The organism is Cyanobium sp. T1B-Tous (assembly GCF_024345475.1).
Classification (GTDB): domain Bacteria; phylum Cyanobacteriota; class Cyanobacteriia; order PCC-6307; family Cyanobiaceae; genus Cyanobium_A.
Window position 1 is genome coordinate 1 of sequence record NZ_JAGQBE010000013.1, and the last position, 53,464, is coordinate 53,464.

Annotated in this window: 66 protein-coding genes and 1 tRNA gene; 34 read left to right on the forward strand and 33 right to left on the reverse strand. The window is 67.1% G+C overall.

Annotated elements, in window-relative coordinates; translation table 11 throughout:
- Positions 1-165 precede the first annotated feature (165 nt).
- Entirely contained in the window at positions 166-396 is a 231-nt protein-coding gene (locus KBY71_RS04930) for a hypothetical protein (protein ID WP_254927850.1), read from the reverse strand.
- Between the two features lie 136 nt (positions 397-532).
- On the opposite strand from KBY71_RS04930, the gene KBY71_RS04935 reads away from it, so the two are divergent.
- Positions 533-1,591, forward strand: coding sequence for a class I SAM-dependent methyltransferase (locus KBY71_RS04935; protein ID WP_254927851.1), 1,059 nt, complete (start codon positions 533-535; stop codon positions 1,589-1,591).
- Here the strand turns inward: KBY71_RS04935 and KBY71_RS04940 are convergent.
- Positions 1,588-1,857: a hypothetical protein gene (locus tag KBY71_RS04940; RefSeq protein ID WP_254927852.1), complete on the reverse strand. Its 270-nt coding sequence runs from the start codon at positions 1,855-1,857 to the stop codon at positions 1,588-1,590. The two genes, KBY71_RS04935 and KBY71_RS04940, sit on opposite strands and share 4 nt — an antisense overlap.
- 61 nt (positions 1,858-1,918) lie before the next feature.
- On the opposite strand from KBY71_RS04940, the gene KBY71_RS04945 reads away from it, so the two are divergent.
- Positions 1,919-2,245, forward strand: a complete 327-nt coding sequence (locus tag KBY71_RS04945; protein ID WP_254927853.1) for a DUF6439 family protein — start codon at positions 1,919-1,921, stop codon at positions 2,243-2,245.
- Here KBY71_RS04945 and KBY71_RS04950 read toward each other — a convergent pair.
- Positions 2,184-2,621, reverse strand: a complete 438-nt coding sequence (locus KBY71_RS04950; RefSeq protein WP_254927854.1) for an ATP-binding protein — start codon at positions 2,619-2,621, stop codon at positions 2,184-2,186. The genes KBY71_RS04945 and KBY71_RS04950 overlap by 62 nt on opposite strands.
- Positions 2,622-2,676: 55 nt before the next feature.
- Positions 2,677-3,405 carry a GUN4 domain-containing protein gene (locus tag KBY71_RS04955; RefSeq protein ID WP_254927855.1) on the reverse strand — a complete coding sequence of 243 codons (729 nt, stop codon included), beginning with the start codon at positions 3,403-3,405 and terminating at the stop codon, positions 2,677-2,679.
- A 68-nt stretch (positions 3,406-3,473) separates the two neighbouring features.
- On the opposite strand from KBY71_RS04955, the gene mnmH reads away from it, so the two are divergent.
- From mnmH to KBY71_RS04975, 4 genes are read left to right on the forward strand one after another with little or no spacing between them, the layout of a single operon-like run.
- Positions 3,474-4,514 (forward strand): tRNA 2-selenouridine(34) synthase MnmH, encoded by a 1,041-nt coding sequence (gene mnmH / locus KBY71_RS04960; RefSeq protein ID WP_254927856.1) that lies wholly within the window; start codon positions 3,474-3,476, stop codon positions 4,512-4,514.
- Between the two features lie 50 nt (positions 4,515-4,564).
- Positions 4,565-4,936 carry a photosystem II reaction center protein Psb28 gene (gene psb28, locus KBY71_RS04965; protein WP_190389590.1) on the forward strand — a complete coding sequence of 124 codons (372 nt, stop codon included), beginning with the start codon at positions 4,565-4,567 and terminating at the stop codon, positions 4,934-4,936.
- Positions 4,937-4,940: 4 nt separating this feature from the next.
- Entirely contained in the window at positions 4,941-6,035 is a 1,095-nt protein-coding gene (locus KBY71_RS04970) for an AI-2E family transporter (protein ID WP_254927857.1), read from the forward strand.
- A gap of 4 nt (positions 6,036-6,039) precedes the next feature.
- On the forward strand, positions 6,040-7,041 hold the full coding sequence (locus KBY71_RS04975) for an AI-2E family transporter (protein ID WP_254927858.1): 1,002 nt from the start codon (positions 6,040-6,042) through the stop codon (positions 7,039-7,041).
- Positions 7,042-7,055: 14 nt separating this feature from the next.
- Here KBY71_RS04975 and KBY71_RS04980 read toward each other — a convergent pair whose 3' ends face one another.
- The 7 genes from KBY71_RS04980 to rsmA all read right to left on the reverse strand — a co-directional run bounded on the left by KBY71_RS04980 (position 7,056) and on the right by rsmA (position 13,067).
- The gene (locus KBY71_RS04980) at positions 7,056-7,232 is read right to left on the reverse strand and encodes a hypothetical protein (RefSeq protein WP_254927859.1); all 177 of its coding nucleotides are present in this window, start codon (positions 7,230-7,232) and stop codon (positions 7,056-7,058) included.
- A 52-nt stretch (positions 7,233-7,284) separates the two neighbouring features.
- Positions 7,285-8,274: a protein translocase subunit SecF gene (gene secF, locus KBY71_RS04985; RefSeq protein ID WP_254927860.1), complete on the reverse strand. Its 990-nt coding sequence runs from the start codon at positions 8,272-8,274 to the stop codon at positions 7,285-7,287.
- Position 8,275: 1 nt separating this feature from the next.
- Positions 8,276-9,784, reverse strand: coding sequence for a protein translocase subunit SecD (gene secD / locus KBY71_RS04990; RefSeq protein WP_254927861.1), 1,509 nt, complete (start codon positions 9,782-9,784; stop codon positions 8,276-8,278).
- Position 9,785: 1 nt separating this feature from the next.
- Positions 9,786-10,769, reverse strand: coding sequence for a pyruvate dehydrogenase complex E1 component subunit beta (locus tag KBY71_RS04995; RefSeq protein ID WP_254927862.1), 984 nt, complete (start codon positions 10,767-10,769; stop codon positions 9,786-9,788).
- Positions 10,770-10,946: 177 nt separating this feature from the next.
- Positions 10,947-11,297 (reverse strand): DUF3082 domain-containing protein, encoded by a 351-nt coding sequence (locus tag KBY71_RS05000; RefSeq protein WP_254927863.1) that lies wholly within the window; start codon positions 11,295-11,297, stop codon positions 10,947-10,949.
- Positions 11,294-12,229 (reverse strand): 4-(cytidine 5'-diphospho)-2-C-methyl-D-erythritol kinase, encoded by a 936-nt coding sequence (gene ispE / locus KBY71_RS05005; protein ID WP_254927864.1) that lies wholly within the window; start codon positions 12,227-12,229, stop codon positions 11,294-11,296. The genes KBY71_RS05000 and ispE overlap by 4 nt, the downstream gene beginning before the upstream one ends.
- Positions 12,222-13,067 carry a 16S rRNA (adenine(1518)-N(6)/adenine(1519)-N(6))-dimethyltransferase RsmA gene (gene rsmA / locus KBY71_RS05010; protein WP_254927865.1) on the reverse strand — a complete coding sequence of 282 codons (846 nt, stop codon included), beginning with the start codon at positions 13,065-13,067 and terminating at the stop codon, positions 12,222-12,224. Before rsmA ends, ispE begins: the two co-directional genes overlap by 8 nt.
- 24 nt (positions 13,068-13,091) lie before the next feature.
- On the opposite strand from rsmA, the gene KBY71_RS05015 reads away from it, so the two are divergent.
- On the forward strand, positions 13,092-13,379 hold the full coding sequence (locus KBY71_RS05015) for a hypothetical protein (RefSeq protein WP_254927866.1): 288 nt from the start codon (positions 13,092-13,094) through the stop codon (positions 13,377-13,379).
- A gap of 5 nt (positions 13,380-13,384) precedes the next feature.
- On the opposite strand, the gene KBY71_RS05020 is transcribed toward KBY71_RS05015, so the two are convergent.
- The gene (locus KBY71_RS05020) at positions 13,385-13,750 is read right to left on the reverse strand and encodes a YraN family protein (RefSeq protein WP_254927867.1); all 366 of its coding nucleotides are present in this window, start codon (positions 13,748-13,750) and stop codon (positions 13,385-13,387) included.
- A 93-nt stretch (positions 13,751-13,843) separates the two neighbouring features.
- On the opposite strand from KBY71_RS05020, the gene KBY71_RS05025 reads away from it, so the two are divergent.
- From KBY71_RS05025 to KBY71_RS05060, 8 genes are all read left to right on the forward strand, one after another.
- Positions 13,844-14,362: a pentapeptide repeat-containing protein gene (locus KBY71_RS05025; RefSeq protein WP_254927868.1), complete on the forward strand. Its 519-nt coding sequence runs from the start codon at positions 13,844-13,846 to the stop codon at positions 14,360-14,362.
- 11 nt (positions 14,363-14,373) lie between these two features.
- Positions 14,374-14,787 (forward strand): hypothetical protein, encoded by a 414-nt coding sequence (locus tag KBY71_RS05030; RefSeq protein WP_254927869.1) that lies wholly within the window; start codon positions 14,374-14,376, stop codon positions 14,785-14,787.
- A 61-nt stretch (positions 14,788-14,848) separates the two neighbouring features.
- Positions 14,849-15,508 (forward strand): TMEM165/GDT1 family protein, encoded by a 660-nt coding sequence (locus tag KBY71_RS05035; RefSeq protein ID WP_254927870.1) that lies wholly within the window; start codon positions 14,849-14,851, stop codon positions 15,506-15,508.
- Positions 15,509-15,564: 56 nt separating this feature from the next.
- Entirely contained in the window at positions 15,565-16,566 is a 1,002-nt protein-coding gene (gene gap / locus KBY71_RS05040) for a type I glyceraldehyde-3-phosphate dehydrogenase (protein ID WP_254927871.1), read from the forward strand.
- A 54-nt stretch (positions 16,567-16,620) separates the two neighbouring features.
- A complete protein-coding gene (locus KBY71_RS05045; RefSeq protein ID WP_254927872.1) occupies positions 16,621-16,998 on the forward strand; it encodes a hypothetical protein in 378 nt (125 codons plus the stop codon).
- The gene (locus KBY71_RS05050) at positions 16,995-17,255 is read left to right on the forward strand and encodes a hypothetical protein (RefSeq protein WP_254927873.1); all 261 of its coding nucleotides are present in this window, start codon (positions 16,995-16,997) and stop codon (positions 17,253-17,255) included. The genes KBY71_RS05045 and KBY71_RS05050 overlap by 4 nt, the downstream gene beginning before the upstream one ends.
- Before the next feature lie 67 nt (positions 17,256-17,322).
- Positions 17,323-17,709 carry a LexA family transcriptional regulator gene (locus KBY71_RS05055; RefSeq protein ID WP_254927874.1) on the forward strand — a complete coding sequence of 129 codons (387 nt, stop codon included), beginning with the start codon at positions 17,323-17,325 and terminating at the stop codon, positions 17,707-17,709.
- A gap of 7 nt (positions 17,710-17,716) precedes the next feature.
- The gene (locus KBY71_RS05060) at positions 17,717-19,021 is read left to right on the forward strand and encodes a Y-family DNA polymerase (protein ID WP_254927875.1); all 1,305 of its coding nucleotides are present in this window, start codon (positions 17,717-17,719) and stop codon (positions 19,019-19,021) included.
- Between the two features lie 19 nt (positions 19,022-19,040).
- On the opposite strand, the gene KBY71_RS05065 is transcribed toward KBY71_RS05060, so the two are convergent.
- Positions 19,041-19,319 carry a hypothetical protein gene (locus KBY71_RS05065; RefSeq protein ID WP_254927876.1) on the reverse strand — a complete coding sequence of 93 codons (279 nt, stop codon included), beginning with the start codon at positions 19,317-19,319 and terminating at the stop codon, positions 19,041-19,043.
- Between the two features lie 67 nt (positions 19,320-19,386).
- On the opposite strand from KBY71_RS05065, the gene KBY71_RS05070 reads away from it, so the two are divergent.
- A complete protein-coding gene (locus KBY71_RS05070; RefSeq protein WP_254927877.1) occupies positions 19,387-20,019 on the forward strand; it encodes an isoprenylcysteine carboxylmethyltransferase family protein in 633 nt (210 codons plus the stop codon).
- A 19-nt stretch (positions 20,020-20,038) separates the two neighbouring features.
- Here KBY71_RS05070 and KBY71_RS05075 read toward each other — a convergent pair whose 3' ends face one another.
- A complete protein-coding gene (locus tag KBY71_RS05075; RefSeq protein ID WP_254927878.1) occupies positions 20,039-20,347 on the reverse strand; it encodes a hypothetical protein in 309 nt (102 codons plus the stop codon).
- Positions 20,348-20,401: 54 nt separating this feature from the next.
- Entirely contained in the window at positions 20,402-22,480 is a 2,079-nt protein-coding gene (gene dnaG / locus KBY71_RS05080) for a DNA primase (protein WP_254927879.1), read from the reverse strand.
- A gap of 71 nt (positions 22,481-22,551) precedes the next feature.
- Here dnaG and KBY71_RS05085 point away from each other — a divergent pair, with 71 nt between their 5' ends.
- Positions 22,552-23,376 carry a DMT family transporter gene (locus KBY71_RS05085; RefSeq protein ID WP_254927880.1) on the forward strand — a complete coding sequence of 275 codons (825 nt, stop codon included), beginning with the start codon at positions 22,552-22,554 and terminating at the stop codon, positions 23,374-23,376.
- Here KBY71_RS05085 and KBY71_RS05090 read toward each other — a convergent pair.
- Entirely contained in the window at positions 23,351-23,794 is a 444-nt protein-coding gene (locus KBY71_RS05090; protein WP_254927881.1) for a hypothetical protein, read from the reverse strand. The genes KBY71_RS05085 and KBY71_RS05090 overlap by 26 nt on opposite strands.
- Before the next feature lie 87 nt (positions 23,795-23,881).
- Between KBY71_RS05090 and KBY71_RS05095 the strand changes: the two genes are divergently transcribed.
- A complete protein-coding gene (locus KBY71_RS05095; RefSeq protein ID WP_254927882.1) occupies positions 23,882-24,124 on the forward strand; it encodes a hypothetical protein in 243 nt (80 codons plus the stop codon).
- Positions 24,125-24,131: 7 nt separating this feature from the next.
- Here KBY71_RS05095 and KBY71_RS05100 read toward each other — a convergent pair whose 3' ends face one another.
- Entirely contained in the window at positions 24,132-24,623 is a 492-nt protein-coding gene (locus KBY71_RS05100) for a hypothetical protein (RefSeq protein ID WP_396095072.1), read from the reverse strand.
- 24 nt (positions 24,624-24,647) lie between these two features.
- On the opposite strand from KBY71_RS05100, the gene ruvA reads away from it, so the two are divergent.
- From ruvA to KBY71_RS05115, 3 genes are all read left to right on the forward strand, one after another.
- The gene (gene ruvA / locus KBY71_RS05105; protein ID WP_254927883.1) at positions 24,648-25,295 is read left to right on the forward strand and encodes a Holliday junction branch migration protein RuvA; all 648 of its coding nucleotides are present in this window, start codon (positions 24,648-24,650) and stop codon (positions 25,293-25,295) included.
- Positions 25,296-25,385: 90 nt separating this feature from the next.
- A complete protein-coding gene (gene rpsO, locus KBY71_RS05110) occupies positions 25,386-25,655 on the forward strand; it encodes a 30S ribosomal protein S15 (protein ID WP_094559543.1) in 270 nt (89 codons plus the stop codon).
- Positions 25,656-25,666: 11 nt separating this feature from the next.
- The gene (locus KBY71_RS05115) at positions 25,667-26,101 is read left to right on the forward strand and encodes a PAM68 family protein (RefSeq protein WP_254927884.1); all 435 of its coding nucleotides are present in this window, start codon (positions 25,667-25,669) and stop codon (positions 26,099-26,101) included.
- Here the strand turns inward: KBY71_RS05115 and KBY71_RS05120 are convergent, their stop codons facing one another.
- The 9 genes from KBY71_RS05120 to KBY71_RS05160 all read right to left on the reverse strand — a co-directional run bounded on the left by KBY71_RS05120 (position 26,102) and on the right by KBY71_RS05160 (position 36,805).
- Positions 26,102-29,632 carry a DNA polymerase III subunit alpha gene (locus KBY71_RS05120; protein WP_254927885.1) on the reverse strand — a complete coding sequence of 1,177 codons (3,531 nt, stop codon included), beginning with the start codon at positions 29,630-29,632 and terminating at the stop codon, positions 26,102-26,104. It lies immediately after the preceding gene.
- A 111-nt stretch (positions 29,633-29,743) separates the two neighbouring features.
- Complete coding sequence (gatA, locus tag KBY71_RS05125) at positions 29,744-31,204, reverse strand: Asp-tRNA(Asn)/Glu-tRNA(Gln) amidotransferase subunit GatA (RefSeq protein WP_254927886.1); 1,461 nt, start codon at positions 31,202-31,204, stop codon at positions 29,744-29,746.
- Between the two features lie 41 nt (positions 31,205-31,245).
- A complete protein-coding gene (locus KBY71_RS05130) occupies positions 31,246-31,488 on the reverse strand; it encodes a DUF1816 domain-containing protein (RefSeq protein WP_254927887.1) in 243 nt (80 codons plus the stop codon).
- 61 nt (positions 31,489-31,549) lie between these two features.
- Positions 31,550-33,223 (reverse strand): 23S rRNA (guanosine(2251)-2'-O)-methyltransferase RlmB, encoded by a 1,674-nt coding sequence (gene rlmB / locus KBY71_RS05135; protein ID WP_254927888.1) that lies wholly within the window; start codon positions 33,221-33,223, stop codon positions 31,550-31,552.
- A 15-nt stretch (positions 33,224-33,238) separates the two neighbouring features.
- The gene (locus KBY71_RS05140; protein ID WP_254927912.1) at positions 33,239-33,625 is read right to left on the reverse strand and encodes a ribonuclease III domain-containing protein; all 387 of its coding nucleotides are present in this window, start codon (positions 33,623-33,625) and stop codon (positions 33,239-33,241) included.
- A gap of 37 nt (positions 33,626-33,662) precedes the next feature.
- The gene (locus KBY71_RS05145; RefSeq protein WP_254927889.1) at positions 33,663-34,007 is read right to left on the reverse strand and encodes an STAS domain-containing protein; all 345 of its coding nucleotides are present in this window, start codon (positions 34,005-34,007) and stop codon (positions 33,663-33,665) included.
- Positions 34,008-34,130: 123 nt separating this feature from the next.
- Entirely contained in the window at positions 34,131-35,294 is a 1,164-nt protein-coding gene (gene carA / locus KBY71_RS05150) for a glutamine-hydrolyzing carbamoyl-phosphate synthase small subunit (protein WP_254927890.1), read from the reverse strand.
- Positions 35,291-36,334 (reverse strand): anthranilate phosphoribosyltransferase, encoded by a 1,044-nt coding sequence (gene trpD, locus KBY71_RS05155; protein WP_254927891.1) that lies wholly within the window; start codon positions 36,332-36,334, stop codon positions 35,291-35,293. The genes carA and trpD overlap by 4 nt, the downstream gene beginning before the upstream one ends.
- Positions 36,335-36,487: 153 nt before the next feature.
- Positions 36,488-36,805, reverse strand: a complete 318-nt coding sequence (locus KBY71_RS05160) for a DUF3288 family protein (protein ID WP_254927892.1) — start codon at positions 36,803-36,805, stop codon at positions 36,488-36,490.
- Between the two features lie 76 nt (positions 36,806-36,881).
- On the opposite strand from KBY71_RS05160, the gene KBY71_RS05165 reads away from it, so the two are divergent.
- The 8 genes from KBY71_RS05165 (at position 36,882) to KBY71_RS05200 (ending at position 41,794) form a co-directional block, all read left to right on the forward strand.
- Positions 36,882-38,663, forward strand: a complete 1,782-nt coding sequence (locus KBY71_RS05165; RefSeq protein WP_254927893.1) for an ABC transporter ATP-binding protein — start codon at positions 36,882-36,884, stop codon at positions 38,661-38,663.
- 136 nt (positions 38,664-38,799) lie between these two features.
- On the forward strand, positions 38,800-39,078 hold the full coding sequence (locus KBY71_RS05170; RefSeq protein ID WP_254927894.1) for a hypothetical protein: 279 nt from the start codon (positions 38,800-38,802) through the stop codon (positions 39,076-39,078).
- Between the two features lie 26 nt (positions 39,079-39,104).
- Positions 39,105-39,803 carry a peptide-methionine (S)-S-oxide reductase MsrA gene (gene msrA, locus KBY71_RS05175; protein WP_254927895.1) on the forward strand — a complete coding sequence of 233 codons (699 nt, stop codon included), beginning with the start codon at positions 39,105-39,107 and terminating at the stop codon, positions 39,801-39,803.
- Between the two features lie 3 nt (positions 39,804-39,806).
- Positions 39,807-40,154: a hypothetical protein gene (locus tag KBY71_RS05180; RefSeq protein WP_254927896.1), complete on the forward strand. Its 348-nt coding sequence runs from the start codon at positions 39,807-39,809 to the stop codon at positions 40,152-40,154.
- Positions 40,155-40,157: 3 nt separating this feature from the next.
- Positions 40,158-40,340, forward strand: a complete 183-nt coding sequence (locus KBY71_RS05185; protein WP_254927897.1) for a hypothetical protein — start codon at positions 40,158-40,160, stop codon at positions 40,338-40,340.
- Positions 40,341-40,366: 26 nt separating this feature from the next.
- A complete protein-coding gene (locus KBY71_RS05190) occupies positions 40,367-40,699 on the forward strand; it encodes a hypothetical protein (protein WP_254927898.1) in 333 nt (110 codons plus the stop codon).
- A 14-nt stretch (positions 40,700-40,713) separates the two neighbouring features.
- A tRNA-Pro gene (locus KBY71_RS05195) sits at positions 40,714-40,787 on the forward strand.
- Positions 40,788-40,918: 131 nt separating this feature from the next.
- The gene (locus tag KBY71_RS05200; protein WP_254927899.1) at positions 40,919-41,794 is read left to right on the forward strand and encodes a LysR substrate-binding domain-containing protein; all 876 of its coding nucleotides are present in this window, start codon (positions 40,919-40,921) and stop codon (positions 41,792-41,794) included.
- Between the two features lie 7 nt (positions 41,795-41,801).
- Here KBY71_RS05200 and KBY71_RS05205 read toward each other — a convergent pair whose 3' ends face one another.
- Both KBY71_RS05205 and KBY71_RS05210 read right to left on the reverse strand, forming a co-directional pair.
- Positions 41,802-42,056 (reverse strand): hypothetical protein, encoded by a 255-nt coding sequence (locus KBY71_RS05205; protein WP_254927900.1) that lies wholly within the window; start codon positions 42,054-42,056, stop codon positions 41,802-41,804.
- A gap of 109 nt (positions 42,057-42,165) precedes the next feature.
- Positions 42,166-43,020, reverse strand: coding sequence for a 3'-5' exonuclease (locus KBY71_RS05210; protein ID WP_254927901.1), 855 nt, complete (start codon positions 43,018-43,020; stop codon positions 42,166-42,168).
- 94 nt (positions 43,021-43,114) lie between these two features.
- Between KBY71_RS05210 and KBY71_RS05215 the strand changes: the two genes are divergently transcribed.
- From KBY71_RS05215 to KBY71_RS05230, 4 genes are all read left to right on the forward strand, one after another.
- The gene (locus KBY71_RS05215; protein WP_254927902.1) at positions 43,115-43,570 is read left to right on the forward strand and encodes a peroxiredoxin; all 456 of its coding nucleotides are present in this window, start codon (positions 43,115-43,117) and stop codon (positions 43,568-43,570) included.
- 2 nt (positions 43,571-43,572) lie between these two features.
- On the forward strand, positions 43,573-44,298 hold the full coding sequence (locus KBY71_RS05220; protein WP_254927903.1) for a DUF1350 family protein: 726 nt from the start codon (positions 43,573-43,575) through the stop codon (positions 44,296-44,298).
- 110 nt (positions 44,299-44,408) lie between these two features.
- Positions 44,409-45,572 (forward strand): FIST signal transduction protein, encoded by a 1,164-nt coding sequence (locus KBY71_RS05225; RefSeq protein ID WP_254927904.1) that lies wholly within the window; start codon positions 44,409-44,411, stop codon positions 45,570-45,572.
- Positions 45,572-47,308, forward strand: coding sequence for a bifunctional diguanylate cyclase/phosphodiesterase (locus KBY71_RS05230; RefSeq protein WP_254927905.1), 1,737 nt, complete (start codon positions 45,572-45,574; stop codon positions 47,306-47,308). The genes KBY71_RS05225 and KBY71_RS05230 overlap by 1 nt, the downstream gene beginning before the upstream one ends.
- A gap of 1 nt (position 47,309) precedes the next feature.
- Here KBY71_RS05230 and acs read toward each other — a convergent pair whose 3' ends face one another.
- Positions 47,310-49,301, reverse strand: coding sequence for an acetate--CoA ligase (acs, locus tag KBY71_RS05235; RefSeq protein WP_254927906.1), 1,992 nt, complete (start codon positions 49,299-49,301; stop codon positions 47,310-47,312).
- Between the two features lie 130 nt (positions 49,302-49,431).
- Between acs and KBY71_RS05240 the strand changes: the two genes are divergently transcribed.
- A complete protein-coding gene (locus tag KBY71_RS05240; protein ID WP_254927907.1) occupies positions 49,432-50,088 on the forward strand; it encodes an HAD family phosphatase in 657 nt (218 codons plus the stop codon).
- Positions 50,089-50,101: 13 nt separating this feature from the next.
- Here KBY71_RS05240 and sds read toward each other — a convergent pair whose 3' ends face one another.
- From sds to KBY71_RS05260, 4 genes are all read right to left on the reverse strand, one after another.
- The gene (sds, locus tag KBY71_RS05245; RefSeq protein WP_254927908.1) at positions 50,102-51,073 is read right to left on the reverse strand and encodes a solanesyl diphosphate synthase; all 972 of its coding nucleotides are present in this window, start codon (positions 51,071-51,073) and stop codon (positions 50,102-50,104) included.
- Positions 51,074-51,105: 32 nt separating this feature from the next.
- A complete protein-coding gene (gene murI, locus KBY71_RS05250; RefSeq protein WP_254927909.1) occupies positions 51,106-51,921 on the reverse strand; it encodes a glutamate racemase in 816 nt (271 codons plus the stop codon).
- Entirely contained in the window at positions 51,918-53,021 is a 1,104-nt protein-coding gene (locus KBY71_RS05255; protein ID WP_254927910.1) for an N-acetylmuramoyl-L-alanine amidase, read from the reverse strand. Before KBY71_RS05255 ends, murI begins: the two co-directional genes overlap by 4 nt.
- 8 nt (positions 53,022-53,029) lie before the next feature.
- Positions 53,030-53,464: nitrilase-related carbon-nitrogen hydrolase (locus tag KBY71_RS05260; RefSeq protein WP_315858523.1), on the reverse strand; the 435-nt coding region annotated here is incomplete at its 5' end.

Genomic DNA, 53,464 nt, shown 5'->3' on the forward strand with positions numbered 1-53,464 from the left:
CCTGCTGGCCGGTGGCGTCTTCACCGAAGACTTCATCAACAACTGGATCGCCCTCAAGTACGAGGAAGTGCAGCAGCTGCGCCAGCGGCCCCACCCCCACGAGTACGTGATGTACTACGACGCCTGATCGCGCGACTCAAGCCCTGGCTTCGGCCAGGGCTTTTTTCATGCATGGCGGATTTGGGCGATGGCACTGTCGTGCAGGTGCTTCTCGCGGGCTTGGCGCCTGGCCCAGGCCTCCATCTGGTGCACGACATCGCCGGCGGGGTTGAGGTCGTGGTGCTGGGTGATCTGGGCCAACTCAGCGGCATGCAGCCGCGTGGCTTGGGCGTGTTGGCGGCTCCAGGTCTGAAATTCGGGATCGGGAGCCAGTGGCTGAAAACGGGAGTCGTCCATGGAGCCTCCTGGATCTGTGGTTCCAGCATGACCCCACTTCTGTAGCGGTTGCTACGAAATGGCCAAGGCTTCACAGGACGTTGCAGGCGCGGTCGCCGGCCAGATCCGCTGAAATGGGGGTCGCCTCGCTCGATCCATGCCCGATCAGCTCACCAAGCTGGCTTACCAGACGCTGCAACAGGGCAAGGCCTTGCTGGGGGTGACCCACAAGGAAGTCAGCACCCGGCTGATGGGCCTGCTGGCACCAGAAGGCACCCCGAAGACGGTGCCGGTGCCGCCGGAATTGCTCGGCCGGCTGAAGCAGGCGATGGATGCGCTGCACGAACGGGACTGGCAGGAAGCCGAACAGGGGCTGTATCCACCGTCGCTGTTGTTTGATGCGCCCTGGCTGGATTGGGCCAGCCGCTATCCATTGGTCTGGCTGGATATGCCCAGCACCTGGAGCCGGCGCCAGGAGCGCAAGGTGCGCGACCTGCCCAGCAGCATCGACCCGGAGGACTTCCCGGAGTACTACCTCCAGAATTTCCATCACCAGACCGACGGCTACCTGAGCGACCACTCCGCCGCCCTCTACGACCTGCAGGTGGAGATCCTGTTCAACGGCACGGCCGATCCCATGCGGCGCCGCTTGCTGGCTCCGCTGCTGCGGGGAATCCGGGCCTTTTCAGACCGCCCGGCGGGGCAGATCCGGGTGCTGGATGTGGCCACCGGCACCGGCCGGACCCTGCGTCAGATCCGCGGAGCCCTGCCCAAAGCCCAACTGTTTGGCCTGGACCTCTCCAGTGCCTACCTGCGGCAGGCCAACAAGTGGCTGAGCGAGTTGCCAGGGGAACTGCCCCAGCTGGTGCAGGGAAACGGGGAGCGCATGCCGTTCGCCGAGGGCACCTTCCAGGGGCTCACCTGCGTCTTCCTGTTCCATGAACTGCCCGGTGACGCCCGTCAAAACGTTTTGCAGGACGCGTTCCGGGTGCTGGAACCGGGTGGGGTGGTGGTGTTGGCCGACTCGGTGCAACTGGCCGATTCACCCCAGTTCAGTGCCGTGATGGAGAACTTTCGGCGGGTGTTCCACGAGCCTTACTACCGGGACTACATCAGCGACGACATTGAGGGGCGACTGCGCCGTTGCGGGTTTGAGGGAATCACCGCCGAAACCCATTTCATGACCCGGGTGTGGACGGCGCGCAAACCCCGCTAGCGCTTCAAACACCAGGCCAGCAGGAGCCCGGCGGTGGCCCAACGCAGCCCCCGCCAGAAGAGCACGTCCTGACGATGCGGTGGGGCCAGCTCGGCCGGGAGGGGATCCAGCAACCGCTGGGTCAAGGCGAGACGCTGCCGCTGCCGCCGCTGGGTCACCCCCGAGCTGTTGGCTGTCAGGGAGGCCTGGGTGAGCAGGCCATCGAGCAGATGCAGAAGCCGGATCGGCTGTCGCACGGGGTGGTGGCCGAGGGGTCTTAGCGGCATGGGCTGCACCCAGCGTCAGGGGTCTGGCATCAGGATGGGGCCTTCCTCAGGCAAACGTCCAGTGTCCAAGTCCCTGGCGAAGCCCCAACGCAGCTGGCCAGAGAGCGCCCTGGAGCAGGCCGTGGCCCTGCAACGCCTGTTGGCGATCGGCGATCGTGACTGGCACGCTCTCAAGGCCCAGCGTTCCCGCCGAGGCGCCGAACAGCTGGCTGCAGCGCTGGTGCTGTTGCTCAGCGGGGACGACCCCGGGGCGCCCCAGCCCAGCCCAGCCCGCCAGGAGGCGATCGCCCTGGTGGAACATGGCCTGAGCTGGCTCCGGGCTGAGGTCAGCGATCCCGGTTGCCCCAGCCACCGGCCGGCGACAGCAGCTCCGCCCGCTGACGGCTGACCGCCAGTTGCAGGCGGTTGCCCCGCTGGCTCCAGCGCACGTCGTCGAAACAGTGGTGAATCAGAAACAGGCCTCGGCCACTGGCGGCATCGAGCTGTTCGGGCAGGGTTGTGCTGCGGGATTCAGCCGGAAACCCAGGCCCCTCATCCTGCACCTGCCACACGAGCCAGCGGGGTGTTTCGATCCGGCGGACCCGCAGGCACTTGGAGGGATCACAGGCATTGCCATGGCGCACGGCATTCACCAGGGCTTCCTGGAGACCCAACTGCACCTGGCTCTGAAGTTGCAGACAGCGCACCGGCTCGATCAACAACTCCAGCAGCGGGGCCAGCTGCAGGGTGGAGGGGGTGATGAAATCCGACCAGCGCAGCGCCATTCGGCCCGGATCCGCAGGGTCCGGTTTGACCCTACGCCGTGGCCGGCCCCCTGACTCAGGCCTTGATGCGCTGTTGCAGAGCCGGATGGCGCAGCAGGGCATCCATCAGCCGCACGCCGCGCAGCTGGTTCACCAGCGGCATGTGGCCCTCCGGAGCGTCGATCGACCATTGGAAGGAGCCCGGATAGCGGGTCCACAGGCCACCATCCTTCCAGCCCAACTTGGGCCACAGCAGCTCCCAACGGCCGTTGCAGCTGGCGAGCAGGGTTCCCTGCACGGACAAGCCAAACCGGCCTCGGGAGAAACACACCCACAGCCGATCCAGACTGTCGAGGTCGGCGGAGGGCATGGGCGGCACCTCGCTGTAATAGACGTAGCCTCGTCGCACGGCGTCTGCACCCGCCAGCTCCCGGAGCAGGGCACTGGTGAGCCGATCGGCCTCCTCAAAGTGCTGGGCCATCAGGGCCCGCTGGAGCGGGGCGTAGTCGACACCGCAGGCGGACACGGTGGCCAGCCAGCCATCGGGGTAGCGACTCAGAAAGTCGTTCTGCAACCCATCGCCCTCCTCCAGCAGCATCTGGATCAGGAACCCAGCGGCCCAGTCATCGCCGGTGGCATCGAGGCCTGCGAGATGGTCCGCAATCAGGGGCCGCAGCTCCTGGCGACGGCTCTGCAGGGTCGTGACCAGGGAACGGCGTTGACGGCCGTTGGCGGCCTGGAAGCGCTCCAACAGGGCGCCTGGGCTGGCGGTAGCGGTGGCGGTGACCGGAGGTCCGGAAAGCATGGAAGGGAGGCCGAGCCTGAAGCGGTGCCAGCGTGGGCCCACTATGTCAGCAGAGATCCTCGTCAGCGATGCCGGGCGCCAGCCCCCCCCTTCCTGCGGATGCCTTCCTCTCCAACGCGGGGCCGGTGGTGGATGTGCGCAGCCCGCAGGAATTCGCCCAGGGACACATTCCGGGAGCCCACAACCTGCCCCTGTTCAGCGACGACGAGAGAGCCCAGGTGGGCACTTGCTACAAGCAGGCAGGGCGCGGGGCCGCCGTACAGCTCGGCCTGGAGTTGGTGGGCCCCAAACTCGCAGCGCTCGGACGCGAACTCCAGAACCTGGCGCAGGCAGGAGCCCCCCTGCGGCTGCACTGCTGGCGGGGGGGCATGCGGTCAGGCAGCGTGGCTTGGCTGGCCGCCACCTTGGACCTGCCGGTGCTGGTGCTCGACGGGGGCTACAAGGCCTACCGGCGCTGGGTCTTGGCCACCTTTGAGCAGCCCTGGCCCCTGCTGATCCTGGGCGGGCGCACGGGCACGGGCAAAACGGATCTGCTGCTGGCGCTGCGGGAACAGGGTGCCGCTGTGGTGGACCTGGAGGGGTTGGCCCATCACCGGGGCAGCAGCTTCGGCGGCCTGGGGTTGCCGGAGCAGCCCAGCACCGAGCACTACGAGAATCGACTGGCAACGGCCCTGCAGGCCCTGAAGGGCCGTGGTCCGATCTGGCTGGAAGCCGAAAGTGCCCAGGTGGGCCGCTGCCGCATCCCCAACGGTCTGTGGCGGCAGATGGGGACAGCCCCGGCGGTCGAGATCCTGCGGCCCCTGGCTGAGCGGTTGGACCAGCTCGTCGCCGTCTATGGCGGCCAGGGCCAGGCCCCCCTGCGGGAGGCCACCGAACGCATTGCCCGGCGCCTCGGCCCCCAGCGCACGGCGGCGGCCCTAGAGGCGATCGACCGCAGCGACTGGGCCGGAGCCTGCCTGCAGATGCTCGATTACTACGACCGCTGCTACGACCATGAGTTGAGTCGGCGCGACCGGCCGGTGCGGGCCTGCTTTGATCTCGCCGGGTTGGAGGCGGGAGTCGCAGCCCTGCGGCTGCTCCAGGATCCGTCCTGTGCCATGACCCCCTAACGGAGGCCGCTGGGGCTGACTCCTAGGATTGATTTTTGTCCCCTCTTGCCATGGGCGCCGCCATTCAGTTCTTCCGTGGAGTGGATGAGCCGGTCGTGCCCGACATCCGCTTGACGCGATCAAGGGATGGGCGCACGGGTCAGGCCCTGTTCGTGTTCGAAGAGCCTGACGCCCTCGCCCCCGAAACCATGGGGGACATCACCGGCATGTTTCTGGTGGATGAGGAGGGCGAACTGGTGAGCCGGGAGGTGAAGGCCCGCTTTGTCAACGGCAAGGCCAGCGCTCTGGAATGCACCTACACCTGGAAAACCACCGAGGACTTCGATCGCTTCATGCGTTTCGCCCAGCGTTACGCCGAGAGTCACGATCTCGGTTTCTCCGGCAACCAGGGCGAAGATCAGGGAGAGCAGGACGAGGCCTGATCCCTTGAAATTCGGCCAATGGCTGGGGCTGCTGGGGCTGGTGGCAGCCCTGGCCCTCCTCTGGAGCCTGCGCCAGAGCCTGATGCACCTGTTTGCAGCCGTGGTCCTGGCGATGGCCCTCTGCACCCTGGTGGGGGCCATCCGCAACCGGCTGAACTGCTCCAGACCGCTGGCCCTGCTGCTCAGCCTGGGGGTGGTGGCCCTGGTGCTCACGGTGGTGGCCACCGCCGTGATCCCCCCCTTCGTCGACCAGTTCGCCCAGCTGATTGCCAAGCTTCCGACAGCCGCCACAACCCTGCTGGATCTGCTGCGCAGTGGTCTGGCCAACGCCAGCCAGATGCTCTACGGCAGTGCTGGCGACAGCGTCTCCTGGTTGCGCAACGGCCTGATTGGGAACCCCGGAACCTCCGGCCTGTCCTCCGGATTGAGCTCCGGACTTGGACCCAGCCTCAGCAGCGGCGCCCTGCGTCTGCTGGGCCTGGCCGGCGGCCTGGGTACGGCCGTACTCCAGGGGCTGTTCGTGGTGGCGGTGGCCCTGATGGTGGCGGTTCAACCGGCTCCCTACCGCGAGGTCGCCGTGCTGTTGGTGCCCTCCTTCTACCGGCGCCGCTTCCGCCAGATCCTGGTGCAGTGCGGCGAAGCCCTGAGTGCCTGGATGGTGGGGGTGCTGATCAGTTCGCTCTGTGTGGGCACCCTGGCCGCCATCGGGCTCTCCCTGCTGGGGGTGAAGCTGGTGGCCGCCAATGCGCTGTTGGCGGGGTTGCTCAACATCATCCCGAACGTGGGGCCAACCCTGAGCACGGTGTTCCCGGTCTCGGTGGCGCTGTTGGATGCCCCCTGGAAGGCCCTGGCGGTGCTGGTTCTCTACATCGCCGTGCAGAACCTGGAGAGCTATCTGATCACCCCCTCGGTGATGCACCACCAGCTGCGGCTGCTGCCGGGTCTCACCCTCACGGCCCAGCTGCTGTTCACCGTGGTGTTCGGGCCGTTGGGCCTGCTGCTGGCCCTGCCCCTGGCGGTATGCCTGCAGGTGATCGTGCGTGAGGTGCTGATCCACGACATCCTGGATCCATGGAAACGCCAACGGCTGGAGGCCTGATCCCATGAACGGCCGCACGGTGCTCGGGGCGTTGGCCCTGATCGTGCTCGGGCTGCTCACCTGGGAACTGCGCTGGGTGCTGTTGGTGCTGTTCGGCGCCGTGGTGCTGGCGGTTGCCCTGGATGTGCCCATCACCCTGCTGCGACGGCTGCTGCCGCTGAACCGACCCACCGCCCTCATCGTGGTGCTGGTGGTGCTGGTCTTGGTGGGAGGACTGCTCGGCCAGCTGCTGCTGCCAGAACTGCTCGAGCAGGTCAATCAACTCACGGCCCTGCTGCCGGCCCTGGCTGAACGGCTGAGCAGCCTGGCCCGCCAGGTCACTTGGATGCCCGACCTGGAACGGCAATTGATGCAACTGGGCACCTGGGATCGTTTGCAGCCCCTCGGCAGCCAACTGCTGGGCTTTGCTGGAGGGGCCGCGAGCACCACCATCCAGCTGCTGCTAATGGCCCTGCTGGCCATCCTGCTGGCCCTCGATCCCCGCAGTCACCAGAAGGTGGTGGTGGCGATGACCCCCGACTTCTGGCGGCCCCAGATGCGCAGCCTGCTGACGGAATGCCGCCAGGCGCTGGGTGGCTGGCTGGCCGGCATGACCCTCTCCGCCGTCAGCGTGTTTCTGCTCACCTGGGCTGGATTGGCCCTGTTGGGAGTGCCCTTGGGCCTGCTCAGCGCCCTGGTGTGTGGTCTGCTGACCTTCGTGCCCACCATTGGTCCCACGGCTGCCACCCTGCTGCCCTTGGCGGTGGCGCTGCTGGTGTCCCCCGGAAAAATGGTGCAGGTGTTGGTGCTGCGTCTTGTGCTCCAGAACGCCGAGGCCTTTCTGCTCACCCCGATGCTGCTGCGGCGCACCGTGAACCTGCTCCCCACCGTCGCTCTCACGGCCCAGCTGTGCCTGGGGGCCCTGCTGGGTTTACCGGGCGTGCTCCTGGCCCTGCCCCTGGTGGTGGTGCTGCAGGTGTTCTGTGAGGAAGTGGTGGTGAAAGAAGTGATGGATCGCTGGGCCTGAACTTCAGCCCGGGGTCACTCTCGCCGCCTGCGGTAGTGCTGCAACAGCGAGGGCCACAGCAGCAAAACAGCCACAGCCAGAGGATGGCTGCGCACCGCGGCCGCCAGGGCAGCCAGGGTGAAGTGATCCCCAAGCAATTGCAGTTCCACCCGGAGATCCAGCAGGGCCAGAACCCCTAACAGCAACGGCACGGCGAACCAGCTGCGGCTGCTGCGCCTGCGGGGGCCTGCGGTGGGGGCAGCTTCAGCGACGGGACAGTACCGGCAGGAGCGTTGGTGCCACGGCGATGCTCGACCAGGCACCGATCACGATGCCGAAACTCAGGGCAATGGCAAACCAGAACAGGGTGCTGCCCCCGAAGAAAATCAGGGCAATCAGGGGGAGAAGGGTGGTGAGCGAGGTGTAGACGGAGCGGGTGAGTGTGCTGATCACGGCTTCATCGGACTGATCCGCCAAGGGGAGCTCCTTGAGCTCGTTTCGCTTCTCACGGATTCTGTCAAAGATCACCACCGTGTCATTCACCGAATACCCAGCGATGGTGAGCAGGGCAACTGCAAACAGGCTGTTGACTTCCACGCCGAACACCAGGCCCAGCCAGGCGAAGAGGCCACAGGTAATCAGGACATCATGGGCTAGACACAGCAACGCCAACAGCGCATAGACACGGTCATAGCGAAAGGTGATGTAAAGGGAAATTCCAACAAAACTCACCAACAGCGACAACAGGCTGGCCTTGAGCAACTGGGCACCCAGAGTTGGCCCAATGGTGTCCACAGAAAGGTCCCCGGGCACGGTCTCCCCCACCACGGGGCCGATGGTGTTCAACACGAGCTCGGCTTGGTCAGGGCTGAGGCTGGGCAGCCGCATCACCACGGAGCGGCCACCATCGAGCAACTGAACGGCGGCGGCGGACAGGGCAGGCGCGGGCTCGCCTTCGGCGCTTGGCAGCTTGAGGGTTCGCAGCGATGCTTCAAGGCTGCCCAGCTTGAGGTCTGCACAGGACGGTTCACAAAGCCGCTCGATCTGGATCTGGGTTCCACCGGTGAAATCGAGACCTGGACGCAACGGTGCGCGGATCGATGGGGACAACCAGCTGATGGCCATGCCCAGGAGACTCAGCACGATGGCCACGCTGGAGAGCAGCCACAGTTGGCGCCGATGGCGGTTAACCCGAAAGGCGAAAAGGCCTGTTCGCCCATTAGCGGACTGAGCAATCACGGAAGGATTGGCCATATCAAGCAATGCCTTCAGAACGCTGGGACACGGGGATGAAATACGAAATCTGTCGCAGAGCTGGATAACTCATCAGCACCCGCAGCAGGGTTCGGGTGCAGGTGAGTGCGCTGAACAGACTCAGCAGCACACCGATGCCGAGGGTTACCGCAAAACCTTTGACGAATCCCGTACCAAGGGCAAACAGGGCGACACAACTGATCAAGGTTGTGACCTGGCCATCCAGGATCGAGGAGAACGCCAGTGAAAAGCCCGTATCGATCGAGCGAATCAGGGTGTTTCCGGAGCGCAGTTCCTCCTTGATCCGCTCAAAGATCAGCACATTGGCGTCCACCGCCATACCGAGAGAAAGAATGAACCCGGCGATCCCCGGCAGGGTGAGGGTGACTGGGATTAGCGCGTAGACAGCGAGATTGAACAGGCCATAGAGGGAAAGGGCCAGAACCGCCACCACCCCGGCCAACCGGTACACAACAAGCATGAACACGGCCACAAGGAAGAGGCCGCTCAGGGCAGCCGCCAGGCTGGTGCGGATGTTGTCCGCACCCAGGGACGGCCCCACGGTGCGGACTTCCACGATCTTGACGGGCAGCGGCAGGGAGCCCCCTCGCAACTGCACCTCCAGATCACGGGCCTCCTCGGCGCTGAAATTGCCGGTGATGCTGGCCGAACCGCCGCTGATGCCGGCTGCCTTGAATTCCGGGCCCACGCTGGCCTCACTGATCGAACGGCCATCCAGAACGATGCCCAGCAGGCGATCTGTTCCGGCGATGCCCTGGGTGAGCTGGGCGAACTTGACGCCCCCTTCGCGGTTGAAGGACAGCGTCACATCCCAACCGGTTCCGGTCTGTTGCTGCTGACGGCCGGCGGTGGTGAGGTCTTTGCCGGTGAGCTGGGCCGGCTCGTACAGCTCCACGATGCGGGTGTTGACGGCCTTGAGCAGCAGGTCGAGCTGGTCAGCTTCACTGCTGCCGGGCGGCACCTGGATTCCCAGGGAGGCCAGGGACGCGGCGAGCTCCTCGGCCTTGATGGTCACCTGGGGCTGGGCCGGCTCAGGCTGGCCTGTGGGGTCGGCTTGGGCAGCCTTGGCCTTCTTCTGGTTGAGAACGGCCTGGGCTTGGCGCTTGAGGCGGAGCAAGCCCTGCATCTGCTGTTCCGTGCCGGGCTTCTGGGCCCTGAACTCCAGCAGGGCTGTGGTGCCGAGCACGGCGGCGGCCCGGGAGGGATCCTGCTCTCCGGGCAACTGCAGCACCAGCTGATCGTCGCCGACGGTCTGAAGCGTGGACTCCGCCACACCCAGGCCGTTGATGCGCCGATCAAGCACCTCCTTCACCGCATCGAGTTGTTCCTTCTGAACCGACTTGACCGCCCCGGCAGGCAGAACCTGCAGGGTGAGCTGACTGCCGCCCCGGAGGTCGAGACCCAGCTGGAGGGGGAAGGAGGCGAGCAGGGCTCCCGCAGCGATCGCCAGAGCAAGAATCAGGGCAAACCACCCCTGTTGGCGGGCCATCTCAGAGTTGACCGGCGAGGAGTTGCTTGGCGGTGTCGACGATCTGGTGGGGTTGGATGATCGTCAGGTTTTCCAGGGCGCCGTTGTACGGGGTCGGGATGTCCTGGGAGGAGAGGCGAATCGGCCTGGCGTCGAGGTCGTCAAAGCACTGCTCCGTGATCAGGGCCAGCAGCTCGGCGCCGATGCCGCCCGTCTTCATGCATTCCTCCACCACGATCACCCGATGGGTCTTGCGGATCGAGCGGGCAATGGTCTCCATGTCGAAGGGCTTGAGGCTGATCAGATCGATCAACTCCACGCTGACCCCGTCCTTCTCCAGCTGCTCCACCGCCTTAAGGCAGTGATGACGCATGCGGGAGTAGGTGAGGATCGTGACGTCGCTGCCCTCCTGCACCACATCCGCCTGATCGAGGGCGCAGGTGTACTCGCCGTCGGGGATGTCCTCGGAGAGGTTGTAGAGCAGCACGTGCTCGAAGAAGAGCACCGGGTTGTTGTCGCGGATGGCGGCCTTCATCAGGCCCTTGGCGTTGGTGGGGGTGCTCACCGCCACGATCTTGATGCCCGGCACGGCGTGGAAGTAGGCCTCCAGGCGCTGGCTGTGCTCTGCCCCCAACTGGCGCCCCACGCCACCGGGACCGCGCACCACGGTGGGAATGGTGAAGTTGCCGCCGCTGGTGTAGCGGAGCATCCCCATGTTGTTGGAGATCTGGTTGAACGCGAGCAGCAGGAAGCCCATGTTCATGCCCTCCACGATCGGGCGCAGGCCCGTCATCGCCGCGCCCACCGCCATGCCGGTGAAGGCGTTCTCGGCAATCGGGGTGTCGAGCACCCGCAGCTCGCCGTATTTCTCGTAGAGGTCCTTGGTGACCTTGTAGGAGCCGCCGTACTGGCCGACGTCCTCGCCCATCACGCAGACGTGGGGATCGCGGGCCATCTCTTCGTCGATGGCTTCACGAAGGGCGTTGAACAGCAGGGTCTCTGCCACGTCTGGGCTTGCACCGTATGGCCGCCAACCTATCTCAGCCGCCAGCGGCGGATCCGGCTCAGCCGCCAGCCGCGAAGGTGGAGAGCAGCAGCACCGAGAGGAGCATGCCGGGGAGCAGCAGCGTCACCAGCAGGCCCAGGTCGTGGGGAGTCATGAACCGATGCCAGTGACGGGAAGCTAGGCGGTTTTGTCGGCCTCGGCAGGGGCTGATCCGGAGCCGGACACCAGGCTTTGCACGAACACCAGGCCCAGGCCCAGGGCGATGAAGGCAAAGCTGAAGGTGGCCAGGAAGGACATGCCCACGATCAGGGTCTTGAGGGCAGTGGCAATGCTCTGGGCAATCGCCGAGCCATAGCTGGGCGGATGCAGGGCGTAGTAGGCCACCAGCCGCTGGCTCAAGCCCAGGGCCAGCCAGGCCAGCAGGCCGGCGGTGAGCGAACCGGACAGAAAACTCAGCGGCCCCTTTCGGGGCCTGGTGGAGGCTGGGGTCTCCAGGGCAGGGCTGGAGCTGGGATCGGAATCAGTCACGGGTCCAGGCTGACACCCTGGCGGCTGAAGCCACAACACCAGGCTTCAAAGCCCGCCGCCTCCAGCTGGGCCGCCAGGGCGGCATGGGCCGCTTGCGCCTCGGCGAGGTGGGCGAACAGGGCGAACAGGCTCGGGCCCGATCCGCTCATGGCCACCGCCAGGGGGCGTTCCGTCTGGCGCAGCAGGGCCAGGCCCTGCCGCACGCTGCCAACCTCCGGTTCCACCACAGCCTGCAGGTCATTGCGGAGCGAGGGCAGGGCCGAACCCTGGAGCAGGGCCTGCAGCAGCGGGCCCTCGCGCAACGCCTGCCGGCGTTGGGCGAAGTCGGGCTCCCCATCCAGGTAAAAGTCGCCGCGCATGGCCTTGCAGCGCCCATAGGCCCAGGGTGTGCTCACGCTGACCTCGGGGTGCTTGATCAACAGCACGGCCAGGTTGAGGGGCTGTTCAGGCACCAACGGCTCCAGCCGCTCCCCGCGACCGAAACACAGCTGGGTGCCACCGTCGAGGCAGAACGGCATGTCGGATCCGAGCTCAGCCGCCATGGCGTGCAGGGCTGCGCCATCAAAGCCGAGGCCCCAGAGGGCATTGAGGCCCACCAGGGCCGCCGCCCCGTTGCTCGAGCCCCCAGCCAAACCGGCACCGATCGGAATGCGCTTCTCGAGCACGATCTCGGCCCCCAACTCCGTAAAGCCCGAACGGGCACGCAGCAGCTCGCCGGCCCGCACGATCAGGTTGCTGCCGTCCGTGGGCAGGTCGCTGCGGTCACAGCGCAGGCTGATCTGGGCATCCGCCGTGGGGCGCATCCTCAGGGTGTCGGCCAGATCGATGGACTGCATCACCATCGCCAGCTCGTGGAAGCCGTCGGAACGCAGCCCGAGCACCTCCAGGTGCAGGTTGATTTTGGCGGGGGCCCGCACACACAGGTCAGCCATGGGCGGAAGTGGGGACCGGGTCCGTTGCGCGCATCGCCTGATTCAAACCGTTGGCCAAGGCCACCCAACCCTCGGGGGCGATGTCCTGGGGCCGCTGCTGCAAACCCATACCCGCAGCCTCGGTGAGGGAAGCCAGCTCAGCCTCCGGCAGCAACCCCGCCAGGGTGTTGCGCAGCATCTTGCGACGGGCGGCAAAACAGCGCCTCAACAGTTGCTCCACCGTGCGCGCCACCTGGGGGTCGAGCTGCTGCGACGCCGGCAGCGGATCCAACACGATCACTTCGGAGTGGACCTTCGGCGGCGGCTGGAAGCAGCGGGGGGGAACCGGGCAGACCGACCGGCAGTCGGCCAGCAGCTGCATCCGCACGCTCAGGGCCGAGTAGGCGCTGCTGCCGGGCTGGCAGCGGATGCGTTCCCCCACCTCCCGCTGCACCAGCAGCACCAGTCGCTCGTAGGGCTGGGCTGCGGGCCGATCCAACCGGCCCACCAGGCGTTCCAGCAAGGGGCCCGTGATGTTGTACGGAATATTGGCGACCACCTTGTTGGCCCCCGGCAGCTCCACCGCCAGCACATCCCCGGAGGTGAGGCTGAAGCGCGGTTGATCGCCAAAGCGACCCTGCAGACCCTCCACCAGATCCCGATCCAGCTCCACCGCCAGGACTGCCGACGCAGGGGACGCCAAGAGCCGCTCCGTGAGGGCCCCGCGCCCCGGACCGACCTCCAACACCCGGTCGCCGGCATCCAGCTCGGCCGCTGTCACGATCTGGCCCAGCACCGTTTGATCCACCAACCAGTGCTGGCCGAAGCGCTTGCGGGCGCGGTGGGCAGCAAAACTCATGGATGGCGTCGCAGTTCCTCCACCTTGCCTGTTTCCCGGCCCCACCTCCTCCTGCTGGCCCTCTTCGGGGCCGTGGGCCTGCCGTTGCTCAGTGCCCCTGCCCGGGCGGGAAGCGTCACGGCCTCCTCGATCTGGGACCAGAGCAACGCCCTGGAACGGGCCCGCGAACAGCTGCCGGCGGGAGCCACCGTCACTGCCGAGCGCTGCCAGGAGGTGGAGGTGGGCATCGGCAACATCCGCTACCTGTGCACGGTGGAATTCCAACCCGCCAGCGAGACCAGTCCGGCCCCTAGCCCCGCCCCATCCCCCTAAAACCCTCAGCCTTGGGGCCGTATCCAGCGCACGGGAGCGGTTGTGGGGGCGAGGGGCACCAGGGCATACACCAGCTCCACGGGACTCTCCGCCCACTGCGGGTGGGCCGCAAGCCAGCAGCTCCAGGCCTGCTCCAACCGTCGCCGTTTCTGCCGTCGCAGGCCAGCGACCCCCCAGCCATCGGGCCCCTGGCGGCGCCGGCCCTTGACCTCCACCAGCAGCAGCCGGCCGGACTTTTCCAGCACCAGATCCAGTTCGCCCCAGCGACACCCCCACTGATGGGACAGCAGGCGCCACCCCCTGGCCCGGAGCAGCCGCAGCACCCGCTGCTCAGCCCAATCCCCCTGACGGCGGGCGGCGGTGCGCGGCATCGAGACCATCCTGAGCTGGTTCAGGGTTCCCACCAAACCCGTCCTGACCGCACCAAAGGGCCTCCCTAGGCTTGCGGCAGCTTCCCTGCTGCCATGCTCCCGCCGTCCTCGCCCGGTTGGGCACCTCGCCGCCTTGTCCGTCTGGTGTCAGGGGTGTTGCTGGCCCTCTCCCTCAGCTGGATCGGACCCATCGCCCCAGCCGTGGCCGCAATGGATGTGGCCAAGCAGGTGCTGATCGGTGCCGACTTCCACGATCAGGATCTGCGGGGTGCCACCTTCAACCTCACCAACCTGCGGGATGCCAGCTTCGCCGGCTCCGACCTGCAGGGGGCGAGCCTGTTTGGCGCCAAGCTTCAAGACGCCGATCTCAGCAACACCAACCTGCGGGAGGCCACGCTCGATTCCGCGATCTTTGATGGCACCAACCTCAGCAATGCGGTGCTGGAAGATGCCTTTGCCTTCAATACCAAGTTCACCAACGTGGTGATCGAGGGTGCCGACTTCACCAACGTGCCTTTGCGGGCTGACGCCCTCAAAACCCTCTGTGGCGTGGCCAGCGGCACGAATCCCGTCACCGGCCGCGACACCCGGTCCACCCTCGGCTGCAGCTGACCCGACCCGTCATGAGCTTCGACGCCCGCAGCCGCGAACGCCTTGAGGCCCTCGGCCGCCGTCTGCCCCAACCTCTGCCCACGCCGGCCCCTCCCCAGCAGGCCGCGACCAAGGCCACCGACAAACGCCACCGCGTGGAACGGGAGGAGAACCCCGAGGCCCTGTTTCGCGAACTGATGCAGGTCAGTCCCGATGGCACGGTGCCACCGCACCTGATGGAGCGGTTACGGGAGTTGGAGGCCCGCCGCCAGGGCCCGGTCCCGAACGCATCACGCTCCACCCCCTCCCCCACTCCAGGCAAGGAGCGCAGCAGAGCAGCGGGGGCCAACACCGTGGGCCGCGCGGATGCCCGTACCGCCGCCGCGCACGGCGACCTTTACACCGCGTTTCAGCAACTGCTGCTGGAAGATGAAGACGACGCCTGACTTCGCCGTGGATGCGTGCCCTTTTACGGCCCCAGGGCCTTCGCTGAGGTAGGCATAAGACATGCCCGTTCCCCTCTCCAGCGACCCCAGCCTGGCCGCCTTCGGCTCCAGCCTCACCGCCATCACCCTCGCGGAGCTGGGCGATAAAACCTTTTTCATGGCCTTGATCCTGGCGGTGCGCCACCGGGCCCGCTGGGTGTTCTTGGGGGCGTTTGCCGCGCTCACAGCGGTCACCCTGATCTCCCTGGCCCTGGGCTACGGCCTGCGGGAATTGCTGCCCCAGTCCGTGGTGCCCTGGCTGGCGGCGGCGCTGTTTCTGGCTTTTGGCCTCAAGCTGCTGATCGATGCCCAGGGCATGGCCGCTGACGCGGCCGAGGAGGAAGCCGAGGAGGCCGAGGAGGCCATCAATGCGGCGGAATCCAACAACCCCCTCACCACTGCCTGGTCCGTGATCTGGGAGGCCTTCGCCCTCGTGTTTGTGGCGGAACTGGGGGACCGGACCCAATTCACCACGATCTTCATGGCCACCGCACCAGCCCAGGTGTTCAGCTTTGCCGGACTTCTGGCGGGCACCTTGCTTGGTCATGCCCTGGTCACCTGGTTGGCGGTGGGCGCCGGCAAGTGGATCGGCCAACGGGTCAACGAGCGGCTCCTGTACCGCCTCAGTGGCGGCCTGTTTCTCGTGTTCGGACTGGCGGCCCTCCAACAGGCCCTGGGCTGAAGCGCGCCCCGTAAGGTGGCCCCAGTCCATCGACTCAGGGTCCTAGGAGCGCCACGATGACCATTCGCATCGGCATTAACGGATTTGGCCGCATCGGCCGTCTCGCCTTCCGCCGTGCCATGGCCCTGACGGATGTGCAGGTCGTGGGCATCAACGACCTGATCGATGTGGAGTACCTGGCTTACATGCTCCGCTACGACTCCACCCATGGCCGCTTCCAGGGGGAGGTGGCCGTGGAGAACGGCCAGCTGGTGGTGAACGGACAGACGATCCGCATCACCGCTGAGCGCGATCCCAACAACCTGAAATGGAACGAGGTTGGGGCCGACTACGTGCTCGAGAGCACCGGTTTCTTCCTCACCGATGAGGCCGCCCGCGCCCACATCAACGCCGGCGCCAAGCGGGTGGTGATGAGCGCCCCCTCCAAGGACGCCACCCCGATCTTCGTGATGGGCGTGAATCACAGCACCTACGCCGGTCAGGACGTGGTGTCCAACGCCAGCTGCACCACCAACTGCCTGGCGCCGGTCGCCAAGGTGCTGCACGACAACTTCGGCATCGTCAACGGGCTGATGACGACGGTGCATGCCACCACCGCCACCCAGAAAACCGTCGACAGCCCCTCGGTGAAGGACTGGCGCGGCGGCCGCGGTGCGGCCCAGAACATCATCCCCAGCTCCACCGGCGCCGCCAAGGCCGTGGGCCGGGTGATCCCCGAGCTCAACGGCAAGCTCACGGGCATGGCCTTCCGCGTGCCCACCCCCGACGTGTCGGTGGTGGACCTCACCGTGAACCTGGCCAGGCCCGCCAGCTACGACCAGATCAAGGCCGCCATGAAGGCCGCCAGCGAGGGGCCGATGGCCGGCATCCTCGGTTACACCGAAGACGAGGTGGTGAGCACGGATTTCCTCGGTGAGAGCTGCACCTCCGTGTTCGATGCCAACGCCGGCATCGCCCTCACCGACACCTTCGTGAAGCTGGTGGCCTGGTACGACAACGAGTGGGGCTACAGCTGCAAGTGCATCGACCTGATGCGCCACATGGCCACGGTCGACTGAGCACTGGACTGAGACAGGCCGGGCACTGGTGAAGGGTCCCTCCCTTCCCAGCCCATGGCCTGCGGTGCCGTGATCTCCCTGCTCGATACCCAGCAGTCCCGCCAGGGCCACTGGTGGCTCCCCGATGCTGGCTTTCCCCAGCACCTCGCCAGCCTGCTCGGCTCCCCGCTGCGTGCGAGTGGGCAGCCGCCGCGCAGCTGGTGGGAGCTCGCCGCGGTGTTCGAGCCGCTACGGCCGCTGCCCGCGTCAGACGCCCCGCCAACCACCACTGGCGCCACCTACCGCTACCTGATCTGCCTCCATCGGCGCGGCAACCGCCTGTCCTGCTGGCGCCGCTATCCGCAAGGCCTGGGCTGGCAGCGCCGCTGCGGACCCATGCCCCTGGCGCACTTCATCCACCGCTTCAACCAGCACCTAATCTCGCCCCCATGACCGGCAATCTCCAGGCGATTGGCTTTCTATTCAGCTGGGTGCTGGGCTGGGGCATCGGCGGATCCCTGATCGACGCCGGGTTGATCCAGGCGGGCGTGTATTCCCTGGAAACCGGCCAGCTCGGCACGCTCTCCACCTTTGTGCTGTGGACCCTGGCCTGGGGCGGTGGCGGCTTTTGGCTCTACCAGCGCTTCACCAGCCCCGATCCGCACGCCCGTGCGTCGGATCCATCCGACTCAGGCGACTCCCAGAGCTAAAGGGCGCCCCATCGCCCCTCCAAAATCAGTACGCCTGAACTAGTGTCGAGGGATCTGCGGTCTGCCCTTGGCTCCACGCCCGCTTCCCAACTCCCTCGCACCCAGCACCCTCGAGCCAACGGCCACCAGCCTTGAAGAGCAGCTGATCCGCTGCCGTGCCAGCACTTTTTTGCTGCGGGTGAGCGGCGAGTCGATGCAGGGAGCCGGCATCCGTCACGGCGACCTGCTGATCGTCGATCGGGGACTGGAGCCCCGCGTCGGCCAGATCGTGGTCGCCTACCTCGACGGGGGTTTCACCCTCAAGCGGCTGGCTCGGCACCGGGGGCGGCTGCGGCTGGAAGCCGCCCATCCGGCCTACCCCCCCCTGGAGCTGAGCCGCTCCGACGAGCATCGGCTCTGGGGCGTGGCGCTCCACGTGATCCGCGCCCTGGCAGCCAGACCGCTCCATCGCTGAGCAAGCCATGGGGTCCTGTCCGTTGGCCAGCAGCCACCCCGCCATCGTGCTGATCGACGGCAACAACTTCTACGCCTCCTGTGAAGCGGTGATGGATCCGGCCGTGCTGGGCCGACCGCTGGTGGTGCTCTCCAACAACGACGGCTGCATCGTGTCGCGCAGCGCCGAGGCGCGAGCCCTCGGCATTCGCATGGGCCAGCCCTACTTCCAGGTGCGACGGGATCTGGAGCGCCAGGGCGTGGTGGTGCGCAGCTCCAACTACACCCTCTACGCCGACATGAGCCAACGGCTGATGGCCACCCTGGAACCCTGGGTGGAAGCCCTGGAGATCTACTCGATCGATGAGGCCTTTGGCCGATTGGGACGACCGGCCGGCAACGGCGACCTGAGCGGCTGGGGCCAGCAGCTGCGGCACCACGTGCTGTGCCAGCTCGGGCTGCCGGTAGCCGTGGGCATCGGTCCGAGCAAGGTGCTGGCCAAGCTCGCCAACAGAGTTGCCAAGACGACCCCGGCACGCAACGGCGTCTTCGACATCGGCAGCATCCCCGACCCTGATCCCTACCTCGAAGCGATCGCCGTCGAAGAGGTCTGGGGCATCGGCCGCCAGCTCTCCCGCTGGTGCCGGCTGAGAGGCATCAGCCATGCCCGCGCCCTGCGGGACATGCCCACCGGAGAGCTGCGGCGGCGCTGCGGCGTCGTGGGCGTGCGCCTGCAGCAGGAATTGCGCGGCCATGCCTGTCTGCCGCTCGAGTTGGTGCCGGCTGCAAAGCGGGAAACCTGCGTCAGCCGCAGCTTCAGCCAGCCCATCACCACCCAAGCCGAGCTGAAAGAGGCGATCGCCACCTACCTGAGCCGGGCGGCGGAGAAGTTGCGGCGGCAACGGCAACGGGCCGGCGCCATCACGGTGTTTGTGCGCAGCAGCCCCTTCAACGGCACCAGCTTCTACAGCAACAGCGCCACCGTGAGCCTGCCCCTGGCCAGCAATGACACGGCCGTGCTGCTGGCGGCAGCCCTGCCCCTGGTGCCGCAGCTGTTCCGCCCCCACAAGCCCCTGCAGAAGGCCGGCGTGCTGCTGCAGGCCCTGCAGAGCACCACGACCCTGCAGCACCACCTGCTGCTGCCGCTACCCGAGGAACAGCAACACCGTCGTGAGGCCCTGATGGCCGCGATCGATGCTCTCAACCGGCGCTATGGCAGCGGCACCGTGCAATGGGCCGCGGCCGGGCTGCACACTCCCTGGCGGATGCGGCGCTCACGCCTATCGCGGTCAACCACCACCCAGCTGGACGCCATCCCGGTGGTGCAGGCCTGAAGGGGCCCCAACCGGGAACTCAGGCGAGCTCCTGCAGGGCGGCCTCGATCATGGCGGCCGTCACCGCAATGGTTTCCAGTTCGTCGGCATTGTCGAGGTAGGCCTCGAAGGAGGCATAGCGCCGCAGATGGGGCTGGGCCGCCGGCTCGGCACAGGCCTCGCTCCAGCAGATCCCATCGGATTGCTCGGATTGCACGGCGCGGAAAGCCGTCAGGGCTTCCTCGAGATCGCCACCATCGCCGATGGCCTCACCGTGCCAGAACGCCTCGAAAAACACCATGGACCGGAACGGGGGCATGCCAGCTGCAAGCAGCGTATCGAGCTCTCCGGCAGGAGGAGTAGAAACAAGGGAATCAGGTTCTTCCATGGGTCAAAACTCCCCTGCAGCAGGCAAAACCTGGTGGGAACGGCAGCGCACCGGACTGTCCAAAGTGGTGGCCGTGCTGATGTTCTCGGTGGTAGCCCTCACCCAGAGCCGCTGGGAACTGCAGCACGAGGACGTGGCCACCTTCCTCTACAGCGCAGGATTGGCCCTGGCTGCCATCGGAGCGGCGGGGCGGATCTGGTGCTCGTTCTTCATCTCCGGCCGCAAGGACGGCCAGCTGGTGACGGAGGGTCCGTACTCGATCAGTCGCAATCCCCTCTACGTCTTCAGTGGCATCGGAATGCTGGGGGTTGGACTCACCACGGAAACCCTCACCTACCCGCTGCTGTTTCTGTTGATCTTTGGCCTGTATTACCCCGGGATCATGGGCCGCGAGGAGCGGCGACTCGAAGAGCTGTTCGGTGACGCCTACCGCACCTACCGGCAGCGCGTACCGCGCTTCTGGCCCCAGCCTCGGCTCTATCGCGAACCAGCCAGCTGGAGCAGCAACCCGCGCCTGTTCCGTCGCCACATCCTGAGCGACATCTGGTTTGTGTGGATTGCCGCGATCATCGAGTTGGTGGAGGGATTCCGCAACATGGGTTGGCTCCCCCACCTGGTGCAGCTCTGGTGAGCTCACCAGCGGGCGTCACTCACCACCAGTCATCCCAGAAGGGGCCGCCGAAACCGTCATCAAACGCAGGCTCAACGGTCCAGGTGGGGGGTGGTCCACCAGCCATCGGCGGTTTGGGGGGGCCGGAGAGCGTTTCCGCGTTGATGCCGGGAATCGGCAGGGGCTCACACGGGCACAGGCAGGCACCATCGGGGCCCATCTGGCCGACGGTGGGCTCGGCACAGCCGCAGGAACATCCCTGGGCCAAGCCAGCGGGGGGAGCCATCAGGCAGAGCAGGGCCAGGCAAGGGGCGAAACCACCCATGGGGTGAACGGAGGGCAGGGGCATCGAATCGAACTGGGTGGGAGGGCAACAGGCTGAAACGGGAAGCGGGCGCTGCGCTCAGGCGGCCGGTTGGGCCATCACCTCCCCATAGCCGGCACAGCGCTGGGAATCGAGGTGCTCCAGGTGCTTGCGCTCGTTGTAGTAGAGCTCCTGAAAGCGCAGGGCATCGCCATTGAGCTCGGCGAAGAGGGCCTCGATCCGCGCTTCCATGTCGCTCACCGGAGCCAGGCCTGAGGGCGTGGCCCGGGCCTCCTGCCGTTCCTCATCCAGCAGCCGGGCGATGCAGCGCTCCAGGGTTTCGAGCCGTTGACTGCCCCAGGCATCCAGCAGGTGCCGGCAGCGCTTGACACTCTTCTGCCGTTCCAGGGCGGCCGTGGCGCCGCGCAACTGGAGCAGGGGCTGGCTGAGGGCCATCCGCTGCAGTTCACTCGGCTCCAGCAGGGGGGTCAGCCGGCCGAGCAGGGCGCTCTGCTCCACCACCAGCAGGTCGGCCAACAACCGGGGCAGGTCAAGATCCGCCAGCTCGAGGCCAGGGTCGCTGCCCCGGTTGATCGCCTCCAGCCGACCAACGCCCAGGTTGTCCTCCTCCAGGGAACTGATCGAGGCCCAGAGCAGGCGATGGTGCTGCAGGGCGAAGTCATCCAGTTCCCGCTGGCGCAGCTCCACCCGGATCGCGGTGCGATGGGTGGGGCAATGGAGGTAGAGCCGCAGTAACTCCGCCTCAGCCCGCTCCCGCAGGCCCGCCTCGCCGGGCTGCTCCCACTTCTGGGAGCGCCCATGCCAACGCTGGCCCTTCACCTGCTGGCGCAGGTCATCTTCGAGCTGGATCGCCAGCCGGGCCTGGCCACCGCTCAGCCGTTCGGCCACCCGCTGGAGGTAGTGGCTGCGCACGGCGCTCTGGGGCAGCTTGCCGAGCAGGGACACCAGGGCCGTCACCGCCTGCTGGAACTGGTCGGCTCGGGCCAGATCGCGCCCTTCGAGCACCTGCTCCATCTGCCAATCGAGCCAGAGGGGGGCCTGATCAAGCAGGGAGCGGTACTCACCGGCACCGTGCTGCTGCAGGAACTCGTCGGGGTCCTTACCGGCCGGCAGGTGCAGCACCCGCAGTTCGAGCTGGCCCTGCAGGGCCAGCTGCTCCACCTCACCGATGGCGCGCTGGGCGGCGCGCACCCCGGCGCCATCGCTGTCGAAGTTGAGGATCAGCCGCCGGCTCTCGCAGCAGCGGCAGAGCTGGGTGATCTGCTGGCTGCTGAGTGCCGTGCCCAGGGCCGCCACCGCATTGGTGATGCCCGCGGCATGGAGGGCGATCACGTCGAAATAGCCCTCCACCACCACAGCCCGGTCGTCCTTGCGGATGGCCGTGCTGGCCTTGTCGAGCCCGAACAGGTGTTTGCCCTTCTCAAACACCTCCGTCTCCGGCGAGTTGAGATATTTGGGCTCGCCGCCATCGAGGCTGCGGCCGCCGAAGCCGATCACCCGGCCCTGGCGATCCTTAATGGGCACCATCACCCGAGCGCGGAAGCGGTCGTAGAAGCCGTCACCGCCCTTGCGGGGCACCACCAGGCCGGCCGCCTCCAACAGCTCCGGCCCCAGCCCCTCCACCTGCTGCAGGTGGGAGAGCAGGCCATCCCAGCGATCGGGGGCAAAGCCGAGCTCAAAGGCCTCGAGGGTGGCCTCACTCAGGCCGCGGCTGTCGCGCAGGTAGGCCAGGGCTGCGGCTCCCTCGGCGGAGCGGAGCTGGCTGCGAAACCAGCCCGCCGCCAGGGTGAGCACGCGGTGCAGCTGCTCGCGGCGGGAAAGCTGTTTGCGCAGCCGTTCCTGCTGGGGGCCGTCGAGGGTTTCGATCGGCAGCTGGTATTTGCGCGCGAGCTCCAGCACCACATCGCTGAAGCTCTGGCGCTGGTGCTCCATCAGGAACTTGATGGCATTGCCCCCCGCCCCGCAGGAGAAGCAGTAGTAGAACTGCTTGGCCGGGGACACCGTCATCGACGGTGACGTGTCGTCGTGGAAGGGACAGATGCCGACGTACTCCCGACCCTTTTTCTTGAGCACCACGTGCTCGCCCACCACATCGACGATGTCGGCGCGCTCCTTGACGGCCTCGATCGTGCGGGGGTGGAGACGCGGCAGGCTCAAGGGACGGGGAGGCGGTGGTGGGCACTGAAGCGACGCTTGATTCTGACGGGGGCCGGCGTGCCGTGCTGGGGATGGTGGCCAGCGCCCTGAGTTTCTCCCTGATGGGGGTGTGCGTGAAACAGGTGGGCGGGCGTATCCCCGCTGCCGAGGTGGTCCTGGCCCGGGCGATTGTCAGCGTGGCCCTGAGCTGGTGGCTGCTGCGCCGCGCCGGAGTGCCGCCCTGGGGGCAGCGGCGCGGACTGCTGGTGTGGCGCGGGGTGATCGGTACGGCCGCCCTGCTCTGTGTGTATGCGGCCCTGGCGGCCCTACCCCTGGCCTCCGCCACGGTGCTGCAGTACCTCTACCCCCCGTTCACCGCCCTGCTGGCCTGGTTGATGCTGGGGGAGCGCATCGGCAAGCGGGTGCTGGCCGCCATGGCCCTCGGTTGGGCCGGGGTCTTGCTGGTGGCCCAGCCCGGCAGCAGCATGGCCCTCGCCTGGCAGCCGGTGCTGATCGCCGTGGCAGGGGCCCTGTTCACGGCCCTGGCCTACGTGAGTGTGCGCTCCCTCGGCCAGAGCGAGCATCCCCTGGTGATCGTGTTCTATTTCCCGCTCGTGGCCCTGCCCTTGAGCCTGCCGCTGGTGGCGCTCCATCCGGTGCTGCCGACCCCTGGGGAGGTGGCCTGGCTGATTGGGGTGGGGGTGTTCACCCAGCTGGGCCAGGTGTACCTCACCCGCAGCCTCACGGCCCTGCCGGCGGCCCGGGCCACGGCGATCAGCTATGTGCAGGTGGTGTTCGCGGGGGGCTGGGGTTGGCTGCTGTTCGGAGAGACCATCGATGGAGCCACGATCGCCGGCGCAGCACTGGTGTTGGCGGCCACCCTGGTGAGCCTCAGTCACCGCCAGCCGGTGCGCTGATCTGCTCGGCATGGGCCACCACCCGACGGCAAAACTCCAGCAGCTCCTCCGGGGTCATGTCGTGCTTGGCGTCGTTGGTGCGCCAGGCGCAGATCACAAAATTGGGCTCGGGACTCCCCGAGGGTTGACTGGGAGTGGGAAGCAGCGCGAACCGTCGCTTGTGTTCCGCGCCGCCGGCTTCAGCCTGCTTGGGGTCATAGCTGCCGATCAGGTGCCAGTCGAGTTGTTCACCGGTCCAGTGGTCGCGGCCGCCTGAGGCCAGCACGGCCTGGTGAATGGCGAGCCGGTACTGCTGCACGTTGCCGCTACCACCGCGTTTCTGATCGCGCTTGCACAGGGTGACCGCCTTGCGCTGCACCCAGCCCGGATAGGTGCGGGCCACGCTGTCGGGCAGCCAGGGCGGGGGGCTGGTCTCCATGGCCTGAGTCTTGCGGTTCACCGCCAACCTGGCCAGCCCTGGGCTTCCGGCCTAGAACGCAAGCAACGACCGTTCTGGAGCGATCCCATGCGCCATGCCGTTCTGCTGCCAGCGCTGTTGGCGGCGATGTCAGGGCTCCTAGCCCTGCCCTGCCGGGCAGGCGGCGCCATCGGGCAATCGAACGTGAGCCAGGCGGAAGCGATCCGCAGTGCCACGGTGGGCATGCTGCCCGGAGAGGTGATCACCTCCAGCAACTGCACCGAAAACATGGTGGATGGCATCACGCTGTACAGCTGCGAGGTGCAGTGGGGAGCACCACCGGCCCCCTGAACCGAGATCAGCCCTTGAGGGGGAGGGGGTCCGTGATCCAGGCCTGCACGCCGGGGCTGGCGGTGAGCGCATCGCCACGGGGGCGGGCCAGGCGCCAGCTTTGGCCCCGTTCCCCCCGCTCCAGGTAGAGCTCGAAGGGGCTGTCAACCCGAATCGGATCGCCGGCCAGACGCCAGTCGAACTGACCCACCACCCGCAGACCCTTCGCCTCGCCGATGGGCACCGACTCCTGCTGGGACACCCGCACCCGGCTCACCTCGGGGGTTCCACCGGAGTCCAGGGCGAGGGCCTCGGCAATGGCCCCCTGGGTGAGCTGGATCTGCAGCTCCAGGGCCTGCAGCAACACGGAACGCGGCGGCTGACCGACGCCACTGCATCCGGCCAGAGCCAGGGGCAACACCACCATCACGGGCAAGAGCCAGCCCAACAGCCGGCGCCACCAGACGGGAGTCCAGGTTGGGGGCGAATTGGGCTGGGCATCGCTGGGCAGGGCGGGCACGATGGGGAACCTTTCACTGCTCCCATGATCGGCTGGCTGCAAGGGCAACTCACCCACCCCTGGCAGCAGGACAAACGGTTCGGCCTGATGCTGGTCTGCCAGGGGGTGGGCTACGACGTCCAGGTGACCCAGCGGCAATGGCAGCAACTGCCTGGGGAAGGCAGTGCCCTGAGCCTGCACATCCACCACGCCATCCGCGACGACGCCTGGCTGCTCTACGGGTTTGGCGAACGCCACGAGCGGGACCTGTTCCGCGAACTGGTGGCCGTGACGGGCGTGGGGCCCCAGATGGGCCTGGGCCTGCTCGGGGCGATGGACCCGGGGGAATTGGTGCAGGCGATCGTGCAGGCCGACCTGCGCCGCCTCTGCCAGGCACCCGGGGTGGGCAAGCGCACCGCCGAGCGACTGGCCGTGGAATTGCGCACCCGGCTGCAACAGCGGTTTCTTGGCCAGCTGGAGGAGCAGGAGGACTCAGATCCCCTGGCAGACCTCTCCCTGCTGCCGGCCTCAGGCCGCGATGAGGTGCACCTCACCCTGGCGGCCCTGGGCTACGAAGCCCTGGAAATCCACCGCGCCCTACGGGCCGTGGCGGTGGGGAGCTTGGCGGCTGGGGCGCCCGCGGAAGACTGGATCCGGGAATGCCTGCGCTGGCTATCCCGCCAGGTCGCCTGATCCGATCCCCCCTGACCACTGGGCGGTATGGTGGTCGCTTGCACCGTAGGTCCCCAGCCCGGGCCCAGCCTGCGCTTCACTCCCCAGCCCATGCCGCTCACCACCACCAAAAAGCAGGAACTGATCAACGGTCACCAGACCCACGGCACCGACACCGGCTCCGTGGAAGTGCAGGTGGCCATGCTCAGTGAGCGGATCAGCCAGCTGACGGGCCATCTCCAGAAGAACAAGCACGACTTCTCCTCCCGGCAGGGCCTGCTGAAGATGATCGGCCGCCGCAAGCGCCTGCTCGGCTACCTCAACGGCATCAGCAAGGAGCGCTACAGCGCCCTGATCGCCAAGCTCGGCATCCGCGGCTGACCGGAGCATTCATGGCCGGCAAGGGCATTCAAGGTCGTGCTCCAGCCGGCAAGGCCAAGCGCCAACCACCGGGGCAACCCGCACGCCCCTCCGCCAAACAGCGCAGCACGGGGCAGCAGGTGATTCCTGATGCCGTCGCCAACCGCATGGCTCGGCGCATCGCCATTGGCACGGGCATCCCCACCGTGATGGGGATGGGCGTCTTTGTGGGCAGCTACCTCCTGGTGAGCCGTCAGATTGTGGACGTCCCCACCGGAGTCACCCTGGCGGCATCAGGAGCCTGTTTTTTTCTGGGCGTGATGGGCCTGAGTTTCGGCGTCCTCTCCGCCAGCTGGGAAGACAAGCCAGGAACCCTGCTTGGCACCGAGCAGATCGGCGTGAACATCAGCCGGCTGCGCAGCTCGATCAAGAGCATGCGCAATGGCGGCAATGGCCCCCAGGCCTGATCAGGCGGCCAACAGCGGGGAACTGATCCGGGCCTGAAAATCGGCCGCCGTGAGCGTGTCGAGGGCGGCGCCCACATCTCCCACGCAGAACTGGGGACCAAGCCGAACGAAACGGGTTTGGTCGGCCTGATGAACCAGGGCCACCACCGGCACCCGATGGCCGGCCTCCTCCTGGGGGGGCTTGTGGCGGTGCAGGCACTCCCGCAGCCTGTGCTGGATGGCAATGTCAGCCGCCTGATCGGCCGGCAAATCAACCATCAGCAACTGCAGATCATCGATGGAGCGGCAGTCGTCGACGATGAGCTGCACCCGATCATCGCGGCGGTCGACAGAGGCCCACACCAGCAGCCGGGCATCCACCATCAGGTGGTCGGCCAGGCGCGCGTAGCTCTTGGGGAACACCACGGCCTCACAGCTGCCGGTGAGATCCTCCAGCTGCAAGACGGCCATCCGATCGCCCTTTCGGGTGGTGACCTGGCGGATTTCGGGCACCATCACCACCGCACTCACCTTGGCCTTGTCCGCCATCTCCTCGAGTTGGCCCAGGGCGATCGGTGAGAGCAGCTTCACCTGCCGGGCCAGCTGCTTGAGGGGGTGGTCCGAGAGATAGAAGCCCACCAGCTCCTTCTCCAACCGCAGTTTCTCGGTGGGCGGGTAGTCGGGCACCGGCGCTGCCTTCGGGGCCGTGCTGAGGTCGGCTGCCGCGGGGCCCGCGGGGTCGCTGGCGGCGGCACCAGCAAGCAGATCGAAGAGATTGCCTTGACCGCTGGCACGGTCCTTGGCCCGGGACCTGGCCCAGTCGATCACCAGATCGAGGTCGGCCATCAACTGGGCACGGTTGGCCCTGGGCTCGAGGGCATCGAGGGCACCGGAATGGATTAGGGCCTCCATGGCCCGGCGGTTGAGCTGCTGACCCGGGATGCGATCACAGAGTTCCGCCAGGCTGTCAAAGGGACCATCCGCCAGGCGGCACTCGATCAACTGCCGAATCGCCCCATCCCCGAGATTGCGCACGGCCGAGAGGCCGAAAAGGATGCGATCACCAACGGGTGTGAAATCGATGCCGGAGGCATTCACATCTGGAGGCATCACCTCGATGCCCATGGCGTTGCAATTGGCGATGTAACGCTGCACCTTGGCGCTGTCGCCGGCATTCACGGTGAGCAACGCCGCCATGTAGGCCACCGGATAGTGGGCCTTGAGGTAGGCGGTTTGATAGGTCACTGCCCCGTAGGCGGTGGAGTGGCTTTTGTTGAAGCAGTATTCAGCAAAGAGCACCATCTGTTCAAACAGAGCTTCCGCAACCCGTGCCTCCACTCCCCTTTCGGTGGCACCACTCACGAAGAGGCTTTGGTGCTTCTCCATCTCGCTTTTCTTCTTCTTGCCCATCGCCCGCCGCAACAGGTCGGCTTCACCCAGGGAGTAGCCAGCCAGATCCTGGGCAATTTTCATGATCTGCTCCTGGTAGACCATGATCCCGTAGGTCTCCTTGAGGATCGGCTCCAGCTTTTCGTGGGCGACGTCAATCGCTTCACGACCATGCTTGCGATTGATGAATTTGGGAATCAGACCCGCGTCCAAGGGGCCTGGTCGGTACAAGGCCAAAATGGAGGAAATATCTTCCAGGGACGAAGGTTTGAGGTCGCGCACGATCTGGCGCATGCCGCTGGATTCCAACTGAAAAATTCCCTCGAGATCACCGCGGGCCAATAGGGCGTAGGTGCCCTCATCGTTGAGAGGAAGATCATCGGGATCCACTCTCACACCGCTGCTCTGCTCCACCAGATCGACGGTCTTATCGATCATGGTGAGGTTTTTCAGACCCAGGAAGTCCATCTTCAGCAGGCCCATCGACTCCACGTCTTCCATGAAGTACTGGGTGATCACCTGGCCGTCGTTGTTGCGCTGCAGGGGCACCAATTGATCGAGGGGCTCGGCGGCAATCACCACACCGGCGGCATGCACGCCAAAGGTCTTGTTGGTTCCCTCGATGCGCATGGCCATATCCACCCAGCGCTTGACCACTGGGTCTTTCTCATACTTCTCGCGAAACTCAGGCGCCGGCGATTCGGCGCCGATCATCTCCTTGAGTTTGGCGGGTTTGCCCCGCACCACGGGAATCAGCTTGGCCAGCCGATCGGCATCGCCATAGGGAATGTCGAGCACCCGTGCCACATCCTTGAGCACGGCCTTCGAGGTCATGCGGTTGAAGGTGATGATCTGGGCTACCTTCTCTTCGCCATAGCGCTGGGTGACGTAGTCGATCACCTCGCCACGGCGCTCGATGCAGAAGTCGGTGTCAATATCCGGCATCGACTTGCGCTCCGGGTTGAGAAAGCGCTCAAAGAGCAGCCCATTGGTAACCGGGTCGATATTGGTGATGCCAAGGGCGTAGGCCACCAACGAGCCCGCCGCCGATCCCCGGCCAGGCCCCACCGGAATGCCGTTCTCCCGCGCAAACCGGATGTAGTCCCACACCACGAGGAAGTACGTGGGGAAGCCCATCTGCTCCATCACCTGCAGCTCAAAAGCCAGGCGCTCCCCATACTCCGGCTCAAACGGCACAGCGCTGTCCAGGTGCAGGCGATCCCGCAGGCCCAGTTCCGCCACTTCGGTGAGATAGCTCACCGGGGTGTGGCCCGCGGGAATGGGGAAACGGGGCATCTGGTAGCGGCCGAGGATGTCATAGGCCTCCACCTTCTCGGCTACACGGGCGGTATTCGCCACCGCCCGAGCAATCACGGTCTCGGGCAGGTGATCACCAAACAGGGCCAGCATCTCAGCTTCGCCCTTGATGTATTCGGTGCCGGTGTAGCGCAGCCGTTTCTCATCGCTGATCAGCTTGCCGGTGAGCACGCAGAGCAGCGCGTCGTGGGCCTCCACATCGTTGGCGCTGAGGTAGTGGGCGTCGTTGGTGGCGATCAGCTCAATGCCCAGCTCCGCGCCGATGCGGGCGATCTCGGTGTTAACAATGCGATCTTCAATGCCGCCATGGTCCTGGATCTCCAGGTAGAAGTCGTCGCCGAAGGTCTGCTGATACCAACCGGCCACCTCCCTGGCCACCTCGGGCCGCCCCCTCAGGATGGCCTGGGGAATCTCACCCCCCAGGCAGGCGGTGGCCACGATCAGCCCTTCGCTGTACTGGGCCAGCAGCTGCTTGTCGATGCAGGCCCGGGCAAAGATTCCCCGGCCACGCATGCCGCGAAGGTGGCTGATGCTGGTGAGCTTCACCAGGTTGCGATAGCCCACCGCATTCTTGGCCAGCACCACCAGGTGGTAGCGCTTCTCTTTTTTCTGCTGGGGATCATCAATGGAGCCATTGATGACATACATCTCGTTGCCGATGATCGGCTTGATTCCAGCCTTGGTGCAGAGCTTCAGCAACTCGATGGCGCCGTACATGACGCCGTGGTCGGTGAGGGCCAGGGCTGGCATGCCGAGCGCAACGGCCCGCTCCACCATGGCCGGCAGCTGACTGGCCCCATCCAGGAGGCTGTAGTCGCTGTGGTTGTGGAGTGGAACGAAGGCCAAGGAGCGAGACGGCCGGGGGGCGCCAAAGGCTGGTTCAGGCTAGGCGACGACGCAAGATCCAGTGTGCTGGCCCACAGGAAACGCAGAACATGCACCAGATCTAGGGCTCGCCTAGGGAACCAACTCAGCTGTGGGGCGAGCCTCCATGACCCGGGCCGCCTGCTCGTAGTGGTGGGCCACCTGGAGCAGACGCGGCTCCTCCAGCACGCCCGTGATCAGCTGCAGACCGATGGGCAGACCCTGCAGGTCGAAGCCGCAGGGAAGGCTGATTGCCGGCAAACCGGCCATGTTGGCGGGAATGGTCAGCAGGTCGGCCAGGTACATGGCGAGGGGGTCCTCCGCATGGGCACCAAAGCCAAAGGCGGTGGTGGGGGAGGTGGGCGTCAGCAGCACATCGACCGCCTCGAACGCCCGGTCGAAGTCGCGGCGGATCAGGGTGCGAACCTGCTGGGCTTTCTTGTAGTAGGCATCCACGTACCCGGCTGAGAGGGCGTAGGTGCCGATCAGGATGCGGCGCTGCACCTCATCGCCAAAGCCCTCCGCCCGGCTGCGGGCCGTCATCTCGGCCAGGCTGGCCGCATCCGGCGAGCGGTAGCCGTATTTGACGCCGTCGTATCGGGCCAGGTTGGCCGACGCCTCCGATGGGGCGATGACGTAGTAGGTGGCGATGCCATCGTTGAACCGGGGGCAACTCACCTCCACCAGCTCGCAGCCCAGGGCTTCCAGCTGGGCCGCCGCCGCCATCACCGACGCCTTCACCTGGGGATCGAGCCCTTCGGCCTCGAAGCACTCGCGCACAATCCCCACCCGCAGCCCAGCCACCGGCTGCTGCAGGGCGGCGCGGTAGTCGGGCACCGGGGCCTTGAGGCAGGTGGCATCGCGGGGGTCAGCGCCGGCGATCACCTGCAGCAGTTCGGCCGCATCGGCCACGCTGGTGGTGAAGGGACCCACCTGGTCGAGGGAGCTGGCGAAGGCCACCAGGCCGTAGCGACTGACGCGGCCGTAGGTGGGCTTCAGACCGACCACACCGCAAAAGGCAGCGGGCTGGCGAATCGAGCCGCCGGTGTCGGATCCGAGGGAGGCCAGGCACTCGCCGGCGGCCACCGCGGCGGCACTGCCACCGGAGCTGCCACCGGGCACTTTGTCCGGATTCCAGGGGTTGCGGCTCGGGCCAAAGGCCGAGGTCTCGGTGGAGCTGCCCATGGCGAACTCGTCGAGATTGGTCTTGCCGAGCAGCACACCGCCGGCCTGCCAGAGGCGCTCGGTGACCGTGCTCTCGTAGGGAGGCACGAAGTGCTCCAGCATCCGGCTGGAACAGGTGGTGGCCACCCCCTTGGTGCAGAGGTTGTCCTTGATGGCCAGGGGAATTCCCGCCAGGGCAGGCAGGGCTTCACCGGCAGCCCGGCGGGCATCGATGCGATCGGCATCGGCCCGGGCCCGCTCCGCCGTCACCTCCAGAAAGGCGTGGACGGTGGAATCCACCGCAGCAATGCGGGCCAGGTGGTGATCCGTGAGCTCCCGGGCCGACACGTCGCCCCTGCTCAGTTGATCACGCCATTCGGCGATCCCCATCCACCCGATTGCCAGTTGGTCTGGACGCTATCAGCCGACCCTCATCCACCGAACTCGGTGAGGGGTTCACCCCGCCGGGTGCGCAGCACCCGGTGCTCCAGGGATCCAGGAGATTCGGCCTGAATGTCGGCCAGGAAGGCAGGCAGGTGGCTGTCGAGCGTGCCACGACGCACGAAGGGGCCAAACCAGTAGACCGCATCGGGAGAATGCGTCTCCACCCGCGCCCACCAAGCCAGGCCCAGACCATTGGCGCAGCTGCGCACGGGCCACAGCAAGGGATTCATGGGGCGGGGGCAGGAATGCCTGCATTCTGCCCGGCCCGAGGGCCGGAAGGTACGGAGAGGCTCACAACTGAATGTCTCCCCAGAACCCGGGAGCGCGCGCCGGGCTCAGGCCCAGGTCCACCTCGGAGTCCACTGGGACATCGGCTGGGGGGGGTGCCGTGGGCTCGCCCAGCACCATCGGCTCCACCGACTCCTCCGGTTCGGCTTCAACATCGATCTCCGGCTCGGTGATGGGGCCCAGGGAGGCCATCCCCTCGACCTCCATCCCATCGACCTCTATCCCATCAACCTCGGTATCGGGAGCGCTGGCCGAGGCGGCCGGAGCAGGGAGCTGGGGCCTCACGAGCCGCGGGGCCGGCTGGGATCCGCTGAGCCCCTTCATCCAGCCACGACGCGCCACCTCATAGAGGAGTAGGGCGGTGGCCACGGAGGCGTTGAGGCTGGGGGTCGCCCCCCGCAGGGGAATGCGCACCAGCTGGTCGCAGTTGCGACGGGTCAGCATGGAGAGTCCATCACCCTCCGAGCCGGTCACGATCACCAGTGGCCCTTCCAGATCCACCTCTTCCAGGCTGACGGTGCCCTCCGCCGCCAGGCCCACAATCCGATACCCCTCCTGCTTGAGGGTGTCGAGGGCGCGGTTGAGGTTGACCACGCGGGCGACGGGAAGGTGCTCCAGGGCGCCGGCCGCCACCTTGGCGACCGAGCCGGTGAGACCAGCACTACGGCGTTGGGGCAGCACCAATCCATGGGCACCGAGGGCCTCGGCGCTGCGCACGATGGCCCCCAGGTTCTGAGGGTCCGTGAGGCCGTCTACCGCCATCAGCAGCGGGGGTTCGCCGATGCTGGCGCACCCCTCGATCAGGGTTGGGAGGTCGAGGGTCTCAGCGGCAGCGGTTTGCAGGGCGATGCCCTGGTGCACCGCACCACCGGTGAGTTGTCCCAGCCGCGCCCAGGTGACCTCCTCCACCAACACACCGGACGACTTCGCCTCCCGCAGCAATTGCAGAAATTTGGGGCTGAAGCGCATCTCCGGCGTGCACCACACCCGGTGAATCGGCCGGCCACTCTCCAGGGCGGCCTGGGCCGGGTGGCGTCCCCAGATCAGGTCCGTGCTGGGGTCAACGCTGTGGCGCTCGGCCTCACCAGAGGGCGGGAGGCTGTCGGCATCCACGATCAGGGGCTTGGGCGCGAAGCGGCCCGGGCCCCCACGGGAACCTTCAAACCGAGATCCTTCAAACCGGGATCCTCCAAAACGGCCCCCTTCAGAACGGCCCCCGGTGGGGCGGCCTCCCTCGAATCGGCGCCCCTGGGGACGGCCACCCCCGAAGCGGCTTCCGTCCGGGCGCCCCCGCTCAAAGCGGCCCCCCTCCGGACGACCGCGCTCAAAACGGCCTGCCTCAGGACGACCTGCATCGGGACGGCCTGCATCGGGACGGCCTGCCTCAAACCGGGGCCGCTCGGGCCGGCCACCCTCAATCCGACGGACATCGGGCCGGCGGCCCACGGGACGGCCCCCATCCCCGCGACGGGCCTGGGGCCTCCGGTCGTAGGGCTTGCTGTCGAGCGGAGGGCGTTCGCCCCGGCTGCTGGATCGATCACTACTCCCCTCCCGGCGCGGCTGCTCGCCATCGCGTCGCCATTCGGGCTTGGGACCACTGAAGCGGGGGGGGCGTCCAGCCCCGCGGCCCCCGGCCCCCGTCCGCTTGTCCGGACGGCGTTCAAATCGTGGGCTCATGGCGTTTCCCGCTGGTTATGGATCGATCTCCTTCAAGTGATCTAGCAGCTCGGCCAACCGGGGCGGGTCGTGGAGAAACAGCCAGCCGAGCAAAGCCTCGAAGCCGGTGGCCTGGCCATAGGCCGCCGCGTCCCCCCGACGGGGGCCCCGTCCGGCCCGGTTTCGCCCCCGCCGCACCAGGTCCCGTTCGGCCTCGTGGAGCACCGAATCGAGGCATTCCAGCGCCTTGGCCTGGGCATCGGCGCGCACCGCCTGCACCACCTCCTGATGGAGGGTCTGGGACCGGGCGGGCCGCCGACAGCGCTGCAACCGCTGGTGCAGTTCCCACACCGCATCCCCCAGCCAGGCGAGCTGGACGGGGCCCAGGTCGCCGCTGGGGGGCTGGCGAGGCAACCCGGTCAGCCAGCTGGTTGCGGCCCCGGAGCCACCGTCAACCCGCTCAGGCAGCGAGGTTGCCAAGGGCGGTGTCGAGATCGGGCTGGAGATGCAGGAAGTCCTCGAGGCGCACCAGTTTCACGGTCTGCACCACCCGGGCATTGCCCACCACCAGAAACTGTTGCTGGTCGGTGTTGCACTGCTTGGCCAGCTGCACCAGGGCCCCCAGGCCAGAGGAGTCGATGAAGTCGATATGGCTCAGATCGATCACCAGGGGCTGCCCCATCCCGCGGTGGGAGGCGATGAAGTCACCAAACTGCTTATCGGAGTAGGCATCCAGCTGGCCGGTGAACCGGAACAGCTGGCAGTGGGCCTGCTGCTCGAAGCCCCCTCGCAGGGACACCGTCAATCGCTGCAGGTCTTGAATGGCTCCAGCCCTCGATCCGTTCTGGGCCGAAGTGTAGAGAGCAATTTTGTCGCTGCAGCAGTCGCAACAAAACTGCGACAGCACGCCAACCCATCGGGGCCAAGCTCAGCGGCGTGAGGCCATCAGGGCCGTGAAGCGGGCGAAGTGGTGATCGGCGTCGTGGGGTCCCGGACTGGCCTCCGGGTGGTACTGCACCCCGAAGACCGGGGCGTGCCGCATCTCCAGGGCAGCCACGGTGCGGTCGTTGAGATTGAGGTGGGTCACCCGCACCCGATCGGCCGGCAACGACTCCGCGTCCAAGGCAAAACCATGGTTCTGGCTGGTGATCTCCACCTGGCCAGGGCTGCCGCAGGGATGGTTGAGGCCGCGATGGCCGTAGCCGAGCTTGAAGGTGCGTCCGCCGAGGGCCAGGCCGAGGATCTGGTGCCCGAGGCAGATGCCGAACACCGGCAGGTCGTTCTGGGCCAGCAACCCCCGGGCCAGGTCGATGCCACTGCTGACGGCAGACGGATCTCCAGGGCCGTTCGAGAGGAACACCCCCTCGGGGCTATGGCTGAGCACCTGGTCGAGGCTGGCATCGGCCGGCAACACCGTGACGTCACAGCCGTGGGCCACCAAGCGCTCCAGGATGGCCCGCTTGATGCCGAAATCGATCGCCACGACGCGGTAAGGGCGTTCGGGGTTGACCTGCAGCCGGGTGTCGAAGCTGGCTCCGCAGGTCTGGGACCAGTGGTAGGGCTCGCGGGTCGTGACCTGGGCCGCCAGGTTGAGCCCCTGCATCGAGGGGGCCGAGCGCACCTGGGCAAGCAGCTCTGCCGGCGGGGTGCCGTCGGTGCTGATGGCCCCGTTGAGGGCACCACCCTCCCGCAGGTGCCGCACCAGGGCCCGGGTGTCGACGGACCGGATGCCGACCACCCCGTGCTGGGTCAACCAGGCCTCCAAATCGCCTTGCGAGCGCCAGTTGCTGGCCCTTGGGGACAGCTGGCGGGCAATGACGCCACGCACATGGGGACGGTCAGCCTCCTGATCGTCCGGATTCACGCCGGTATTGCCGAGCTCGGGATAGGTGAAGGTGACCAGCTGACCGGAGTAGCTGGGGTCCGTCATCACCTCCTGATACCCGGTCATGCCGGTGTTGAAGACCACCTCCCCGATGGCCGTGCCGCGGGCGCCAAAGGCCTCCCCCCGCAACACCGTGCCATCGGCCAGCACCAACAGGGCAGTGGCAGAGGGCTCGCTCACGGGATCCAGCACAGTTGGGGCGATCATCCCGCAGCGGGGGCGGGCAAGGCGACGCGGAGGCGCTCCAGGGCGCTCCAGGCCTGGCCAGAGGCCAACGCTTGGCGGGCCTGATCCAGTCCCTCCGCCACGCTGTCGGCCCGGCCAGCCGCCCACAGCACCAGGGCCGCATTCAGGGCCACCACATCGGCTTGGGCCTGGCTTCCGCGACCCTGGAGCACCGCCTCGAGAATCGTTCGATTGGCGGAGAGATCCCCCCCGGCCAGCGCTTCGATCGGGGCCCGTTGCAAGCCCAGGGCCTCCGGATCAAGCTGGTCGGCCCGTACCGAGCCGGCCTCCACCAGGCGCAGGGCATTCACCCCGGCCAGGGAAGCCTCATCGAGGCCCCCATGGCCGTGCACCACCACGGCCCGGCGCAGACCGAGGCGAGCCAGGGCCTCGGCCATGGGATCGAGCAGGTCGGCCCGGGCCACACCCAGCACCTGGGCATCGGGGCGCAGGGGGTTCACCAGGGGGCCGAGCAGGTTGAACACCGTGCGCACGCCGAGGGTGCGCCGCAGGGGGGCCAGACCCACCAGGGCCGGATGCCAGCCCGGGGCGAACAGAAAGGTGAGCCCCGCCTGGGGCAGGGCCGCCACCACCTGCTCCTGGGGAGCGAGGAGATGAATGCCCAGGGCTTCGAGCACGTCCGCCGATCCCACCCGGCCACTGGCACTGCGGTTGCCGTGCTTGGCCACATGGGCTCCACAGGCGGCGGCCACAAAGGCCACAGCGGTGGAGATGTTGAAGCTGTCGGCCCCATCACCGCCGGTGCCGCAGGTGTCGACCAGGTCGAGGTCAGGCCGGGCCCCGGGCAAGGGGCAGGCCTCACGCAGCACCTGGGCCATGGCGGCCAGTTCCACGCCGTTGACGCCCTTGGCACGCAGGGCGGCCAGCAGGGCTCCGGTGAGCACGGGATCAATCTGCTCGTCCAGCCAGCCCCGCATCAGGGCCGTGGCCTGCTCCTCCATGAGCGGCGTGCCGTTGAGCAGTTGCTCCAGCAGGGCAGGCCACGATTGGGCTTGGAGCATGGCAGGAGGTTTCAGAGGGCAGTGACGAATCCGGGGGCCAGCAAGGGGGGCCAGTAAAAAGCCCGGGTGCAAAGCACGCCGGGCCGGGTGATGGGGACGCTTCCACTATCACCCGAAGAGGGTGAAATTGGCGATGCCCAGGGGACATTTCGTTTAGGCCTGCTCCTGATCGGCGGTGTCGAAGCTGGATCCGACGGCCTCGGCCGCCACCGGCGCGGGCCGATACCCCCCCTCCCAGATGCTGCGGGTGCGCGCGTGCAGGTCCTGCCGCGTCAGGCCCCACAGCCGCAGGGCCTTGGCGAGATCGGCGCTGAGGTCGTGGGCCCCGGGAAATCCCTCGTAGCGCATCAGCAGCCGGGCCGCATCCACGAGGTGATCGTCCGCCGGCACCTCGGCGGCGAGCAGGCGATCCACCACATCCCGATCAATGGCATAGAGAGGATGACTCTGGTCGGGGTTGCCGGTGTCCATGGCAGGGCCGCTCGGGGCCCCCAGCCTGCCGGAAAAGCCGCTCCCTAGGTTGGGGGTTCCTGTGAACCCGGCCCCGATGGGTGCCATCCGGCTGGATCTGATTGGCCGCTACCTGCGGCCCCACCGCAAAGTGGTGCTGCGGGGCATGGCGGCCCTGGTGGTGGTGAACCTGCTGAGCGTCTCGATTCCGCTGCTGGTGCGGCAGGTGATCGACGACCTCCAGGATGGTTTTGCCCTGCGGGACGTGCTCGCCCAAGCGGGATTGATCGTCGCGCTGGCCACGGCGATGGGGGCCGTGCGGCTCTACTCCCGCATGCAGGTGTTTGGGGTGGGCCGGCAGGTGGAGGCCGACCTCAAGCAGCAGATCTTCGATCACCTGCTGCTGCAGGAACCCGGCTGGGTGCAGACCACCGGCAGTGGCGAGGTGATCAGCCGGGCCACCAGTGATGTGGAAAATGTGCGGCGCCTGCTCGGCTTCGCCGTGCTGAGCCTCACCAACACCGCGCTGGCCTACGCCCTCACGTTGCCGGCCATGCTCGCCATCGACCCCTGGCTGAGCCTGGCAGCGGTGGGGCTCTATCCGGTGATGCTGATGGTGGTGCGGCTGTTCGGCGGTCGCATGATGCGCCAGCAGCGGCGCCAGCAGGAGGCCCTTGCCTCCCTCAGCGACCTGATCCAGGAGGACCTCTCCGGCATCAGCGCCATCAAGATCTACGGCCAGGAAGCCACCGAGGAGCAGGCCTTTGCGGGACGCAACCGCGTCTATCGGGATGCGGCCCTCAACCTGGCGCGCACCCGCAGCACGCTGTTCCCCCTGTTGGAAGGCATCTCCTCGATCAGCCTGCTGCTCCTGCTCGCCTTGGGTAGCGGCCAGCTGGAGAGCGGTCGACTCACGATCGGCGACCTGGTGGCCCTGATTCTGTTTGTCGAACGGCTGGTCTTCCCGACGGCCCTGCTGGGCTTCACCCTCAACACCTTCCAGACTGGGCAGGTGAGCTTGGAGCGGGTCGAGGAGCTGCTGCGGCGGCAACCCCTGGTGGTGTCTCCCCGGGTCCCCCAGGCCCCCGGCCAGCCCAGCCGCGGGGCGGTGGAAGCCCGTGGGCTCACGGTGCGATACCCCAATGCCCCCAGGCCAGCGCTGGTGGACGTGAGCTTTGCGCTGCAACCGGGGGAACTGGTGGCGGTGGTCGGACCGGTGGGCTGCGGCAAGACGACCCTGGCCCGGGCCCTGGGCCGCATGGTGCAGGTGGATCCTGGCCAGTTGTGGCTCGACGGCGTCGACATCACCACCCTGGATCTGGCCGACCTCCGCGGCCGGGTTGGGCTGGTGCCCCAGGAGGGCTACCTGTTCACCGCCAGCCTGGCGGACAACCTGCGCTACGGCGAACCGGAGGCGCCGCTGGAGCGGGTGCGCGAAGCGGCGCGCCAGGCCCGGCTGGACGGGGACATCAAGGGCTTTCCGGACGGCTACGACACCCTGGTGGGTGAACGGGGAATCACCCTCAGTGGCGGGCAACGCCAGCGCACGGCGCTGGGCCGGGCCCTGCTGGTTCAGAGCCCCCTGCTGGTGCTCGACGACGCCCTGGCCAGTGTGGACAACACCACCGCCGCCGAAATTCTGCGCAGCATTCGGGAGGAGCGCTCCCGCCAGGAGACCTCAGCCCAGCACGACGGTCGCACGATCTTGATGATCAGCCACCAGCTCTCGGCCGCTGCCGCCTGCGACCGGGTGCTCGTGCTCGAAGACGGCCGGCTGGTGCAGGAGGGGACCCACAACGACTTGCTCACCCAGCGGGGCACCTATCAGCGCCTCTGGGATCGGGAACAGGCCACCGAGCAGCTGAAAGCTGCGGGCTGACCGCGGCAGCTGAAAGCTGCGGGCTGATCGAAGCAGCTGAAAGCTGCGGGCTGATCTCAACACTTGTTGAGCAGTTCGGACAAGCCCCGGCGCCGGGGCTTAGGTGGAGTCAGTACCCCCGCCCAAGTCCTGCGCCATGGAGCCCGCTGCCCCATTCACCGGCTGGCCGTACCGGCTGCGCTGCACCCTGACCTTCGGCGACATCTACGGCCAGATCCTGATCTGGATGTTGGTGATCTTCGCGAGCCTGGCGGCGGGCCTGGCCCTGATGGGAGCCAGCAAGCCGATCTTCGCCCTGGTGGGGGTGGGCTTGATCCTGGTGCTCTCCCTGCCCTTCCTGCTCTTTGCCTTCACCACCACCCTGCTGAACCACATCGCCTTCGAGCCCGACGCAGCCGCAAAAGAGGCCACCTAGGCTCGGATTTCTTCAGCAGAGGGCCTGTGTTCGGGCTGTTTCAGACCGCTCCCCAGACCCAGTCCACCCATGCGGTGCTGGGAACAGCGATTGATGCCCCGGTCCGGGAGGGTCAGGGCGAAGCGGTGTTCGGCTGTGGCTGTTTCTGGGGGGCTGAAAAGGGGTTCTGGCGCCTGCCCGGGGTGGTGACCACCGCGGTGGGCTACGCCGGGGGCTCCCTGGACAAGCCCACCTACCAGCAGGTCTGCTCCGGCAGCACGGGCCACAGCGAAGTGGTGCGGGTGGTGTGGGACACCACGCGGATCGACTTCAGCGACCTGCTGAAGCTGTTCTGGGAGTGCCATGACCCCACCCAGGGCAATCGCCAGGGCAATGATCGCGGCAGCCAGTACCGCTCGGTGATCTACGTGGACGATCCGGCCCTGCTCGCCCAGGCCCAAGCCAGCCAGGCGGCCTATCAGGTGCTGCTGGGCCAGGCGGGCTACGGCCCCATCACCACGGAAGTCCTCACCCACCAGACCCTCTGGTACGCCGAGCCCTATCACCAGCAGTACCTGGCCAAACCGGGCAGCCGTCCCTATTGCTCCGCCCAGCCCAGCGGCCAGAGACTGGGCTCCTTCGACGGGGCGGCCTACAAGCTCGATCCCCGGGTGTGGGAGGCCTACGACTGGACGGTGGCCCACTGCGTGCTGCGGGGTGACAATGCCCCCATCCAGCTGGCCTAAGCGATGCCGGTGTTGCCCCTCCCACCCCTCCTGCCACTCCTGGCCTCCCAGTTGCTTTCGCTGCAACCGCTGGGTCCCAGCTCCCTGGCGATGGGATCCCCCTGGTGGGAGGACTACGGCATCACCGAACAGTTCCTCTGTCCCGATCAACGCCGGGTGACCCTCGAGCGCAATGACGCCCAGGCCTCGCTGATCGCCGGCAGGTTCCGCTCCACCCTGTTCCGGGAAGCCTCCGACCTGCCCGGCCTGCGCTACCGGAATGAGCAGATGACCCTGATCCTCAAGGGAGACGTGCTGACCATGGAGCAGCTGTCACGTCGGTTGGAGTGCCTCCGCACCGAGCAGGTCTGAGCGATGTCTCCGTTGCCCGATCGGGTGGTGATTCTGGGATTGCTGATCACCCTGGGCGTCTGCTTCGCCCTGGTGTTCTGGAGCGTCAAGCTGAACCCGCGGCCCGAACCCCAGCTGCAGTGGCGTGAGGGTCCCTCGGCCCAGGTCGGGGGCTGGCAACCTGGGGCCAGCCCTGCCCTGCTGTGACTGAGCCCGATCGACCGAAACGCGCGGTGAGCCAGCCAGGGGGGAATCCCCGGCAGCTGCACCCCCTGCCGAAGGGGCTCGTGGAGCTCTACGGGCTGCTGGCGGTGCTGTTTGTGCTGGTGCCGGAGTGGATGGCGGGCGGGGCCCTGCTGGGCTTCACGGGCAGTCGCCAGGGGTCCAACCTGCCAGCGGAGGCCGCCGCCTGGCAAAAGCTGCCCGAGTTGCGGCTGGCCGGCATGGCCGTCGCCGAGCTGAGGCTGTTGGCCCGCCAACTGCGCATTCCGGGCTACGCCAGGCTCAACCGGGACCGGCTCACCGGTGTGCTGATTCGCCGGCTGAAACGGCGCAAAGCGTTGTGATAGCTTCCTTCTGCCGGGGCGTAGCGCAGCTTGGTAGCGCACCACTTTGGGGTAGTGGGGGTCGCAGGTTCAAATCCTGTCGCTCCGATTTCAAGATCCGGCTGTTCCGTCAGCACCTCCCCACCGCCCTCCCCAGGGCGGTTTTTTTGTGACGACGTCAGCCCAGGGCTTGGCACATCCGATCGACGCTCCTAGACAGGGAAATCGATCTCGGCAGGGATGGTTCAGGCTGACGACCTCGACGCCCTCGACCTCCTGATCTGGCTCGGGACGGGAACGGAAGTGGCTCGCCACTGCCACTGCAACCAGAGCACCATCTCGCGGCGGGTGCACCAGGCCCTGCGCCCCTTTGGCCTCAACCTGATCCGGCGGCAGGGGGAGTGGGCGCTCAGACAGGACAGCGAGCTGCTGGCCCTCGAGCGGCAGGTGCACCAGCTTCACCGCTTCCTGAAGGGCAGCCCTTTGCGCGTGGATGCCAGCTACCTGGCAGCTCCTTTGCTCCAGGACATCTCGACGGCATCCCAGGCCTGGATCCAGGGCCGGATCAAGACCATTGGCAGCCATCGCCCCTTGGAGCTGCTGCGCGAGCGGGTCCTGGATGCCTGGATCACGGGCATGGACCAGGACCTGCCGCAGCTCGATCCCCAGACCTTCTCCCGCATTCGGCTGCTGCGCACCCCCTTGAGGATCGTGGCCGCTGAAGGCCATCCGCTCCACGGTCAAGGCCAGCTCAGCAGTGCTGACCTGGCCCCCTTTCCGAGACTGGCACCGCGTCCGGGCCAGTATCCGCGGACGGAACGCCAGATCAAGCGTTTGGACTTCAAGCCGCCCTTGCACCTGTCACCGGCACGGCACTACGGCCCCGACCTGACCGGCGCACCTCCTTTGGCTCTGCATTACGGCACCGCCATCACCCTGCTCCACCAACCGAGCCAGCAACCACTCGACTTCAGCCTGAACGTGGACAGCCAGGTGAGCCTGGTGGTGCGCACCGACGTGCTGGAGCAGCCTGGCGTGGCCCTACTGCTGGATCGGCTGCAAGCCCAGTCCCAGCTCCTGGCAACAGGCAACGATGCGGTGAGGCTCGCGGCCTGACAGCCACCTAGCCCAGCCGGGTGGCCACCTTGAGCCGTTCCAGCCAGCGATTGACCCGGCGCCTCAATCGCGGCGGCACCTCCTGGAGCAATTGGCCCAACTCATGGGCCGCCAAGCGCCTGAGGTCGCGCACATCCACACGCCACAGGCCTTCGGCCTCCCGGATCAACCGGGCCCAAGTGCGCACGGACTGCCAGCGGAGCAGCCGCTGCTGCGGCCCCCCGACCACCCGTAGCACCCGGAATCGAACCCGACTGGCCATGGCGTCCATGGCGACGATCCCACCAGCCTGTGCCACCCCCTGGCAAAAGACAGGAACGCCCCGGCAGGCTTCGGAGATTGGAAGAAATTCGGTGGAGCGGTCCGGAGCCTCAGGCCGCAACCCCATCCAGTTCGACCCGTTGCACCGGGAAGGGCAGGGCCTCGGCCTCCCGCGCACTGAGGCGACGGCTCCAGGCCCCCCGCACGGGATCATTCCAGCGGAACCCCGCCTCCTTGGCCCGATGCCGCTCCGCGTAGGAGAGGTTGGCGCGGAACAGCAACCTGGGCTCCAGGGCGGCCACCAGCAACGGCTCGAGATCGCTGCAGCGCTCCAGCACCTGCACCAGATAGGTGCAGTCGGTGAGAGCCCGGTGGGCGGCCCACACCGGCACGCCATAGGCCAGGGCCAGATCCCGCACCGAAGGGGCGGCCCGCAGCTGGCGCTCCGCAGGCCAGTGGATGTCGTCCATGGAGCAAATCCAGGGTTTGGTGATCGGAGGCAAGGGGTCGAAACCAAACCATTGGGCGTCGAAGGCAGCGTTGTGGGCCAGCACCGCATCACAGGCGTCCAGTAGGGCCTGAAAATGGGCGAGGCCGGCCTGCCAGGGTTGGGGCAAGCGGCTGACGGCCGCCGGAATGCCATTGACGTGCTGGGCTGGATTGGCGAGGGCCGGCAGCAGGAACGACACCTGGCTGAGCACGGCACGGGTGGGCACATGGAACAGCACGGCCCCCAGCTCGATGCACTGGGCCGAAGCCGGTTCCAGGCCTGTGGTCTCGGTATCGAGAATGAGCAGGGTGGTGGGGGCGAGCCGTCCCGTCTCCCCGCGGGCGGAGAGGGGGGGCAATTGGGGCTCGCGCTCGGGCTTGCCGGCAGGGCTGCGCTCTTCAGCAGGCGCCGGCGCCAGGCTCAGCAGGTCGCTCTGTTGCCAGAGGCTGGGCTGTTCCTCGATCGGGCCGCTCACGGATGCCAGGGACTGCTGGCCCCATCGTCCCAGCCCGATCCGCCGCAGGCCAGAGGGGCCTGCTTAGGCTGATTGACCAACCCGTGATTGGGGCATGGGCCTAGCCGCCGGAGACCGAGCACCGCTGATCGCCCTGGGAGATCAGAACGGCGTCGAACGCCGCAGCGACCAGTTGGCCGGCAAGGCCCTGGTGCTGTTCTTCTATCCCAAGGACGACACCCCGGGCTGCACCGCAGAAGCCTGCGCCTTCCGGGACAGCTATGCGGACCTCCAGGCCCTGGGCGCCGAGGTGTGGGGGGTGAGCGGCGACGATGCCGCCAGCCACCAGCGCTTTGCCAGCCGCCACAACCTCCCCTATCCCCTGCTGGTGGATCGGGGCAACCAGTTGCGCAAGGCCTTCGGCGTGCCCGGGGTGCTGGGTCTGTTGCCCGGACGGGTCACCTACGTGATCGATGGCGACGGAGTCGTCCGCCATGTGTTCAACAACCTGCTGGACGGTGCTGCCCACCGCAACGAAGCCCGCGCCGCCCTGCAGCGGTTGGGCCTCTGACGATGGCGCAGTGGCGCCAGCGGGGCGACATCTGGCAGCTTGAGCCCAGCGGCCGCCCCCGCGGCACCGTGGAGTTCATCGGTGGCAGTTACCTGGCGGCCACACCCCAGCTCAGCTACCGGCGGCTGCTGGAAGCCCTCGCTTCCCGCGGCTGGCGGATCCGGGCCTGGAGTTATGTGCCCGGCTTCGACCACCAGGACCAGGCCAACACCGCCTGGCGGCGTTTTCGCCAACTGCGGGACGGGGACCTGGCCGAACCCGTTCTGCGTCTGGGCCACAGCCTGGGCTGCAAGCTCCACCTGCTGGCCCCCGACGGCGGCCGTGCCTGCGACGGCCTGGTGGCCCTGAGCTTCAACAACTTCTCCGCCGAGCGCTCCGTGCCCCTGCTCGCGGAACTGGGACAGCAGTTCAACTTTCGCAGCGAGTTCAGTCCGTCGCCGGAAGAAACCCTCCTGCAGGTGGCGCGCAGCTACCGGCAGCCGCACAACCTGCTGGTGCGGTTCCAGCGGGATCAGATCGATCAGAGCAAGCGGCTCCTGGCTGTGCTGCAGAGCCGAGCCGGGGATGGCAGCCGGCTCACCGAGCTGCCAGGGGACCATCTGGCCCCAGCCAGCGCCGGGCTGCGCCAGAACCTTCTGGGCAACTGGGCTGACGATCCCAGCCGCCAGCGAGCCCTGGAGCGAATCGCCGACACGATCGATCACGCCCTACCGCCTGCCTGCGCTTGAGGGAGCCGGTCGGCAGGCCGTGGAATGGCCATCTGTGGCAGCGCTGGTTCATAGTGAAGAAGGGATACCAGGTTCCGTTCTGCGAACTGGCTGTTCCAGGGATCAACACCATGGGCGCTGCAAGTTGGGTCAAGGTTGGGGCCTCCACGCAACCCGGCACGACCGAAGCCCTGGAGGAGGCCCTGCGCTCCCTCGAGAGCCCCACGGCCCCGAAGTTGGTGGTCGCCTTGGTGGCGCCCCACTTCGACCTGCCCACCATTGCGGAAGGCCTGCACCAGGCCCTGCCCGGCACCCAGGTGATCGGCTGCACCACGTCGGGGGAAATCGCTCCGGATGGAGCGGTGGCTCATGCGCTGGTGCTCTGGGCCCTGGGCGGGGACGCGATCTCCGTCACCACCGGATCGGGCCAAGGTGACGACCTCGGTCTGCGCAAGGCGGCCACCGAAGCCGCCCATTGCCTGGATCAGCTCGATCAGCGGGCCAACACCGTGCTGATGATGCTGTCCGATGGCCTCTGCGGAGATCAGATGGAGGTGGTGCGGGGCGCCTATGACGTGGCCGCCATCGACGTCCCCCTGGTGGGAGGCTGTGCCGGTGATTACCTGGCGATGCGCCGCACGCGCCAGATCCACGGGCGCCGGGTGATGAGCCAGTCGGTGGTTGCCGCTGCCATCAGCTCAGACCGCCCCCTGGGCATCGGTGTGAGCCACGGATGGAGGCCCGCCAGTGAGCCGATGCTGGTGACCGGCAGCAAGGGCAACCTCCTCTCCTCGCTGGAGGACAAACCCGCTCTGGATGTGTATCTGGATTTCTTCAATCCACCGGAGGCTGCCCGAACGGATCAGGCCGCGTTTGCCGACTTCGCCGCCACCCATCCGATCGGAATTCGCCGTCGCGACAAGATCGAAATGCGCCACATCACGGGCTTCAACCTTCAGACGCGGGAGCTGATCACGGTGGCCGAAGTACCCCAGGGGGCCCTGGCCTTTCTCACCGAAGGGGATTTTGACTCCGTTCTCGATGCGGCCGCCCAGTCGTGTCAATCGGCTTTGGCGGGCCTGAACGGGGAAGAGCCGGTGGGTCTGTTCCTGTTTGACTGTGTCTCGAGGCGTGCGGTGTTCACCGAAGATCGGGTGCATGAGGAAACCGATCTGATCACCAGCAGCTGCGGCCAGGTGCCGATGGCAGGGTTCTACACCTATGGCGAAATCTGCAGGACCAAAGGGGCTGGCGGGTTCCACAATCAAACGCTGGTGACCCTGGCGATCGGCTGATGGAGCCCTCCTGGTCGCTGCACATGCTCTCGGAGATCCTCTCGGCGTTTTCGACCGAGGATCCCGACAACCTCCGCAATGTGCTCAACCGTGTAGCGGAATCGGTGGATGCGGAAGTGGCCGCCATCCTCTGCGCGGGACAGATCGATTGGTGCATCGGGCTGAGCGAAGCTGACCAGACGCACTTGGTGCAGCAGGCCCAGCAGCAACCGACTGACATCCAGATCCGCTCTGGAGCGCTGCACACGTGCTGGGCACCCATGGGGCGCCGCGACGTGCTGTTTGTTGGCCGCCTGGGCGAACGCTTCGACCTGGAGGAACGGGCCCTGCTGCGGGCCATGGCCCGCAGCATCGAACTCAGCATCAAGATGCTGCGGGCCGTGTCGTCGGAACGCCAGGCCCGAAAGGATGCCTATCAACAGGCAACCCATGACGCCCTCACCGGGCTGCCCAACCGGCGGATGGTGCTCGATCGTCTTCGGTCAGCCATTGACCATCCGGTCGGTGACGAGTCGCTGGTGACCGCTGTGTTGTTCATCGACATCGATCGCTTCAAGTGGATCAATGACGCCCATGGCCATGCCGCCGGAGATCAACTGCTGATCCACGTCAGCCGCATCCTCAAGGACGCGGTTCGGCATGGCGATCTGGTGGGACGGCTCTCGGGCGATGAATTCATCGTGATCACCCGCACCAGCGACCGCAACGCAGCCAGCGAACTCGCCCGGAGAATCATTGCCGCGATTCGCCAGCCCCTGCGGGTGGCGGGCTCGGAGCTCAGCCACACCGTGTCGATTGGAATCAGCTTTGCGCACGCTGGCGACAATCCCTCCTCCGTTCTGGAAAACGCCGACATGGCGATGTATCGCGCCAAGGCCCTGGGTCGGGGGCGCTACGCGAGCTTCCACTCCTCGATGCGCCTGCAAGCGCAGCAACGTCTCTCCCTGGAGGAGGCGCTTGGCCATGCGGTGGGCAATGGTGAAATCACCACCCATCTCCAGCCCCTGTTTCGCCTGTCCGATAACACCTTGTCGGGCTTTGAGGCGCTGGTGCGCTGGCAGCACCCCCAGCTGGGGCTTTTGCTTCCAGGCGCCTTTCTGGAGCAGGCCGAAGACAGCGGACTGATTCAGGACATCGACATGACCGTCTTCGAGGCTGCTTGCTCGGCGATCGCCCAATGGCAGCAGATTGCTGGTCTGGAGCATCTGCGCCTCTCCTCCAACCTGTCAGCGCGCAGCCTTGCCGATCCACGGGTGAAAGAGCGGATCAAGGTGATCCTCGAAACCACGGGCATCCAACCCACCAATGTCTACCTGGAGATCACGGAAACCACTCTGGTGGAAGATATTGAATCCACGGTGAGCACCATCAATGCGCTGCGTGCTCTGAATGTGCGCCTGGCGATCGATGATTTCGGCACCGGCTATTCATCTCTCCTCTATCTCAAACGCTTCCCGGTCGGTGTGCTGAAGATCGACCGCTCCTTCGTGAATGGGCTGGGGATGAATCCGGAGGATGAAGTGATCGCCACCACGATCGTCTCCCTCGCCCGGGCCCTTGAACTGGAGGTTGTGGCCGAAGGGGTGGAGAACCAGATGCAGCTGGAACGCATCCGCGAGCTGGGAGGCGATTACGGCCAGGGCTATCTGTTTGGACGCACCCTCTCCATCGGCGATACCGAACGGAGCTTCATCGCTCCCCGGCGGCCCACCGCCGCCCTGCTGACCACACCCTGACCTACACCCGCAGGGCATCCAGCACGGAGCGATCCTCGAGGGTGCTGGTGTCGCCACTCACCTCCTGGCCATCGGCCAGGGCCCGCAGAATGCGCCGCATGATCTTGCCGCTGCGGGTCTTGGGCAGGGCATCGGTAAAGCGGATCTCATCGGGTTTGGCGATCGGGCCGATCTCCTTGGCCACGTGGCTGCGCAGTTCGGCGATCAGGGCGTCATCGCCGCGGCGTCCGGTCTCCAAGGTGACAAAGGCCACGATCCCCTCCCCCTTGAGGTCGTCGGGCCGGCCCACCACCGCCGCTTCGGCCACGGTGGGGTGACTCACCAGGGCACTCTCGATTTCCATCGTGCCCAGGCGGTGACCACTCACATTGATCACGTCATCCACGCGGCCCATCACCCAGAAGTAGCCATCGGCATCCCGGCGGGCGCCATCGCCAGCGAAGTAGAGGTGGCTGCCGTCGGCCGGGCGAATCTCCTCCCAATAGCTCTTGCGGAAGCGCTCCGGATCGCCGTGCACGGTGCGCATCATCCCGGGCCAGGGGCGGCGCACCGCCAGGTAGCCACCCGCGTCTGCCGGCTGGGAGAGGCCCTCCAGATCGACCACGTCGGCGGCGATCCCCGGCAGGGGGAGGGTGCAGGAGCCCGGCTTGGTGGGCGTGGCGCCCGGCAGGGGGCTGATCATCACGCCACCAGTCTCCGTCTGCCACCAGGTGTCGATCACCGGGCAGCGATCGCCGCCGATCACATCCCGATACCACATCCAAGCCTCGGGATTGATCGGCTCGCCCACGGTGCCGAGAATGCGCAGGGAGCTCATGTCGTACTGATCAGGCACCTCGCGGCCGCTCTTCATGAAGGCCCGGATCGCCGTGGGGGCCGTGTAGAAAATCGTGCAGCGGTGCTTCTGAATCACCTCCCAGAAGGCACCGGGCTTGCTGGGGCGCGGTGCCCCCTCGTACATCACCGTGGTGGCACCGTTGGAGAGCGGGCCGTACACGATGTAGCTGTGGCCCGTGATCCAGCCCACGTCGGCGGTGCACCAGTGGATGTCGTCCTCACGGATGTCGAAGATCCACTGGAAGGTGAGGTGGGCCCAGAGGTTGTAGCCGGCAGTGGTGTGCACCACCCCCTTGGGCTTGCCGGTGGAGCCGGAGGTGTAGAGCACGAACAGCCGGTCTTCGCTGGCCATCGGCTCTGCGGCGCACTCCGCGCTCTGGCCCTCCACCAGCTCATGCCACCAGTGGTCGCGCCCCTCCGTCATGGCGCAGTCGCCGCCGGCCCCAGCCAGCCGCCGCACCACCAGCACATGCTCCACGGAGGGGGCCCCGCCATTGCCGGCCAGGGCCTCATCCACGGCGGGTTTCAAGGGCACGGGCTTGTCCTTGCGGAAGCCGCCATCGGCCGTGATCACCGCCTTCACCTCGCCATCGATCAGGCGATCGCGCAGGGCATCGGCCGAAAAGCCGCCGAACACCACCGAGTGGGGGGCACCGATGCGGGCGCAGGCCAGCATGGCGATGGCGGCCTCCGGCACCATTGGCATGTAGAGGGCCACCAGGTCGCCCTTGCCGATGCCGAGGGCCTTGAGGGCATTGGCGGCCTTGCACACCTCGGCATGGAGCTGCCGGTAGGTGAAGCTACGGGTGTCGCCGGGCTCCCCCTCCCAGATGAGGGCCGTCTTCTCGGCGCGCGAGCCCTCGAGATGGCGATCGAGGCAGTTGAAGCTGAGGTTGGTGGTGCCGCCCTCAAACCAGCGGGCAAAGGGTGGATTGGTCCAATCCAGCACGGTGTGGAAGGGTTCGAACCAGTGGAGCTCACGGCGGGCGAGATCCCCCCAGAAGCCATCGGGATCAGCCTCCGCCTTGGAACACAAAGCCCGATAGGCCTCCAGGGAGCCGATGCGCGCCGAATCAGACAGGGCCTGGGGCGGAGGGAACAGCCGCTGCTCCTGCAGTCCCGATTCGATCGTCGCGCCCGTGGTGACATCAGACATGGGGCAGGAGCGGGGCTGAGGAGCTGGGACCATTCAACCCAGCCCCGGCCACCGGCGCTGCCCCGGGACGGGGCCATGTAACGGGACGTCGTGATGGCCCCGGCCCCTGGCCTTGCTGCAGGATGGTGAGATGGGCACCCCTGCCGCCTGCCTGTTCGATCTGGACGGGGTCCTGCTCGACACCGAGCCACTCCAGGCCCTCGCCTGGCAGGAGGCGGCGATCCACTTCGGCTGTGCGCTGGATGCCAGCCAGTTGCTCAGCCTGCGGGGCCGGCGCCGTCCCGATTGCGCCGAACAGGTGTGCCACTGGATCCGCACCGCCACGGGCTCCTCCCCTGGATTTGGGGCCCTCCTGGCCGTACGCCAGCCCCTGGCTGATCGGCTGCTGGTCGCTGCCCCGCCCATGCCAGGAGCAGAGGCTCTGGTGCAGCGTTGCCTCGAACGTGGCATCCCGATGGCCCTGGCCACCAGCAGCGCCAGGGCAGCGGTGGAACGCAAAGCCGCTCCCCACCCCTGGCTGGACTTGATCACCGTGCGCGTCTACGGAGATGATCCAGAGCTGCGTGGTGGCAAACCCTCACCAGAACCCTTTCTGCTGGCCGCCGCGCGGCTCAGGGCCGCGCCCGCGGATTGCTGGGCCTTCGAGGATTCCCAGGCAGGCCTTCAGGCGGCCGTCACAGCCGGTTGCCGCGTGTTTGCCCTGGTACCGGATCTGGCAGCTGGTGCCGCATTGACCGTTCCCGAGGGCGTGACGGTGCTGAGATCGCTGAAAGAGGTGGCGCTCTGAGCGCCACAGCCGATCAGTAGAGCCGGCTCAGCACGAAATCGGGCAAGGCACGCAGGGCCCTGCTGGGCTCGGACGGGGTGAGCCAATCCAAGGCGGCGGCAGCCTCCTTCGCAAAGCCTTCGGCCAGGGCCCGGGAGCGGGGAATGGCCTCACAGCCGCGCACCAGCTCCAGGGCCTGCTCCAGGTCGCCCTCCTGGCTGAACTCCCGTTCGATCAGACCCGCCAGGGCCGGGCGCTCCTGGAGGGCGTAGAGGGCCGGGGCGGTGAGATAGCCCGAAGCCAGATCGCTGGCGGCCGGCTTGCCCAGCTGCTGGTCGCTGCCGGTGAAATCGAGGATGTCGTCCACCACCTGGAAGGCCAGGCCCAGCTGACGCCCAAAGCGGTAGAGGTCATCGAGCTGCTGGGAGGCCAGGCCGGTCAGCACGCCGGCGGCGCGGGCGCTGTTGGCGATCAGAGACGCGGTTTTGCAGTAGCTCTTCTCGAGGTAGGTCTCGAAGCTCTGGCCGGTGTCGTAGCGGAACAGGCCCTGCTTCACCTCGCCATCAGCCAGATCCATGATCACGCGGCTGAGCAGCTTCACCACCTCGAGATCGTCGAGATTGGCCAGGTGCCAACTGGCCTGGGCAAAGAGAAAGTCGCCAGCCAGAACAGCCACCCGGTGGTTGAAGCGGCTGTGCACGGTGTCGACACCGCGGCGGGTGGCGGCCTCATCCACCACGTCGTCGTGAACCAGCGACGCCGTATGGATCATCTCGGTGATCTCGGCCAGGCGCCGATGGCGCGGGCCCAGTTCGCCGTCCGCGGCCACCGCCCGGGACAGCAGCAGCACGATGCCGGGGCGGAGACGCTTGCCTCCGGCGGCAAACAGGTGTTCAGCGGCGGCCTGGAGGATGGGGTGCCCGGCTCCGATCAAGCTGCGCAGGTCGGCCAGCAGGGCATCCAGATCAGCCTCTACGGGCTGGAGCAGCTCTGCAACCGTTGCCACAACACCTCCGCCGTGGCGAGATCCTAGAAGGCTCAACCCACCGACCGCAGGTCCACGCGCTCCACCGTTGGGCGGTATCCCAACCAACGGCTGGCCCCATCAGCGAAGGCCTCCGCACAACCACTCACGCAGACGCGGGTGCGATCAGCCGGGGGAACCACCGCCACCCCGGAGAGCTCCCCCTCCGGCATCCCCCCCATGCTGGCGAGCAGGGGGCCCAAGCGCTTCACCGCCGCTTCAGCCGGATCCACGAGCCGCACATGGGGCGGGAGCAGCTCCGTGAGCAGCGGCCGCAACATCGGGTAGTGGGTGCAGCCCAACACCACCGTGTCGACCCCGGCCGCCACGAAGGGGGCGAGATAGCCCCGGGCCGCGACCTCCAGCTCCGGACACTGCAGATCGCCAGCCTCGATCAGGGGTACGAAGGCCGGACAGCCGATTTCCAGCACCTGGGCGTGGGGATGGCAGGCATGGATCGCCCGCCGGTAGGCACCACTGGCCGCCGTAGCGCTGGTCGCCAGCACCCCAACCCGATCACTGCCGAGGTCCGCCGCCACGCTGTCGATCAGCCCCACCACCGGCACCCCGGCCTCCACCACCGCCACATCCAGGGCCAGGGCGTTGGAGGTGTTGCAGGCCATCACCAGCACGCCCACCTGCTGGTGACGCAGCCAAGCCACCACCTCGGCGGCGATGGCGCGAATGTCGGCCACGCTGCGCTGGCCGTAGGGCACCCGCGCGGTGTCACCGAGATACAGGCACGAGGAATGGGGATAGCGCTCCTGAAGCCGGCGCAACACCGTGAGGCCGCCCAGACCGCTGTCAAACAGGCCCACCAAGGCGCTCATGGGCCCTCCTGCAGGGCATTGAGAATCCCGGCGGACAGGGCCAGGGCCATGCGGCGGCGGAAATTCGCATCAGCCAGGCGGCGGGAGTCGAGCTCCCCGGTGACAAAACCCATCTCCACCAGGGCTGAGGGCATCACCGTGCGGCGGATGACGAAGAAGCGACCCGTCCGCACCCCCCGATCCGGACTGCCCGGGGAGATGGCCAGCATCTGCTCCTGAAGGGCGGCCGCCAGACGGCGGGACTTGAATCCGGCGCCTTCGAAATAGAACGTTTCGATTCCGTTCACATCAGGACGCGCCATGCTCAGGGCATTGGCGTGGACGCTGACGAACAGGTCGGCACCGCTGCTGTTGGCCAGGGACACCCGGGGCGGCAGGTCCACATCCACCTCGGAGGTGCGGGTCATCAGCACCTGCACGCCACGGGCCTGCAGCAGCTGGGCCATCTGCAGGCAAACATCCAGCACCACATCCGTTTCCCGCAGTCCGCCAATGCCGACGGCCCCGGGATCTGGGCCGCCATGGCCGGGATCGATCACCACCTTGAAGCGTCCCCGCGGCACCACCGGCAAGCCATCGGCCGAGAGGGGCGTGGTGGCCGTTGGGAAGTTGGTCTGACGAATGGGGAGGTCACGGGTGACCGCATCGAGATCCCCCTCCCCGATACCCGTGCCGCCCTGGATGGCCAGCCCGGGCAGCTCCATGCGCCAACGGTCACGGGCGGTGCCCACCAGCTTGAGGCCGGCGGGATCCAGCTGGGTGCCCGGGGCAAACTCGAGCACCAGCCTGGTGGTGAAGCCATCGGGCCGACCGATGCGAACCTCGCGCAGGGCACCACTGCCGGGCACGCTGCGGGTCCGGGACGGGGCTCCTGGCAGGTCCACCCAGACGCGAGGCCCCCGCAGAGCGGTCCCGGCTTCGAAGAAGGCCTGGGGACGGACATCGAGGCTGGTGCGCAGCTCGAGCTGGCCGGCCCGGGTGATCCGCCAAGCCGCCAGGGAGGAGGCCCAGGTGGGCAGTGCAGCCAACACCACGGCGAGGACCGCGAGAACGGAGCTCCACTGCAGGCGACTCACCTTGAATCCGACGGTCCAGCGCATCAGGACGGTCAGAACAGGGCCGGCCGGCGGTGTTGGAGGCTCGGCATCTGGGCTCGCACGCGCGTGGCATGGCCAGGATCCACCGGAGCCACCGCCAAGCCCACACCCACGCCGGCATCGGCCAGAACCGTGCCCCAGGGGTCAATCACCAGGGCATGGCCATGGCTCTGGCGACGGCCGTAGTGCAAGCCCGTCTGGGCTGGCGCCACCACATAGGCGGTGTTTTCAATCGCCCGGGCCTGCAACAGCACCTGCCAGTGATCCTTGCCCGTAAAGGCGGTGAACGCCGCCGGCACCATCAGCACATCCACGCCGGCTTCCGCCAAATGGCGGTAGAGCTCCGGGAAGCGGACGTCGTAGCAAATGGAGAGGCCGATCCGCCCCAGGCCGGGCACCTCAACCACCGGGGGCAACTGGTCGCCAGGCTTGACGGTGGCGGATTC

Bases quoted from the DNA above. Each gene is read 5' to 3' on its own strand.
- KBY71_RS04930 (WP_254927850.1), bottom strand. From the start codon at position 396: ATGGACGACTCCCGTTTTCAGCCACTGGCTCCCGATCCCGAATTTCAG.
- KBY71_RS04935 (WP_254927851.1), top strand. From the start codon at position 533: ATGCCCGATCAGCTCACCAAGCTGGCTTACCAGACGCTGCAACAGGGC.
- KBY71_RS04940 (WP_254927852.1), bottom strand. From the start codon at position 1,857: ATGCCGCTAAGACCCCTCGGCCACCACCCCGTGCGACAGCCGATCCGG.
- KBY71_RS04950 (WP_254927854.1), bottom strand. From the start codon at position 2,621: ATGGCGCTGCGCTGGTCGGATTTCATCACCCCCTCCACCCTGCAGCTG.
- KBY71_RS04955 (WP_254927855.1), bottom strand. From the start codon at position 3,405: ATGCTTTCCGGACCTCCGGTCACCGCCACCGCTACCGCCAGCCCAGGC.
- mnmH (WP_254927856.1), top strand. From the start codon at position 3,474: ATGCCGGGCGCCAGCCCCCCCCTTCCTGCGGATGCCTTCCTCTCCAAC.
- psb28 (WP_190389590.1), top strand. From the start codon at position 4,565: ATGGGCGCCGCCATTCAGTTCTTCCGTGGAGTGGATGAGCCGGTCGTG.
- KBY71_RS04975 (WP_254927858.1), top strand. From the start codon at position 6,040: ATGAACGGCCGCACGGTGCTCGGGGCGTTGGCCCTGATCGTGCTCGGG.
- secF (WP_254927860.1), bottom strand. From the start codon at position 8,274: ATGGCCAATCCTTCCGTGATTGCTCAGTCCGCTAATGGGCGAACAGGC.
- secD (WP_254927861.1), bottom strand. From the start codon at position 9,784: ATGGCCCGCCAACAGGGGTGGTTTGCCCTGATTCTTGCTCTGGCGATC.
- ispE (WP_254927864.1), bottom strand. From the start codon at position 12,229: ATGGCTGACCTGTGTGTGCGGGCCCCCGCCAAAATCAACCTGCACCTG.
- rsmA (WP_254927865.1), bottom strand. From the start codon at position 13,067: ATGAGTTTTGCTGCCCACCGCGCCCGCAAGCGCTTCGGCCAGCACTGG.
- KBY71_RS05020 (WP_254927867.1), bottom strand. From the start codon at position 13,750: ATGCCGCGCACCGCCGCCCGCCGTCAGGGGGATTGGGCTGAGCAGCGG.
- KBY71_RS05025 (WP_254927868.1), top strand. From the start codon at position 13,844: ATGCTCCCGCCGTCCTCGCCCGGTTGGGCACCTCGCCGCCTTGTCCGT.
- KBY71_RS05030 (WP_254927869.1), top strand. From the start codon at position 14,374: ATGAGCTTCGACGCCCGCAGCCGCGAACGCCTTGAGGCCCTCGGCCGC.
- KBY71_RS05035 (WP_254927870.1), top strand. From the start codon at position 14,849: ATGCCCGTTCCCCTCTCCAGCGACCCCAGCCTGGCCGCCTTCGGCTCC.
- gap (WP_254927871.1), top strand. From the start codon at position 15,565: ATGACCATTCGCATCGGCATTAACGGATTTGGCCGCATCGGCCGTCTC.
- KBY71_RS05045 (WP_254927872.1), top strand. From the start codon at position 16,621: ATGGCCTGCGGTGCCGTGATCTCCCTGCTCGATACCCAGCAGTCCCGC.
- KBY71_RS05050 (WP_254927873.1), top strand. From the start codon at position 16,995: ATGACCGGCAATCTCCAGGCGATTGGCTTTCTATTCAGCTGGGTGCTG.
- KBY71_RS05060 (WP_254927875.1), top strand. From the start codon at position 17,717: ATGGGGTCCTGTCCGTTGGCCAGCAGCCACCCCGCCATCGTGCTGATC.
- KBY71_RS05065 (WP_254927876.1), bottom strand. From the start codon at position 19,319: ATGCCCCCGTTCCGGTCCATGGTGTTTTTCGAGGCGTTCTGGCACGGT.
- KBY71_RS05070 (WP_254927877.1), top strand. From the start codon at position 19,387: ATGGGTCAAAACTCCCCTGCAGCAGGCAAAACCTGGTGGGAACGGCAG.
- KBY71_RS05075 (WP_254927878.1), bottom strand. From the start codon at position 20,347: ATGCCCCTGCCCTCCGTTCACCCCATGGGTGGTTTCGCCCCTTGCCTG.
- KBY71_RS05085 (WP_254927880.1), top strand. From the start codon at position 22,552: ATGGTGGCCAGCGCCCTGAGTTTCTCCCTGATGGGGGTGTGCGTGAAA.
- KBY71_RS05090 (WP_254927881.1), bottom strand. From the start codon at position 23,794: ATGGAGACCAGCCCCCCGCCCTGGCTGCCCGACAGCGTGGCCCGCACC.
- KBY71_RS05095 (WP_254927882.1), top strand. From the start codon at position 23,882: ATGCGCCATGCCGTTCTGCTGCCAGCGCTGTTGGCGGCGATGTCAGGG.
- ruvA (WP_254927883.1), top strand. From the start codon at position 24,648: ATGATCGGCTGGCTGCAAGGGCAACTCACCCACCCCTGGCAGCAGGAC.
- rpsO (WP_094559543.1), top strand. From the start codon at position 25,386: ATGCCGCTCACCACCACCAAAAAGCAGGAACTGATCAACGGTCACCAG.
- KBY71_RS05115 (WP_254927884.1), top strand. From the start codon at position 25,667: ATGGCCGGCAAGGGCATTCAAGGTCGTGCTCCAGCCGGCAAGGCCAAG.
- gatA (WP_254927886.1), bottom strand. From the start codon at position 31,204: ATGGGGATCGCCGAATGGCGTGATCAACTGAGCAGGGGCGACGTGTCG.
- KBY71_RS05130 (WP_254927887.1), bottom strand. From the start codon at position 31,488: ATGAATCCCTTGCTGTGGCCCGTGCGCAGCTGCGCCAATGGTCTGGGC.
- rlmB (WP_254927888.1), bottom strand. From the start codon at position 33,223: ATGAGCCCACGATTTGAACGCCGTCCGGACAAGCGGACGGGGGCCGGG.
- carA (WP_254927890.1), bottom strand. From the start codon at position 35,294: ATGATCGCCCCAACTGTGCTGGATCCCGTGAGCGAGCCCTCTGCCACT.
- trpD (WP_254927891.1), bottom strand. From the start codon at position 36,334: ATGCTCCAAGCCCAATCGTGGCCTGCCCTGCTGGAGCAACTGCTCAAC.
- KBY71_RS05160 (WP_254927892.1), bottom strand. From the start codon at position 36,805: ATGGACACCGGCAACCCCGACCAGAGTCATCCTCTCTATGCCATTGAT.
- KBY71_RS05165 (WP_254927893.1), top strand. From the start codon at position 36,882: ATGGGTGCCATCCGGCTGGATCTGATTGGCCGCTACCTGCGGCCCCAC.
- KBY71_RS05170 (WP_254927894.1), top strand. From the start codon at position 38,800: ATGGAGCCCGCTGCCCCATTCACCGGCTGGCCGTACCGGCTGCGCTGC.
- KBY71_RS05180 (WP_254927896.1), top strand. From the start codon at position 39,807: ATGCCGGTGTTGCCCCTCCCACCCCTCCTGCCACTCCTGGCCTCCCAG.
- KBY71_RS05185 (WP_254927897.1), top strand. From the start codon at position 40,158: ATGTCTCCGTTGCCCGATCGGGTGGTGATTCTGGGATTGCTGATCACC.
- KBY71_RS05200 (WP_254927899.1), top strand. From the start codon at position 40,919: ATGGTTCAGGCTGACGACCTCGACGCCCTCGACCTCCTGATCTGGCTC.
- KBY71_RS05205 (WP_254927900.1), bottom strand. From the start codon at position 42,056: ATGGCCAGTCGGGTTCGATTCCGGGTGCTACGGGTGGTCGGGGGGCCG.
- KBY71_RS05215 (WP_254927902.1), top strand. From the start codon at position 43,115: ATGGGCCTAGCCGCCGGAGACCGAGCACCGCTGATCGCCCTGGGAGAT.
- KBY71_RS05220 (WP_254927903.1), top strand. From the start codon at position 43,573: ATGGCGCAGTGGCGCCAGCGGGGCGACATCTGGCAGCTTGAGCCCAGC.
- KBY71_RS05225 (WP_254927904.1), top strand. From the start codon at position 44,409: ATGGGCGCTGCAAGTTGGGTCAAGGTTGGGGCCTCCACGCAACCCGGC.
- KBY71_RS05230 (WP_254927905.1), top strand. From the start codon at position 45,572: ATGGAGCCCTCCTGGTCGCTGCACATGCTCTCGGAGATCCTCTCGGCG.
- acs (WP_254927906.1), bottom strand. From the start codon at position 49,301: ATGTCTGATGTCACCACGGGCGCGACGATCGAATCGGGACTGCAGGAG.
- KBY71_RS05240 (WP_254927907.1), top strand. From the start codon at position 49,432: ATGGGCACCCCTGCCGCCTGCCTGTTCGATCTGGACGGGGTCCTGCTC.
- murI (WP_254927909.1), bottom strand. From the start codon at position 51,921: ATGAGCGCCTTGGTGGGCCTGTTTGACAGCGGTCTGGGCGGCCTCACG.
- KBY71_RS05255 (WP_254927910.1), bottom strand. From the start codon at position 53,021: ATGCGCTGGACCGTCGGATTCAAGGTGAGTCGCCTGCAGTGGAGCTCC.